45 protein-coding genes and 1 riboswitch (2 of these 46 cut by a window edge) are annotated in these 57,671 nt (G+C 56.6%); of the genes, 17 read left to right on the top strand and 28 right to left on the bottom strand.

Annotated features, from left to right (window positions below):
- Positions 1–800, bottom strand: partial view of an amidohydrolase gene (locus tag ABWQ15_RS02040; RefSeq protein ID WP_353907157.1) — the 5' portion only. 643 nt of this gene lie to the left of the window's left edge; 800 of the gene's 1,443 nt are visible here — the first part of the coding sequence; the start codon lies at positions 798–800; its stop codon lies beyond the left edge, outside the window.
- 335 nt (positions 801–1,135) lie between these two features.
- Between ABWQ15_RS02040 and ABWQ15_RS02045 the strand changes: the two genes are divergently transcribed.
- Positions 1,136–3,334 (top strand): S-layer homology domain-containing protein, encoded by a 2,199-nt coding sequence (locus ABWQ15_RS02045; RefSeq protein WP_353907158.1) that lies wholly within the window; start codon positions 1,136–1,138, stop codon positions 3,332–3,334.
- A 197-nt stretch (positions 3,335–3,531) separates the two neighbouring features.
- Here the strand turns inward: ABWQ15_RS02045 and ABWQ15_RS02050 are convergent, their stop codons facing one another.
- The 5 genes from ABWQ15_RS02050 to ABWQ15_RS02070 all read right to left on the bottom strand — a co-directional run bounded on the left by ABWQ15_RS02050 (position 3,532) and on the right by ABWQ15_RS02070 (position 11,113).
- A complete protein-coding gene (locus ABWQ15_RS02050) occupies positions 3,532–4,290 on the bottom strand; it encodes an amino acid ABC transporter ATP-binding protein (protein ID WP_502919104.1) in 759 nt (252 codons plus the stop codon).
- Between the two features lies 1 nt (position 4,291).
- Positions 4,292–5,083 (bottom strand): amino acid ABC transporter permease, encoded by a 792-nt coding sequence (locus ABWQ15_RS02055; RefSeq protein WP_353907159.1) that lies wholly within the window; start codon positions 5,081–5,083, stop codon positions 4,292–4,294.
- Positions 5,084–5,181: 98 nt separating this feature from the next.
- The gene (locus tag ABWQ15_RS02060; protein ID WP_353907160.1) at positions 5,182–6,153 is read right to left on the bottom strand and encodes a transporter substrate-binding domain-containing protein; all 972 of its coding nucleotides are present in this window, start codon (positions 6,151–6,153) and stop codon (positions 5,182–5,184) included.
- A gap of 458 nt (positions 6,154–6,611) precedes the next feature.
- Positions 6,612–9,629: an EAL domain-containing protein gene (locus ABWQ15_RS02065; protein WP_353907161.1), complete on the bottom strand. Its 3,018-nt coding sequence runs from the start codon at positions 9,627–9,629 to the stop codon at positions 6,612–6,614.
- A 47-nt stretch (positions 9,630–9,676) separates the two neighbouring features.
- Positions 9,677–11,113 (bottom strand): extracellular solute-binding protein, encoded by a 1,437-nt coding sequence (locus ABWQ15_RS02070; RefSeq protein WP_353907162.1) that lies wholly within the window; start codon positions 11,111–11,113, stop codon positions 9,677–9,679.
- A 303-nt stretch (positions 11,114–11,416) separates the two neighbouring features.
- Here ABWQ15_RS02070 and ABWQ15_RS02075 point away from each other — a divergent pair, with 303 nt between their 5' ends.
- The 7 genes from ABWQ15_RS02075 to ABWQ15_RS02105 all read left to right on the top strand — a co-directional run bounded on the left by ABWQ15_RS02075 (position 11,417) and on the right by ABWQ15_RS02105 (position 21,186).
- A complete protein-coding gene (locus tag ABWQ15_RS02075; protein ID WP_353907163.1) occupies positions 11,417–12,550 on the top strand; it encodes an ROK family transcriptional regulator in 1,134 nt (377 codons plus the stop codon).
- A gap of 433 nt (positions 12,551–12,983) precedes the next feature.
- On the top strand, positions 12,984–14,120 hold the full coding sequence (chvE, locus tag ABWQ15_RS02080) for a multiple monosaccharide ABC transporter substrate-binding protein (RefSeq protein WP_353907164.1): 1,137 nt from the start codon (positions 12,984–12,986) through the stop codon (positions 14,118–14,120).
- A 137-nt stretch (positions 14,121–14,257) separates the two neighbouring features.
- A complete protein-coding gene (mmsA, locus tag ABWQ15_RS02085; RefSeq protein ID WP_502919103.1) occupies positions 14,258–15,808 on the top strand; it encodes a multiple monosaccharide ABC transporter ATP-binding protein in 1,551 nt (516 codons plus the stop codon).
- Complete coding sequence (mmsB, locus tag ABWQ15_RS02090) at positions 15,805–17,019, top strand: multiple monosaccharide ABC transporter permease (RefSeq protein WP_353907166.1); 1,215 nt, start codon at positions 15,805–15,807, stop codon at positions 17,017–17,019. The genes mmsA and mmsB overlap by 4 nt, the downstream gene beginning before the upstream one ends.
- A 12-nt stretch (positions 17,020–17,031) precedes the next feature.
- The gene (gene xylB, locus ABWQ15_RS02095) at positions 17,032–18,555 is read left to right on the top strand and encodes a xylulokinase (RefSeq protein WP_353907167.1); all 1,524 of its coding nucleotides are present in this window, start codon (positions 17,032–17,034) and stop codon (positions 18,553–18,555) included.
- A gap of 96 nt (positions 18,556–18,651) precedes the next feature.
- Complete coding sequence (locus ABWQ15_RS02100; RefSeq protein ID WP_353907168.1) at positions 18,652–20,127, top strand: L-fucose/L-arabinose isomerase family protein; 1,476 nt, start codon at positions 18,652–18,654, stop codon at positions 20,125–20,127.
- 15 nt (positions 20,128–20,142) lie between these two features.
- Positions 20,143–21,186: an aldose epimerase family protein gene (locus ABWQ15_RS02105; RefSeq protein WP_353907169.1), complete on the top strand. Its 1,044-nt coding sequence runs from the start codon at positions 20,143–20,145 to the stop codon at positions 21,184–21,186.
- A 63-nt stretch (positions 21,187–21,249) separates the two neighbouring features.
- On the opposite strand, the gene ABWQ15_RS02110 is transcribed toward ABWQ15_RS02105, so the two are convergent.
- The 11 genes from ABWQ15_RS02110 to ABWQ15_RS02160 form a co-directional block, all read right to left on the bottom strand.
- Positions 21,250–22,452 (bottom strand): vWA domain-containing protein, encoded by a 1,203-nt coding sequence (locus tag ABWQ15_RS02110; protein WP_353907170.1) that lies wholly within the window; start codon positions 22,450–22,452, stop codon positions 21,250–21,252.
- Positions 22,453–22,456: 4 nt separating this feature from the next.
- A complete protein-coding gene (locus ABWQ15_RS02115) occupies positions 22,457–23,260 on the bottom strand; it encodes an AAA family ATPase (RefSeq protein WP_353907171.1) in 804 nt (267 codons plus the stop codon).
- A gap of 241 nt (positions 23,261–23,501) precedes the next feature.
- Positions 23,502–24,671 (bottom strand): sodium ion-translocating decarboxylase subunit beta, encoded by a 1,170-nt coding sequence (locus ABWQ15_RS02120; RefSeq protein WP_353907172.1) that lies wholly within the window; start codon positions 24,669–24,671, stop codon positions 23,502–23,504.
- Between the two features lie 19 nt (positions 24,672–24,690).
- Positions 24,691–25,083, bottom strand: coding sequence for a biotin/lipoyl-containing protein (locus tag ABWQ15_RS02125; protein ID WP_353907173.1), 393 nt, complete (start codon positions 25,081–25,083; stop codon positions 24,691–24,693).
- A 56-nt stretch (positions 25,084–25,139) separates the two neighbouring features.
- The gene (locus ABWQ15_RS02130; protein WP_353907174.1) at positions 25,140–25,427 is read right to left on the bottom strand and encodes an OadG family transporter subunit; all 288 of its coding nucleotides are present in this window, start codon (positions 25,425–25,427) and stop codon (positions 25,140–25,142) included.
- 32 nt (positions 25,428–25,459) lie between these two features.
- Positions 25,460–27,229 (bottom strand): acyl-CoA carboxylase subunit beta, encoded by a 1,770-nt coding sequence (locus ABWQ15_RS02135; RefSeq protein ID WP_353907175.1) that lies wholly within the window; start codon positions 27,227–27,229, stop codon positions 25,460–25,462.
- A gap of 87 nt (positions 27,230–27,316) precedes the next feature.
- Positions 27,317–28,459 (bottom strand): (R)-2-hydroxyglutaryl-CoA dehydratase subunit beta, encoded by a 1,143-nt coding sequence (gene hgdB / locus ABWQ15_RS02140; RefSeq protein ID WP_353907176.1) that lies wholly within the window; start codon positions 28,457–28,459, stop codon positions 27,317–27,319.
- Positions 28,456–29,739 carry a 2-hydroxyacyl-CoA dehydratase subunit D gene (locus ABWQ15_RS02145; protein WP_353907177.1) on the bottom strand — a complete coding sequence of 428 codons (1,284 nt, stop codon included), beginning with the start codon at positions 29,737–29,739 and terminating at the stop codon, positions 28,456–28,458. Before ABWQ15_RS02145 ends, hgdB begins: the two co-directional genes overlap by 4 nt.
- Before the next feature lie 96 nt (positions 29,740–29,835).
- A complete protein-coding gene (hgdC, locus tag ABWQ15_RS02150) occupies positions 29,836–30,621 on the bottom strand; it encodes a (R)-2-hydroxyglutaryl-CoA dehydratase activase HgdC (protein ID WP_353907178.1) in 786 nt (261 codons plus the stop codon).
- A gap of 367 nt (positions 30,622–30,988) precedes the next feature.
- Positions 30,989–31,957 (bottom strand): hydroxyacid dehydrogenase, encoded by a 969-nt coding sequence (locus ABWQ15_RS02155; protein ID WP_353907179.1) that lies wholly within the window; start codon positions 31,955–31,957, stop codon positions 30,989–30,991.
- Between the two features lie 289 nt (positions 31,958–32,246).
- Positions 32,247–33,098: a helix-turn-helix transcriptional regulator gene (locus ABWQ15_RS02160; RefSeq protein ID WP_353907180.1), complete on the bottom strand. Its 852-nt coding sequence runs from the start codon at positions 33,096–33,098 to the stop codon at positions 32,247–32,249.
- A gap of 191 nt (positions 33,099–33,289) precedes the next feature.
- Here ABWQ15_RS02160 and ABWQ15_RS02165 point away from each other — a divergent pair, with 191 nt between their 5' ends.
- The 3 genes from ABWQ15_RS02165 to ABWQ15_RS02175 all read left to right on the top strand — a co-directional run bounded on the left by ABWQ15_RS02165 (position 33,290) and on the right by ABWQ15_RS02175 (position 36,279).
- Positions 33,290–34,390 (top strand): CoA transferase subunit A, encoded by a 1,101-nt coding sequence (locus tag ABWQ15_RS02165; RefSeq protein WP_353907181.1) that lies wholly within the window; start codon positions 33,290–33,292, stop codon positions 34,388–34,390.
- A gap of 15 nt (positions 34,391–34,405) precedes the next feature.
- Positions 34,406–35,212, top strand: coding sequence for a glutaconate CoA-transferase subunit B (gene gctB, locus ABWQ15_RS02170; protein WP_353907182.1), 807 nt, complete (start codon positions 34,406–34,408; stop codon positions 35,210–35,212).
- Positions 35,213–35,403: 191 nt separating this feature from the next.
- Positions 35,404–36,279, top strand: coding sequence for a radical SAM protein (locus ABWQ15_RS02175; protein WP_353907183.1), 876 nt, complete (start codon positions 35,404–35,406; stop codon positions 36,277–36,279).
- Between the two features lie 119 nt (positions 36,280–36,398).
- Here the strand turns inward: ABWQ15_RS02175 and nrdG are convergent, their stop codons facing one another.
- Positions 36,399–36,917 (bottom strand): anaerobic ribonucleoside-triphosphate reductase activating protein, encoded by a 519-nt coding sequence (gene nrdG / locus ABWQ15_RS02180; RefSeq protein ID WP_353907184.1) that lies wholly within the window; start codon positions 36,915–36,917, stop codon positions 36,399–36,401.
- 276 nt (positions 36,918–37,193) lie between these two features.
- Between nrdG and ABWQ15_RS02185 the strand changes: the two genes are divergently transcribed.
- Together ABWQ15_RS02185 and ABWQ15_RS02190 are read left to right on the top strand one after the other, a co-directional pair.
- Positions 37,194–38,390 carry a clostripain-related cysteine peptidase gene (locus ABWQ15_RS02185; RefSeq protein ID WP_353907185.1) on the top strand — a complete coding sequence of 399 codons (1,197 nt, stop codon included), beginning with the start codon at positions 37,194–37,196 and terminating at the stop codon, positions 38,388–38,390.
- A 49-nt stretch (positions 38,391–38,439) separates the two neighbouring features.
- Positions 38,440–39,279 carry a hypothetical protein gene (locus ABWQ15_RS02190; RefSeq protein ID WP_353907186.1) on the top strand — a complete coding sequence of 280 codons (840 nt, stop codon included), beginning with the start codon at positions 38,440–38,442 and terminating at the stop codon, positions 39,277–39,279.
- A 77-nt stretch (positions 39,280–39,356) separates the two neighbouring features.
- Here the strand turns inward: ABWQ15_RS02190 and ABWQ15_RS02195 are convergent, their stop codons facing one another.
- Genes ABWQ15_RS02195 through ABWQ15_RS02205 form a run of 3 tightly spaced genes read right to left on the bottom strand, consistent with a single transcriptional unit; the run spans position 39,357 to position 41,958 of the window.
- Positions 39,357–40,097 carry an amino acid ABC transporter ATP-binding protein gene (locus tag ABWQ15_RS02195; RefSeq protein WP_353907187.1) on the bottom strand — a complete coding sequence of 247 codons (741 nt, stop codon included), beginning with the start codon at positions 40,095–40,097 and terminating at the stop codon, positions 39,357–39,359.
- A 1-nt stretch (position 40,098) separates the two neighbouring features.
- Positions 40,099–40,989, bottom strand: a complete 891-nt coding sequence (locus ABWQ15_RS02200) for an amino acid ABC transporter permease (RefSeq protein WP_353907188.1) — start codon at positions 40,987–40,989, stop codon at positions 40,099–40,101.
- Positions 40,990–41,043: 54 nt separating this feature from the next.
- Positions 41,044–41,958, bottom strand: a complete 915-nt coding sequence (locus ABWQ15_RS02205; protein WP_353907189.1) for a transporter substrate-binding domain-containing protein — start codon at positions 41,956–41,958, stop codon at positions 41,044–41,046.
- Positions 41,959–42,099: 141 nt separating this feature from the next.
- A riboswitch (Lysine riboswitch) is annotated at positions 42,100–42,268 on the bottom strand.
- 250 nt (positions 42,269–42,518) lie between these two features.
- Here ABWQ15_RS02205 and ABWQ15_RS02210 point away from each other — a divergent pair.
- From ABWQ15_RS02210 to nrdD, 4 genes are all read left to right on the top strand, one after another.
- Positions 42,519–43,079 (top strand): phosphatase PAP2 family protein, encoded by a 561-nt coding sequence (locus tag ABWQ15_RS02210; RefSeq protein ID WP_353907190.1) that lies wholly within the window; start codon positions 42,519–42,521, stop codon positions 43,077–43,079.
- Positions 43,076–45,604 carry an EAL domain-containing protein gene (locus ABWQ15_RS02215; RefSeq protein WP_353907191.1) on the top strand — a complete coding sequence of 843 codons (2,529 nt, stop codon included), beginning with the start codon at positions 43,076–43,078 and terminating at the stop codon, positions 45,602–45,604. The genes ABWQ15_RS02210 and ABWQ15_RS02215 overlap by 4 nt, the downstream gene beginning before the upstream one ends.
- A 98-nt stretch (positions 45,605–45,702) precedes the next feature.
- A complete protein-coding gene (locus ABWQ15_RS02220) occupies positions 45,703–47,112 on the top strand; it encodes an MATE family efflux transporter (RefSeq protein WP_353907192.1) in 1,410 nt (469 codons plus the stop codon).
- Positions 47,113–47,214: 102 nt separating this feature from the next.
- Positions 47,215–49,392: an anaerobic ribonucleoside-triphosphate reductase gene (gene nrdD, locus ABWQ15_RS02225; protein WP_353907193.1), complete on the top strand. Its 2,178-nt coding sequence runs from the start codon at positions 47,215–47,217 to the stop codon at positions 49,390–49,392.
- A 267-nt stretch (positions 49,393–49,659) separates the two neighbouring features.
- Here nrdD and ABWQ15_RS02230 read toward each other — a convergent pair whose 3' ends face one another.
- The 7 genes in view from ABWQ15_RS02230 to ABWQ15_RS02260 are tightly spaced (at most 52 nt apart) and all read right to left on the bottom strand, a layout consistent with a single transcriptional unit that may run on beyond the window.
- The gene (locus ABWQ15_RS02230; protein WP_353907194.1) at positions 49,660–50,943 is read right to left on the bottom strand and encodes a DVU_1553 family AMP-dependent CoA ligase; all 1,284 of its coding nucleotides are present in this window, start codon (positions 50,941–50,943) and stop codon (positions 49,660–49,662) included.
- Between the two features lie 2 nt (positions 50,944–50,945).
- Positions 50,946–52,298, bottom strand: a complete 1,353-nt coding sequence (trsS, locus tag ABWQ15_RS02235; RefSeq protein WP_353907195.1) for a radical SAM (seleno)protein TrsS — start codon at positions 52,296–52,298, stop codon at positions 50,946–50,948.
- A complete protein-coding gene (locus ABWQ15_RS02240) occupies positions 52,295–52,753 on the bottom strand; it encodes a DVU_1555 family C-GCAxxG-C-C protein (protein WP_353907196.1) in 459 nt (152 codons plus the stop codon). Before ABWQ15_RS02240 ends, trsS begins: the two co-directional genes overlap by 4 nt.
- Entirely contained in the window at positions 52,746–53,480 is a 735-nt protein-coding gene (trsM, locus tag ABWQ15_RS02245; protein ID WP_353907197.1) for a DVU_1556 family methyltransferase, read from the bottom strand. The genes ABWQ15_RS02240 and trsM overlap by 8 nt, the downstream gene beginning before the upstream one ends.
- Positions 53,480–53,686 carry a DVU_1557 family redox protein gene (locus ABWQ15_RS02250; protein WP_353907198.1) on the bottom strand — a complete coding sequence of 69 codons (207 nt, stop codon included), beginning with the start codon at positions 53,684–53,686 and terminating at the stop codon, positions 53,480–53,482. Before ABWQ15_RS02250 ends, trsM begins: the two co-directional genes overlap by 1 nt.
- A gap of 47 nt (positions 53,687–53,733) precedes the next feature.
- Entirely contained in the window at positions 53,734–56,025 is a 2,292-nt protein-coding gene (locus ABWQ15_RS02255; protein ID WP_353907199.1) for a pyridine nucleotide-disulfide oxidoreductase/dicluster-binding protein, read from the bottom strand.
- Positions 56,026–56,077: 52 nt separating this feature from the next.
- Positions 56,078–57,671 carry the 3' portion of a molybdopterin-dependent aldehyde oxidoreductase gene (locus ABWQ15_RS02260; protein WP_353907200.1) on the bottom strand. It continues 1,136 nt past the right edge of the window, so 1,594 of the gene's 2,730 nt are visible here — the last part of the coding sequence; the start codon falls outside the window, past its right edge; it ends in the stop codon at positions 56,078–56,080.

The following is a 57,671-nucleotide window of genomic DNA, read 5'->3' on the forward strand; positions in this document are numbered from 1 at the left end:
GCCTCGGATACATGGTTGGAGCGGACCATGTACAAAACCGTTGCCCGGGGCTGGACCACGTTGGGGCTGCGGCCGCCCGCATCGGTGATGGCATAATGGATGCGGGCCTTGTCGCTCATGTGCTCCCGCAGGAACTGAACGCCGATGTTCATCAGCTCCACCGCGTCCAGGGCGCTGCGCCCCCGCTCCGGGCTTCCCGCGGCGTGAGACGCCACGCCGGTAAAGTGATACTGCACCTGGATGCAGGAGTTGGAGGACCCGGTGGCCACCTCGTTGCGGTCCTCCGGGTGCCAGGTCAGGGCAGCGTCCAGGTCGCGCCAGAGTTGGTCACGGGCCATAAACGCCTTTGCCGCGCCGCCCTCCTCGCCGGGACAGCCATACAAGACCACGGTACCGGGGCGCTTGGTGTTCTCCAGATATGCCTTTACCCCTATGGCCGCGGCCATGGCCCCCGCGCCCAGCAGATTGTGTCCGCAGCCGTGTCCGCAGCCGCCGGGAACAACCTCCTCGCGTTTCAGGCTTCCGCCCTTTTGCGAGAGGCTGGAGAGTGCGTCGTACTCCGCCAGAATGCCGATCACGGGACGGCCCGTACCAAAACTGGCGGAAAAGGCCGTGGGGATGTTGCAGATTCCCCTCTCCACCGTGAAGCCCTCGTTTTTCAAGATTTCGCAATACAATGCGGCGGACTGCTCCTCCTGTAGGGCCAGCTCCGCAAACCCCCAGATGGAATCCGCCGTCCGGACAATCAGGTCCGCCTTTTCCTCAATGGCAGCCACTGCCGCCAGTTTTTCCTCGGTCATAGTCCTGTACTCCTTTTCTTTGCTTCGCCAATGTGCCGGTCTGCGCCTGCCGTGGCTGATGCCGGAGCAAACGCCGCCGCACGTAATACAGCTTGTTTATTTTACCGCTCATTCAGCCGCCCTGCAAGAGCGATGCTCTATTTTTTTGCCGGTCGTCCTCCGGACTGCGGACACGTGGTACATTCCGGGCTTTGTTCGCTTGCGCGGTCGCCGCTATTTCCGAATTTTCTTTTAAAAGATCGGAACTTTTTTCCAGCGCCTACGTCTATCTCCAATGAAAGCGGAACGGACCGATTTCTGCGTTCCGCGGTGAAAACGAGAAAAGGAGAATCATTATGAATCTGAAACGAAGATGCCTGTCTCTGGCGCTGAGTTTTCTGCTGGCGGTCAGCCTATGCGTACCCGCGCTGGCGGCGGACACCGCCATGGATCAGGAGCTGACGGAGGTGACACTGGCCGTAAAAAAAGCGGTGGACGTCTCTGACAGCTATACGGAATTCAACGGGACGGTACAGGACATGGGCGCGCTGCGCTACTGGTCCCTGAGCTGGTCCAGCGACGAGGGCAGCTATCTCAACATTCTGGCCTCCTCGGCGGGCAAGGTCATGCAGTACAGCGTCAATCGGGGCGGCGTCATGCCGCTGTCCTCGGGCGGATACGCTCCCACTCTGGCAAAGGTCACGGCAGCGCAGGCAGCCAAAACCGCCGGCGCATTTTTGAACAGGGTGCTGTCCAGCGGCGAGACCGCCGCGCTGACGGCGGACAGCACTGTCTCGCCTCTGTACGATTCCAGCGCAGATTTTTCGTTCTCCGCGCAGCTGAAGCTGGGCGGCGTGCCCTCCCCCATCCATGTACAGGTTCAGGTCGATTCCACGGACGGCACCGTAACCTATTTCAGCCGCGACGACGTCTATGAGGCCCGCGTGGGTACGCTGCCGTCTGCCTCCCCGAAGGTAACCGCCGCCGCCGCGGGTTTCTCCCTATCCTCCGCTGTGAAGCTGGAGCTTCAGTATGTGGACGCGGAGGACGGTAAAGCCGCCGTGCTGCGCTACGTACCCCTCTCCGCGGACGACCTCTATGTGGATGCCCAAACCGGTACGGTGGTGGACCTGACCAGCGTGTGGAACGGTCTGAACGCCGCGGCGGGAGGCATCGGAAACGGCGTCCCCAGCGTCACCGCCGCACGCGGCGAGGATGGCAAAGCCGACGGCGGGCTGAGCGACGCCGAGCAGGCCGCCATTCAAAAACTTCAGGGCGTACTCTCCAAGGCTGCGCTGGACGCCGCCGTCCGCAAGGTGACGGCGCTGGGGCTGAGTTCTTATACCCTCTCCTCCGCCAGTTACAGTCAGGACCCGGACACGGACGACGTGGTCTGCACCCTCTGGTACAAGCGTACACCGGCGTTCAGTGAATTAAAGGACGTGAGCCAGAACGACTACCGCAAGGGTAGTTTTGAGCAGTTCAAATCCCTGACAGTCAACGCCAAAACCGGCGCACTGCTCAGCGGCTGGGGATACCGTCCCTCTTATATGAAAGACGTGCAGGCCGACCGCGCTCGGCTTCAAGGCACAGCGGACGCCTTCTTAAAGCTGTACTGTCCGGATTACGTCTCCCACGTGGCTCTGTACGGAGGCGAGGACGGCGAGTTCCGGTACGACCGACAGGAAAACGGATACTTCTATCACAACAACGGCGTGGACATTACCGTCGATCCCGCAGACGGCTCGGTGATCTGCTTCAGCAACAGCTGGAACAAAGATCTGAAATTCCAGTCTGCCGACGGTGTGGTGGGTGAAAAGGCGGCTCTGGCCACCTACTGCGGCGCTTACGCCGCCAAACTCCAATACATTGCCTATCCCGTGTCCGTGGACACAGCCATCCCGGTGTGGAAGATCTATGCCGACGCCTGCGGCTCCGTGGCTTACCGCTATGTATTGGGCTATACCTATGAGGTAGACGGCAAGGCGATCCTTGGCGTGGATGCCAAGACCGGAAAGCTGGTGCGGGAGGAGCCGGAGGGTGTCTCCGCTGCGTACTCTGACATTTCCGCCAGTTATGCCAAAGCTCAGATTCAAGCGTTGGCGGACGCCGGCATCCGATTCAGTGACAGCGCCAAATTTCAACCCGCCGCGAAGCTGACCCAACGGGATTTGCTGGTACTGCTGCTCAACTCCTGCGGATACAGCTTCGATACGGAAGATCGCGCCGACGGCACGCTGGATCAGCTCTATGAGGCCGCGTGGAACGAGGGTTTTCTCCCCCGGGGCACACGCAGTCCGGAGCATGCCGTGACGCGGCTGGAACTGGTGAAGGCCCTTGTGAGCGCCTCACCCTACTCCCAGGCGGCACAGCTCAAGGGCATCTTCGTCACCTCCTTCCGGGATGCCTCTCAGGTCTCCGCCGACGACCTCGGCTATCTGGCCATCGCGCAGGGGCTGGGCATCATCAGCGGCAAAAAAGGGAGATTCTATCCCGCCAGGACAGCCACGCGGCAGGAGGCCGCGATGGTTCTGTATAATTACATGAGCCGCTGAGCCGCCCGTCTTTCAGGCCGGACCGGAGCAGACTTTGTGCCGCAGCGACGCTGCTCTGCCTTTTAAAAACGGCTCTTGATCTTAATCAAAAACCCCGGGGACGTGAACGTCTCCGGGGTTTCTCCGTATTTCTGAAACCGCTGCGTTTGCAGTGCACCCGACAGACAATGCTGCCCGAAGATGCGTATTCTTACCGTTTACAGAACCTTGCTCAAAAAGTCCTGAAGCCGGGGGTTTTCAGGGTGGTCGAAAATATCGTCGGGACTTCCCTGCTCCAGCAGCTTTCCGTCCGCCATGAACAGAACCCGGTTACCTACCTCTCGGGCAAAGCCCATCTCGTGGGTGACAACCACCATGGTCATGCCCTCCCGGGCCAGCTCCTTCATCACGTCCAGCACCTCGCCCACCATTTCGGGGTCCAGAGCGGAGGTAGGTTCGTCAAACAGCATGACCTGCGGCTCCATGGCAAGCGCCCGCACAATGGCGACCCGCTGCTTCTGCCCGCCGGAAAGTTGGATGGGATAGGCCCCCGCCCGGTCCTTCAGCCCGACGCGATCCAGCAAAGCCAGAGCCTTTTCCTCAGCGGCGGCCTTATCCATATGCCGGACCTTCATGGGAGCCAGCGTCATATTATCCAGAATTGTCTTATGGGGGAACAGATTGAAGTGCTGAAATACCATGCCCATCTTCTGACGGTGCTGATCGATGTTCAGCTTCACCGTCCTTCCGTCCTCGGTCTTCGCCCTGACTTTGGTGATATCCACACCGTCAAAGACGATGGAGCCCTCCGTTGGCTCCTCCAGCAGATTCAGACTGCGAAGGAACGTGGACTTTCCGGAGCCGGAGGGACCGATGACCACCATCACGTCGCCCCGGTTAATATCCACCGACACGTCGTCCAGCGCCTTGATCGCGCCTCGGTTGTAGTATTTTTTCAGTCCGGTAACCCGGATCAGACTATCGCCTGTCGCCACGGCTCATCCTCCTCTCGAAGTACGCAATGATCTTACTGGTGGGGAAGGTCAGGCAGAAATACATGACCGTGGCCACAATCAGCGGCTCCGCCATGATGTACAGCGCACCCTTGGTGGCGTTGACGGCGGACATAATATCCTGCACACCGATGGTATATGTAATGGCGGATTCCTTGATGATGGTAACAAATTCGTTCGCAATGGCAGGCAGCGTATTCTTGATAGCCTGGGGCAGCACGACGTAGCGCATATTCTGCCCCTGCGTCAGTCCCAGAGAGCGCGCCGCCTCGGTCTGGCCCCCGTCGATAGACTGGATACCGGCACGAACGATCTCGGAGAGGTATGCGCCGGAGTTCAGCGCCAGCGCCACCACGCCGGGAATGAACCGCTCCAGACGGATGAATCCCAGCACCGTCACCTTCGGCAGGTCGATCACGGCCTTATCAAACAGCAGATAGTATACCAGCCAGAGCTGCACCAGCATAGGCGTGGCGCGGAAGACTTCCACATAGACGGTGGCAATAAAGCTGACGGGATTAAACCGGCTCAGTGCAAACGCAAACCCCTGCTCCCGCAGATGGCCCTCCCTGTCCACAGCCAGGAAGTGGAACGGTCTGAGATTGGACAGGCGCATGATTGCCAGCAGCAGCGCAAGGAAAAAGCCGAACAGCACCGTCAATGCGGAGAGCAGAATGGTAATCACCATGCCCTGCTTAAAGAGGTCGGCATACTGCGCAACCATTTGGAAGTGTTCCGCGGTTATCAAGTCGCTCATGAAATGGCTCCTTTCAATTCAGGTCAGGGGCTTGGAAACAGGCCAATTCCTCCCCGAAAAAACGGGGAGGAATTGAGCAGAATTCAGGTTTTGACCGCTCAACCGGCCTTAGAGGCAGAAGCGGCGGAGGAAGTAGCGGCGGAGGAGGTAGCGGAGGAAGAAGCAGCGGCATCCGTCTTTACGTTGCCGTTCTCATCCAGCAGACCCTCGTACTTGTTGCCGGAAGCCTGCTCATTGGCGTCAGCCACAAACTTCTCCAGAGAACCGTCAGCCTTAGCGGCGGCAATCGCGGCGTTGACAGCCGCCATCAGCGGAGCATTGCCCTTCTGCACGCCGATGGCGGAACCCTCCACATCATAGGGAACATCCATCACAAGCTCCAGATCGGGGTAATTTATCTGATAGCTCGTAGCCACAGCGGTCTCAATATAAGCGGCATCCAGCTTGCCGGACAGCAGCTCTGCAATAATGTCGGTGACCTTTGCCAGCTGAATAATGCTGGCGTTGGGGGAATCTTTCTGGGCAAGGTCGGCCTGAATGGAACCGGTCTGGGCGCCCACGGATACGTTGGGGTTGTTAATCGCCTCAAAGGAGTTGTACTTGTCGGCATTGGCTTTCACCGTCACCAGAGACTGCCCGCCGGTATAATAGATGTCGGAAAAATCCATGGCGTTGGCACGGGAGGGGTCGGGAGAGAGGCCGGCCATGCCCAGATCCACATTTTTCATGCCCACTTCCATAATCACGCCGTCAAAATCCATGGGGACGGGGTCCAGTTCAAGGCCCATGTAATCCGCTATGTACTGAGCCAGAGCCATATCGAAGCCAGCCAGCTGGGGCTTTCCGTCGTCGCCGATGGCATAAAACTCATAGGGTGCGAAATCGGGGGAGGTAGCTACAGTCAGCTTGCCGGGAGCCACGGTCTCGATGGTGGCCCCCGCAGCGCCGCTGCCGGAGGCCGAACCGCTACCGGAGGCGGCAGAGCCGGAGGACGCGGCTCCGCTGCTGCCGCAGGAGGCCAGGGACAGAGCCATTGCCAGACTCAGCGCAAGCGCAAAAAACTTTTTCATAATGATCTCATCCTTTTCCAAAAATGTGCTCACCCGCAGATGCGGGCCCTATTCATTCTTTTCCACAGAAGGGAGGCCCCTTCTTCTGAAACTTGCTATACCTTATCACGCCGGAAGCAAAATGTCAATACTTTTCCATAAAAAATGAATAATTATTTGTTTAAGGCTATTTTACCGCAAAAATAACCAGCAGTTTACTCTATAAATCAGGTACTAAATTGTGTATTTTAACAACACCCGCTTTGTATTAGGCGTAAATTTATGCATGCATATCCTCGAAAAATGCATAAATTTCACAATACATTCATTCACAGTTTTTACATTGAACGGGCCAGCCTTTGCCGCGTCCACTCTCCGTCTTTCCAAAACTGACCTCGCGGGGCAGACCGCTCCCGGCAGAAAAGGCGGGCCGACCGATCGCCGTCAACCCCTGCCCTCAACTGTCGTGGATCTCCCTTTTAAATTTTCGGAGGAAATCCATGCTCTCCCGCAGACTTCTTTCCCCGAATCAGCTCCATCGCCTCCGACGTTATCTCCTTATGCAGAATGGCGGTGGGACGGCCGAGAAAATATCCCTGCATCAGATCCACTCCCAAATCGATCACCGTCTCCAGTTCCCGGGGCGTCTCCACTCCCTCGGCAATCACCTTCATGTTCCGCTGATGGGCATAGGCCACCAGATTAGAGACAATTTCCTGACGATCCCGGCTGGCATCAATGCTTCGAATAATGGAAATGTCAATTTTTGTAAAAGCAGGAGCTAACTCCAGCAGATTCTTCTCGCTGCTATAGCCGCTGCCGTAATCATCCAACGCAAACATGCCGGAAAATCCCGGAGCCTCCCGTTTGGCGCGGGTACACGCATTGTCCATGTCTTCAGACTCCAAAATCTCCGTGACAATGCGGGGCTGAAGCGTGGAAAAAAGCCGGTGAAATTCCTCCGCGCGCCGGGGCGTCATGGCCTGGCTTGCGATGGAATTGACAAACAGCAGCGCGTCCGGTACGGCCTGCCCCTGATCCAGCAGATTCTGAAAAATCTCCGCAGACTTGAACCACGTCAGCCGCTCAATATCATTCAGGCGTCCCTCCCTCCGGGCAATGTTCAGGATCTGCTCCGGACCCTTCAGCGTGGTGGCATCCACCCGCATCAACGCTTCATAGGCCATAATTTTGCCGGTATGGGCGTCGGCAATCGGCTGAAAATGGTAAGTAAGCCGTCCCTCGTCCAGTATCCTATGAAATTCCTGACGGCACTCGGAAGAATCGTTGGCCTGTTGATATTGCTCCAGATCAAACTCTATCACATTGTTTTTTCGTGCGTGTTTGACCTGATACATGGCAAAATCGGCATACTTCATCAATTCTCCGATGCCGCAGCTGTCGAGGGGATACCAAGCAACGCCGCCTGAAATGCTGAGATACTGCGGCAATCCATCCGGCAGGATGATGAATTCCTGCCGCACGGCATCCACAAGCTGGCCGATCTTGCTCCGAATCTCGCTCTGACCTGAATACCCATAAAAGAGTAAGAAAAATTCATCACCGGACTGCCGCGCCACCAGTGTTCCCGTTGGGGCTGCGTGCAGAAAACACTGGCCTGCACAGCGAATGTACTGATCCCCGGAATCATGGCCGAAGCGGTCGTTGATGCCCTTCAGATTATCCAGGTCGATCATCAGCAGCGCCGCCGTCCCAAGCTGCTCCGGAGACAGGAACAGATCGTCAGCCATACGGCAGAATGCCCGTCGGTTGTAAATGCCGGTCAACAGGTCATAGTCCCGCTCGTGTTCAATCCGCAGTCGCTCCAATGTGGCCGCAGTGGCATTTTCCGCCAGGCCCACCAGACAGCCGCCGTCCCGCCGGATGCTTACACGGATATAGCGCACGCTGTCTCCTTCCTTGATCTTGTACAGACGTGAATCCCTCTTTGCACTCCTGGAAATCAAATTTGAATCCAATTGTTCCAGCAGCCGTCCGAATTGCTGCTGGGTTATCCCGGCTACATCCACATCCTTAATCCCCAGCATTGGGAAGAAATTTTCCGTGACGAACATGGATTCGTTGTCGCGGTACTCGAACCCGCCAAGTTCGACGCTTGCCATATCAATAATCCGCAGCATCTTGGTTGAGGATTCCATCACGCTGCGGCTGAGGGAGAAAATGGCTTTGGAAAACTGGTCAATCTCACTGATCCCCGTAGCCGGCAGATCTGGGATCCCGGTGTGACTTTTTTGGGCTTCGGCCACCCGATCAGCGAGAGTCTTGATAGGATCCGCCAGACTGCGGCTGATAAAAGCGCTGCCTAAAGCTCCAAAGAGAATTGTCACCAGCGCGATGGCAGTCAGGAGGGTACGCACGTAATCGGAGAAGTAGTACAAGTCCTTCTCCGCCGCCGCGCCGATCAGCACCCATTCCGCCCCTGAGAAGGGGGCGTTGTTGCTGTACAGGCGCAGTGGTTTCATGGCGGCGCAGTACTTTCGCCCGTCCGATTCAAAGCTTACACTGCCATCGCTGCGCGTCTCAACCGTCAGCGTCTCCGGCATCCGGTCAGAAAACACGCCATCGGCCAGCACGGGCTTGCAGACGCCGTCACGGCAGGTCGCAAGAATATAGGAACCGGCGTCCTTATAAAGCTCTTCGGCGGGCAGTTGACGGCTCAGGTAATCTGTCTGCAGTTCAACGCCCAGAACACCGTAGACCGTTCCGTCCCTCAGCTTCAGCGGCTGAGAATAGGAGATGCAGGTCGTATCGGAGCCATCCAGCCGATAGGGCTGCTCACTCCAATAACCGCAATATTGTGCGGAAAGGCTCCCCTTTGCATTCCGCGCAATCTGGAAAGGCTGTTGAAAAAAGTCCCGCCCGGAGCCGGAGCGGAACGTGTACTGCGGTTTCCAGTCCGAGTTGGTGGACAGGTGCGATCGGACCACAGCCACCGGCGCCCGCACCAGCAGCAGGTCCGCGTTGTGCATAGATTGGGGGGCGGAAGGGTCCATGTCCCGAATGCAGATGCCGGAGAAGGAGGCGTCCTCCCAATTGAAATCATCGGGGAGCTCCCGGGTATTCAGGATCACAAAGACGCCAGAGAGCCGCTTGGCGTACAAGGTGGAAGTCAGCTCCGGGACAATTCCGGTCAGTAATTCGTCTCCCCCCGGGCCGGAGCCGCTTGGCCCCAGCGCATCCAGATCCAGTGATCCGTTTTCAACCATGTCGGAGGCGGTGGCGTTGATGGTCTCCTGCAGCGATGAGAGATTACTCCAGGACGAAACCATGGCAGTTTCCAGATAGTCCCGGCGGTTTTCCACCTGCTGAATCAGCATTTGATCGGCATTTTCCCGCAGTTGCGGGAAAACTCCACTGATAATAACACTTCCCATAAGGAGGGCAATCTCCAGGGCCAGCAGCCCCAGCATGGGGAGTATGAGGAAGCGGGACACAGGCCGCACCGCGCCGGGTTCCGCCGTCTTATTTAGTTTCATAAGCACTCTCCCTCCCAAACAGTCTGCCGGCGAGGAAACGGAGCCGCTCAGCTCTCCATCAGATCTTGCAGTTGGGTCAGCGTCGCCTTGTACCATTCCTCGAAATGCCGGTCCGAGACAAAGTCCTCTGCCGCCGATTTCAGACTCTGCCCCGTCTGAATCCGGGCAAGAACCTCTTTCCGATCCGCCGCCGCCTGATCGCTCATGGAATGCTCCAGCTCATTGCGGATATTACAGCCGCCTTCAAATGCCGGCGGCGTATAGAGAAGATTCTCATTGACTGTGTCCACAGATACCGTTAGGATCTCTTCCATCAGCTCCGTAAGTGCCAGGCCGCTGGCCTTAATGGCCGCCATACTGTTTGCCGCCTTCGTAACGGGGAGATAGCCCGAATCCACAGAAAACTGAATATTCCGCTGGGCATTCGTAAACCATTTCAAAAACTCAACACTGGCAGCGATGTCCGCCTCCGGGCCGTTTGTAACCACCATCCCCGCCCCCTGCTGGATGGCACAGGGCTTACCGTCCCGGAATTGAGGGCAGGGCAGTATTTTCAGTTTGATAGAATGGCTTTGCGTGTCACTGGTGGAAACGGTGTCGGGCAGGTAGGTGGCGCTGGAGGAGGAACCGACGCAGGCAATGATATTGCCGGTTTTCAGATCGTCGCTGCGGAAACGGCCGGTAGCCGCGAAATACCCTTTTACAAATGGAACATAGTAGTTGTCCCATAGCTTTCGAATCACGTCGGGGTCAAAATTCAGCTCCGTCTTTCCGTTCTCCACGGTAATAAGCTCCGTCCCAAGCTGCATGGAACCGGCAAAAAAGTAGTTGGCCATGGCGTCCCGTCCGAACAGGGCCTTGCCGTCATTCGGCTCGGGGGTCAGGCTGTCCGCCCAGTTGTAGTAGGCCTCGGCCGTTTCCGTAACACCCTCCACCGTGGCAAGAGCGTCCAGCGACGTGCCGGTCGCCCGGGCAAAAGCATCCCAGTCCGTCTCGTTTACCGCCAGAATCTCCACAGACTTGGCCACTGGGAATATCTTGATCTCTTGCCCGTTGAACTGTCCCTCTTTCAGGAAACTCTCCACATACTGATTCTGTTCCTCTTCCGTCAGATAGGCGTCCAGATCCGCAACAAAGCCCATCTGATCCAGTTGATACGCCGTATCGGCGTAGGCGGCAACAATGGCAGGCAGTTTCTCCGCGCCCACCTCGCCCTTTGCGGCGGCAAGCACGTTGTTGGCCAGATCGGATACCGTCCCCTGACTACTGCTGGTCACAACGATTCCCTTGTCCTTGCCCACGGTGTTGTTGAACTCATCCACCAGGGCGTTGAAAGAGATGAGCTGCGCGCCGTTGTAATAACTCCAGACCGTAATGGATACAGGCGCAGAGACGGAAGCCGCGCCCGCCGCGCCGCAGCCGGTCAGAAGCAGGAACACCCCAACGGAAAGCGCCGTCAGGGTGGATGCGCGATGGTGCTTCATAATATCCCTCCAATTTCATCTCCATCCGGCAGGGCCGCTCCGCACCCGCCGTTCTTTGACGTTTTGGCTCTATTTGGCTCTAAATGTGCGCCTGAATCTTGAATGTCTTGTATTCTATCACACCTTTTGGAGAAGTACAACACCGCGATTCGACCGTAAGCGTCCGTCATCTGCTTTTTTCTCTTCGGCGCGATGCCGTGCGAAATTATAATTTTTCTCCGAAGTCTTCTTGCAATCGGTGAAATGCTGTGCTATATTCATATTAAATGTAAAATACTTTTGTAAAAGTTGGAGGCGAATGCTGTGGTAAAGTCCGGAACGATGTCCACCATCGAGCTGCGCAGGCAGAATCGAAACCGTGTGTTCCGCAGCCTGATCAATTCGGGGGAACCGCTCACCAAGCAGGACCTGGCCACAGAGCTTTTTATGAGTCTGCCCACCCTGACGCAGAATCTGAAGGAGCTGAGCGCCATGGGCCTAATTGATGCCTCCTGCACCACGGACTCCACCGGCGGGCGAAAGCCACGACTGATCTCCGTGATACCGGACGCCCGTTTTGCCGTCGGCATTGAGCTGTCCAGCGGCAGCATCCGCATGGTGGCGCTGGACCTGAAGTGCAACCAGCTGGCCTTTCAGCAGTTTGTCCGGCCCTTTGAAAACACCGAGCCGGCCGCCAGAGAATTGGCCGGTCGGCTGGAGCAGTTTTTGGATGACGGCAATCTCTCCCGGGAACGCCTGCTGGGCGTTGGGATCACGGTCCCAGGCATCGTCAACGCGGACCAGACCATCATTGAGTATGCTCCCACCGCCCGAATCGGAAAAATGAGTTCCATATGGGTAAACCGCTATATTCCCTACCCCACATTTCTGGACAACGACGCCACCTGCGGCGGCTTTGCGGAATGGTGGAATCATGCGGAGATGGAAAATCTGGCCTATCTCTCCCTCAGCCGGGGCATCGGCGGCGCAATTCTGGTAAACGGCAGTGCTTACGACGGTGACCATCACCGCTCCGCGGAATTCGGTCACATGTGCATTCATCCCGGCGGGCGGACGTGCAACTGTGGCAAGCGGGGTTGTTTGGAGGCATACTGCTCCGCCACCCGACTCTCAGACGACCTGCACATCTCACTGGAGGAATTCTTTGCCGGCCTTTCTGCCGGAAATCCCGCCTATCAGAACACCTGGGAAACATATTTGGACGATCTGGCCCTGGCCGTCAGTAACATCCACACCATGCTGGACTGCAACGTGGTCATTGGCGGCGCGTTCCCCCAGTATCTGTCCAACTATCAGGGTGTGCTGGTAGATCGGCTGAGCCGTCTGAACCCCTTTACCGATGACGGGGACTATGTCCACTTCTGCCGCTATCACGACCGGTCCATCTGTGTGGGCGCAGCTCTGCGGTATGTCGCCGAGTTTATCGCGCAAGTATAAGACCGCACCGCACCATCGCAACCTCCGCCTTTGATATACGTCTGCTTACGCACCTTCCGCCATCCTGCGTGAGAATCTCCGGATGGGCTGGCGTATGTTTACGTTTGTTCCTCGCACCCACTCTTTTTTAAGCGGGCCGGAGCGCCGCTGGGAACGTTCGACAGGACGTTCCCAGCGGGCTTTTTTTATTCCCTGAAAGGCAGATATTTCTCTTGTGGAAACAGAAAAATAGCCATAGCAATTTTATGAATTGTGCCAAATCTGTTTTACCTGCACAAAAATATATTGACAGTGGACCTCCCAATGTGTAATATTTTGCTTAAGGAAAGTATATTTGTAAAAGTCGTTTTTTATTTGACAAATTTTGTACTCCACCGCGCAAAGGCGCGCGGAAAACATACGGTACTACAAATTTGGAAAAGGAGCGAATACGATGAAGAAGAAACTTTTGTCTCTGGCCCTTGCAGCAATGATGACCCTCTCTCTCGCCGCCTGCGGCGGCGGAGGAGCCTCTTCCGGGGCAGCCAGCGCTTCCGCCGGCAGCGCCAGCGCCAGTTCCAGCACCGCTGCTTCCACCGGCGTAAAGGTGGGCGTGTCCATGCCCACGCAGTCTCTGCAGCGCTGGAATCAGGACGGTACCAACATGAAGGCCGAGCTGGAAAAAGCGGGCTATGAAGTGGACCTTCAGTATGCCGGCGACAACGACATCCCCACTCAGGTCAACCAGCTGGAGAACATGATTACCGGCGGCTGCAAGGTTCTGGTCGTCGCCTCCATCGACGGTTCCGCCCTGACCGAGGTTCTGAAGGGCGCCAAGGATGCCAACATCCCCGTCATCGCCTATGACCGTCTGATCATGAATTCCGACGCCGTCAGCTATTACGCCACCTTCGACAACTACAAAGTTGGCCAGTTCCAGGGCAACTACATAAAGGACGCGCTGGATCTTGACAATCAGGCTGGCCCATTCAACATTGAGTTGGTCACTGGCGCGCCGGACGACAACAACGTGAACTTCTTCTTCGGCGGCGCTATGGACGTGCTGCAGCCCTACATCGACTCCGGCAAGCTGGTAATTCCCTCCGGCCAGACCTCCAAGGCCCAGTGCGCTACCCCCAACTGGTCCACTGAGGAATCCCAGAAGCGTATGGAGAACCTGATCACCTCCAACGGCTACGGCCCCACCGCAACCAAGCTGGACGCGGTCCTCTGCTCCAACGACTCCACCGCCAACGGCGTGACCAACGCCCTGCTGGGCGCGGGATACACCGCTGACAACATGCCCATCATCACCGGACAGGACTGCGATAAGCCCTCCGTGAAGAACATGCTGGCTGGGACTCAGAGCATGTCCATCTTTAAGGACACCCGGACTCTTGCCTCCCAGGTCGTTGAAATGGTGGACTGCATCCTCCAGGGCAAGGAAGTCCCCGTGAATGACACCAAGACCTATGACAACGGCACCGGCGTGATCCCCTCCTTCCTGTGCGATCCCGTGGTCTGCACGAAGGATAATTACAAGCAGTTGCTGATCGACTCCGGATACTATACCGAAGCGGATCTGGCCTGATTTTCCGCAGTCATCTCGCTGGCCTTGTCCGCCGGCATCGACTCAGAGCGGGCGGAGGTTTCCTCCGCCCGCCTTTCCTTTAAAGCAACTCCGCGCCTTTGCGCGGGCCAATCGCAGCAGATATGGGAGGGATCGACTTGGCAAAAAAACTCTTGGAAATGCGTAGCATTATCAAAGAATTCCCCGGCGTCCGGGCACTGGACAACGTGAATTTGGAGGTGGAAGAGGGTGAGATCCACGCTCTGGTGGGCGAAAACGGAGCTGGAAAATCTACGCTGATGAACGTTCTGTCCGGCATCTACCCCTACGGCACCTATCAGGGCGATATCATCTACGACGGAGAGGTCTGTAAATTCAGCAAGATCAACGACAGTGAGAGCAAAGGTATCGCCATTATCCATCAGGAACTGGCGCTGGTTCCCTATCTCACGATCGGAGAGAACATGTTCCTCGGAAACGAGCAGGGCAAAACCTCCCGAATCGACTGGGACAAGACTTACGACCTTGCCGCAAAGTATCTCCAGACCGTAGGGCTGGCAGAATCGCCCCGAACGCAGATTAAGGATATCAGCGTTGGCAAGCAGCAGCTGGTTGAGATCGCCAAGGCGCTGACGAAAAACGTTCGGCTGCTGATCTTGGACGAACCCACCGCCTCCCTCAACGAGACGGACTCCCAGAAGCTGCTGAACCTGCTTCTTCAGTTTAAATCCAAAGGCATGACGTGTATCATCATTTCCCATAAGCTGACCGAGGTGTCGTATGTTGCGGACAAAATCACCATTATTCGCGACGGCGCCACCATTGAGACGCTGGTCAAGGGTGTGGACGACTTTCACGAGGAACGCATCATCAAGGGCATGGTTGGCCGTGAGCTCATCGACCGCTTTCCCAAACGGGAGAGTCATATCGGGGACGTTGCCATGGAGATCCGGGATTGGTGCGCGGAGCACCCCACCTACGCCGGACGCATGGTCTGCAACCATGTGAGCCTGAATGTCCGCCGGGGCGAGATCGTGGGCATCAGCGGCCTGATGGGCGCGGGGCGCACGGAGCTGGCTATGAGCATTTTCGGCCGGAGTTACGGCACGAACATCAAGGGCACTCTGCTTTTGAACGGGCAGGAGGTTCACCTCCGCTCCGTCACCGACGCCATCAATCACAAGCTGGCCTATGTCACGGAGGACCGAAAGGGCAACGGCCTGATTCTTTCCAATCCCATCCGGCAGAACACCACGCTGGCCCGGATGGAGCGCATCAGCAACCATCAAATTCTGGATAAGGATCTTGAGATCAAATACGCCAATGAGTACAAGGACATTCTCCGCACCAAATGCTCCGGCATCGAGCAAAATGTGGGTAACCTCTCCGGCGGAAACCAGCAAAAAGTCCTGCTGAGCAAGTGGATGTTTGCCGAGCCGGATGTCCTGATTTTAGACGAACCCACCCGCGGCATTGACGTGGGTGCAAAATATGAAATTTACTGCATCATGAACGATCTGGTATCTCAGGGCAAAGCAGTTTTGATGATCTCCTCGGAGATGCCGGAGTTGCTGGGTATGTGCGATCGGATCTACGTGATGAACGAGGGTACCGTCGTGGGCGAGCTGACACGCGAGCAGGCCAGTCAGGAGAGCATCATGGCCTGCATCCTCAAATCCAGTGGAAATAAAGGAGCAATGGCGATATGACAGAGACGAAAAATAAATCCGTGGCAAGACCGCTGACCGGATTTTTGAAAAAGAACACCATGGTGATCGCCCTGGTACTGGTGACTCTTCTATTTGAAATTCTCATTATCACCGTGGCACATAAGCCTGCAAGTCAGGCGCTGCTAACCCCGGCGAATATCTCCAACCTGATTTCTCAGAACAGCTACGTGGTCATTCTGGCCGTCGGTATGCTGATGTGCATTCTCACCGGCGGCAACATCGACCTGTCCGTGGGCTCCATCGTAGCTCTGGTGGGTGCGGTAGCCGGCACTCTGATCGTCAACATGCATGTGAACATCTGGCTGGCGATGATCATCTGTCTGCTGGTGGGGCTTGCCATCGGCGCATGGCAAGCATACTGGATCGCCTACATCCGCATCCCGCCCTTCATCGTCACTCTGGCCGGCATGCTTTTGTGGCGCGGCCTGGCCCAAATCATTCTGGACGGTCTGACCATCTCCGGATATCCGGAAAGCTATCTGAATCTGTTCAACAGCTATGTCCCCGGCAGCGACGCGGAGAAAGGCATTATTTTGCCCGTCACGCTGGTGATCGGCATCGTGCTGTGCGCGGTGTATCTGGTCACGCAGTTCATGAACCGGGCAAAGCGGAAGCGCAACAACTATGAAGCCCAGAGCACATCCATGTTCTGGAGCAAAAACGTGGTGGTATGTGTTCTGATTATGGCCCTGTCTCTGATGCTGGGCAACCATAAGGGTCTGCCCACCATTTTGATTCTGCTGGCCGTCATCGTCCTGATCTATGCGTACTACACGCAGAACACCGTCCCCGGACGCCACCTGTACGCCATGGGCGGCAACGAAAAGGCCGCCAAACTCTCCGGTATCAACACCAATCGGACCATGTTCTTTGCCTACACCAACATGGCGTTTTTGTCCGCCGTGGCCGCTCTGGTTGTCACCGCCCGGTTCAATTCCGCCGCCCCCTCTGCCGGCACCAGCTACGAGATGGACGCCATCGGCGCCTGTTTCATTGGCGGGGCTTCGGCTTACGGCGGCACGGGAACCGTAGGCGGCGCAGTGATCGGCGCAGTGTTCATGGGTGTCATCAATAACGGCATGTCGATCCTTGGCATTGACGCCAACTGGCAGAAGGTCGTCAAGGGTCTGGTGCTGCTGGCCGCGGTCATCTTCGACGTGGTGAGCAAGCGTCGGGCTCAGTCTGAATAAGCGGGGGCCTCTATGGACTGCATACTTGGAATTGACCTAGGTACCTCCGGCACAAAGACCGTCCTGTTTGACACGAAGGGGATCACCCTCGCCAGCCACACCGTGGAATATCCCCTCTATCAGCCGAATAACGGCTGGGCGGAACAGGACCCCGAGGACTGGTGGCAGGCGGTGAAGGAAACCGTGCGGGCCGTTTTACAGACCGCCGGCATAGACGCAAATTCCGTCCGGGGCGTGGGACTCTCCGGTCAGATGCACGGGCTGGTGATGCTGGACGGGTACGGAAACGTCCTGCGCCGGGCCATCCTCTGGTGCGACGGACGGACCCAGAAGCAGTGCGACGAGATCACAAAGACTGTGGGCCGGGAAAAGCTCATCGCGATCACCGCCAACCCCGCTCTCCCCGGCTTCACCGCCGGAAAGATTCTGTGGGTGCGGGAGCAGGAGCCGGAAATTTACGAAAAGTGCCGCCACATCCTGTTGCCCAAGGATTTTATCCGCTACAAGCTCACCGGCGAGTTCGCAACGGAGGTGTCCGACGCCTCTGGTATGAACCTGTTGGACGTGCCGAACCGCCGCTGGAGCGGTGAGGTTCTCTCAGCTCTTGACATTGACCCGGCAGTGCTGGGAACCATGTACGAGTCCGTCGACGTGACGGGAACCGTCACGAAGTCTGCGGCGGAGGCCACCGGCCTCGCCGCGGGTACTCCGGTGGTGGGCGGCGCGGGAGACAATGCTGCCGCCGCCATTGGTACCGGCGTGGTGGAGACCGGGCGGGCGTTCACCACCATCGGTACCTCCGGCGTCATTTTTGCTCACTCCGACAAGGTCACCATCGACCCCAGGGGCCGGGTTCATTCCTTCTGTTCTGCCGTTCCCGGCGCATGGACCGTCATGAGCTGCACGCTGGCGGCGGGCTTGTCTCTCCAGTGGTTCCGCAACAATTTCTGCGGCGCGGAAAAAGAGACGGCCGCGGGTATGGGCATAGACCCCTACGAGCTGATGACCGCCGCAGCGGCAAAGTCCCCTGTCGGCGCCAACCGCCTGATCTACCTCCCCTATCTGATGGGGGAGCGCTCCCCTCTTCTAGACTCCGATGCGAGAGGCGCGTTTCTCGGCCTGTCCGCCATGCACACAAAGCGGGACCTGACCCGCGCCGTGTTGGAGGGAGTCACCTATTCTCAGCGGCAGTGCCTGGACGTGTTCCGGGAGATGGGAGTTCCCATCGGGCAGATGATGGCCTGCGGCGGCGGGGCCGCCAGTCCCTTCTGGCGGCAGATGCTCGCCGACGTGTACGGCTGTCCGGTGCAGACCGTGACCTCCCGGGAAGGACCTGCTTTGGGCGCGGCGATTCTAGCGGGCGTGGGCGCGGGCATCTGGAAGTCCGTAGGAGAAGGCTGCGAGGCCGTTATCCGTCTAAATTCTGCGCAGGAACCGGACATCGCCGCGGGTGCTGCCTACGAGCCGTTCTATCGGCTGTATTGTTCGCTGTACCCCGCGCTGGCACAGCCGTTCCACACACTGGCCGCCCTGTGACCTCCGGAATGGCTGCTTTCTCACCGCCGCATCCCTTGACAGCATTTGCTGCGTCAGTCCCTTTAATCGCAATCTATAAACGAGAGGAAAACCACTATGACAAATATTCCTGAACTGAAGCTTGGTATCATCTCCGTCAGCCGGAGCTGTTTCCCCATTGCTCTGTCTGAGCGCCGCCGCCACGCCATCGCTCAGGTCTACGGTGCGGGGCTCTATGAGTGCCCCGTGTGCGTGGAAACCGAAGCAGACGCGGCAAAGGCCGTGGAAGATGTGAAGATCCACGGCGTCAACGCCCTGTGCGTATTCCTGGGCAACTTCGGCCCCGAGACGCCCGAGACCATGATCGCCGATCTGTTTGGCGGCCCCCTGATGTACACCTCCGCCGCCGAGGGCGACGGGGACTTGCACGACGGGCGGGGCGACGCTTTCTGCGGGATGCTGAACGCCTCCTACAATCTGGGGCTTCGCGGCAGGCGAGTCTACATTCCCGACTACCCCTGCGGCACGGCGGAGGACGTGGCCACGCAGCTGCGGGAATTCGCCCCGGTGGCCACCGCGCTGATCGGTCTGAAGGGGCTGAAGATCTTTGCCTTCGGTCCCCGGCCAAATGATTTTCTGGCCTGCAATGCCCCCATCAAGGCGCTGTATGATCTGGGCGTCGCTGTGGAGGAGCACTCTGAGCTGGATTTGCTGGTGGCCTACAACCGGCACAAAGACGATCCCCGCATTCCGGACAAGATGAAGGAGATGGCTGGGGAGGCCGGCAACGGCGAGAGTAAATTCTCCGGCATCCTGCCCCGTCTGGCCCAGTATGAACTGACGCTGGAGGACTGGATACGGGACCATCTGGGTCTGAGTAAGTACGCGGCGTTTGCCAACAAGTGCTGGCCCGCGTTTCAGACGGAATTTGGCTTTGTCCCCTGCTATGTCAACTCCCGCCTCACCGGGCGGGGCATCCCCGTGTCCTGCGAGGTGGACATCTACGGCGCACTTTCCGAGTATATCGGCCTGTGTGTCTCCGGCGCACCGGTGACGCTGCTGGACATCAACAACTCCGTCCCCGCCTCCATGTATCAAAAAAGCATCGAGGGCAAGTATCCCGTGCGGCACAGGGAAACCTTCATGGGCTTCCACTGCGGCAACACCTGCTCCAGCCTTCTGCGCAACCCCCACATGGGTTATCAGCTCATCATGAAGCGGGATCTGGAGCCGGACCTTGACGAGCCGGACATCACCCGCGGCACCATGGAGGGCGACATCAAGGCGGGCGACATTACCTTCTACCGCCTCCAGTCCACCGCCGGAACTCAGCTGCGAGCCTATGTTGCACAGGGGCAGGTGCTGGATGTGGCCACAGAGTCCTTCGGCTCCATCGGCGTATTCGCCATCCCGGAGATGGACCGGTTCTACCGCCATGTGCTGATCGAAAAGCAGTTCCCTCACCACGGGGCCGTAGCTTTCGGTCATTACGGCAAGGCCATTTTCGAGGTATTCAAATATCTGGGCGTGACGGATACCGGCTATAATCACCCCGCCGCCCTTCCCTATCCCACTGAAAATCCTTTCGCATAATCGGGAGAAACGGCTATGAATGAACATGTGACTTCCTTCGGTGTCACCGCCTCCGGTGAGGAGGTACGGCAGATAACGCTGCACAGCGGTGCTTTTTCCTGCGGCATTCTGACTTACGGCGGAGCGGTGCGGTTTTTGACCGTTCCGGACAAACAGGGCCGTCTGGTGGATGTGGTGCTTGGCTTTGACACCATGGAGGACTATCTCAAGCAGAACAAGTACATCGGCGCGCTGGTGGGCCGCCACGCCAACCGAATCGGGGGCAGCGCTTTTACCCTGGATGGGAAGGCCTATCCCCTTCTCGCCAACGACGGCTCCAACCACCTCCACGGCGGCGGCGTGGGCTTTGACAAGCAGCTTTGGAAGCTGGAAGCCGCGTCCGACACGCAGGCGGTTTTGTCGCTCGTCAGCCCTGACATGCAGGAGGGCTATCCAGGCAAGCTGTCCGTTCAGGTGACTTACACGTTGGAAAATGCCGCACTCACCATCCGCTACATTGCGCGAACCGACCGGAAAACCGTCTGCAACCTGACGAATCACAGCTATTTTAACCTTGCGGGTCATGCCTCCGGGCCGATCCTCGATCAGGAGATCCAACTGTTCGCCAAGAATTACACGCCCGCTGACAACGCGTCTCTGCCTACGGGCACTCTGGCCCCCGTTGAAGGAACTCCTATGGACCTTCGGAAGCTGACCCCCGTCGGCGCCCACATCGACGATGAGTTTGACCAGCTCCGCTGGGCGGGCGGCTACGACCACAATTGGGTCGTGGACGGAGAAATGGGTGTTTTGCGCCCTGCGGCTCGTGCTGTTTGCCGGGAGACCGGCATCTCCATGGACGTGGAGACCACGCTTCCGGGTATTCAGTTCTACTCCGGCAACTATCTGGACGGCTGTCCCGCCGGAAAGGGCGGCGCACCCTATGCAAAGCGGTGGGCGCTGTGTCTGGAGACGCAGTTCTTCCCCAATGCCACCAACTGTCCCGCCTTCGCCCAGCCCGTGCTGGCTCCCGGCGAGACCTTTGACCACACCACGATCTATCGCTTCGCCACGGTCTGACGATGTGCAAACCTCAAAAGGGCCCGGCCTCCTAAGAGGCCGGGCCTTTTTTGCAGAAGCTGCTCACCGGGGCGCCATCAAATGATGGAGCGCGGTGTCCAGTCCGTCGATGGTCAGGGGGTACATGGGAATCTCCTTGCGGATCAGCCGGATGGTTTGGCTTCCCCAGGTATATTCCCATTGCTCCTGCGGAATGGGGTTCAGCCACGCCGTATGAACCGACTTCGCTGCAAAGCGTCGCAGCCAGGCCAGTCCCGGTTCGTCGTTGACCCGGTAATAGTCCAGACATCCGCCACGGCTCAAAAGCTCGCTGGGAGCCATGGCTCCATCTCCCACGAACAAAATCTTCCAGGAAGCGTTGAGTCCCTGAAGGACACTTTTCGTGTCCGCACTCTCCTGATGCCAGCACTCCGGGGTGGTAAACAGGTCATCGTAGACGCAGTTGTGAAAATAGAAGGCCTTGAGTTCCTTGAAATGGCTGGACTCATGGACCGCGTGAAACAGCCGTGAACACAGACGGGAGTAGGACCACATAGACCCTCCGGAATCAAACAGCACCAGCAGGCGCACGTCGCTTTTGCGGGCCCTGTCGAATTCCAGCTTCAAAAAACCGCCGTTGTCACAGGTGGCCTGGATCGTTTCGTCCAGCTGCAGCTCGTCCTTCGGCCCGTCACCTTTCACCGTCAGGTTCCGAAGCTTGCGAAACGCCATTTGAAACTGTCGCAGTTCCAACGCGGAATCCTGTCGGAAATCCCGGTAGTCCCGCTCTGCCGCCACCTGAACAGCACTTTTCTGCCGTCCGGGTCCTCCGATTCGGATGCCGGCAGGGTTATAGCCGCCGTGTCCAAACGGCGACGTACCGCCGGTACCCACCCACTTGCCGCCGCCGTCATGTCGCTCCGTCTGTTCGGCAAGGCGCTCCGCCAGCAACTTTTTCAGCTCCTCCAGATTAAGGCCCCCGCCGAACCGGGCGTCTACCTCATCCTTGTCAAATTCCCGCCGCGAAATCGCCTCGGCAAGCCAGTTCAAAAACTCCGCAGGCAGTTCACGGACGGACTCTACGTCGCGGAAATACTCCGCAAAGGCCAGATCGAAGCGGTCAAAATCCGCCTCGCTTTTGGCGAGGACACAGCGGGCCAGCTCGTAAAAATCCGTCAATTGGGAGCCGTGGAGTCCCAGCCTAAGCGCTTCCATCAAGGTCAGCCACTCGTTCAGGGACACGTCCAAACCGTACCGGCGCAGCGCGTAAAAAAATCCCGTGAACATCCGCTCACCGCCGCCGCTGCACGGCGTCCAAGTCCTCCGTCTTTTTCAGCAAGACGCCTGCAAAGGGCAGCGTGTCCCGCAGCAGCTTTGGGTCTACCCCGCCGATGCTGAGAGCCTGCACCCAGTCCAGCAGCTCGCTGGTGGATGGTTTTTTCTGCAAATCCCGGCCCCGCAGACGGTAAAATTGTTCCAAAGCCTGCTCCAGCAGAAGCTTATCCAGCTCCGGGTAATGGGCGCGGACGATCTGCTCCATCATGGATGCGTCCGGGAAAGCGATATAGTGGAAAATGCAGCGGCGCAAAAACGCGTCCGGCAGTTCCTTTTCCGCGTTGGAGGTGATGATGACGAAGGGGCGGTGCTTCGCCCGGACGGTCTCCTTCGTCTCCGGAATGTAGAACTCCATTCGGTCCAGCTCCCACAGGAGATCGTTTGGAAATTCCAGATCAGCCTTGTCGATTTCGTCAATCAGCAAAACCACCTGTTCTTCGGCCTGAAATGCCTCGCCCATCTTTCCAAGCTTGATATATTTTTTTATATCGTTGACGCCGGACTCACCGAACTGACTGTCATACAGCCGCGCCACGGTGTCGTAGACGTACAGGCCGTCCTGAGCCTCGGTCGTGGATTTGATATTCCAGACAATCAGCTTTAGATTCAGCGACTCAGCCGCCGCCTGAGCCAGCATTGTTTTTCCGGTACCGGGTTCGCCCTTGATGAGCAGGGGTTTCTGAAGCGCCCGGGCGATGTCCGCCACCCGCAGCAGCTCCAGCGAGGCGATATAGTCCTTTGTGCTTTTCAGTTCTTTCATAGTACCTCCATGGTCAAGATTCTTGCCAAAAGGGGCTGCTGCATCATTGCAGCAGCCCCTCTTCTCGGGTTTTTAACCGCTCGCCGGCATCTTCGGCTCAGCGGACTTTGCTTCGCATTTCTCCGTCTCTCTCCGACGCAAACCAGCAAAGCGTTTGCGGAGGAAATGGAGGAGCAAGGAAGCGAAGTGCAGTTTTCGCCCTCATGCGGAAACGAAACGCAGCGGACCTTACTCCGACGTCTTAGCCGAAGAGCTTCAGCAGGCAACCTGCGGCCACCGCAGAGCCAATCACGCCGGCCACATTGGGGCCCATGGCGTGCATCAGCAGGAAGTTGGAGGGATTGTACTTCTGGCCCACCACCTGAGAAACACGGGCGGCCATGGGGACGGCGGACACGCCGGCAGAGCCAATCAGCGGATTGATCTTGCCGCCGGAGAGAACGCACATCAGCTTGCCAAACAGCACGCCGCAGGCGGTGGCAAAGGCAAACGCCGTCAGGCCCAGGAAAATAATCTTTAGGGTATCCACCGACAGGAACCGGTCGTACACGGCAGTAGCGCCCACGGAGATGCCCAGGAAGGTAGTGACAATATTCATCAGAGCATTCTGGGCGGTGTCGCTGAGACGCTCGGTCACGCCGCACTCGCGGAACAGGTTGCCCAGCATCAGGCAGCCCAGCAGGGGCGCAACGGTGGGCAGCACCAGGCAGGTGACGATCGTAACCATGATCGGGAAGATGATCTTTTCAGCCTTGGAGACGGGACGCATGGTGTCCATCTTGACCTTCCGCTCTTTCTCGGTTGTCAGCAGCTTCATAATAGGCGGCTGAATGAGCGGGATCAGTGCCATGTAAGAGTAGGCCGCAATGGCAATGGGGCCCAGATATTCAGGGGCCAAAATTTTAGTCAGCCAGATGGCGGTGGGGCCGTCTGCGCCGCCGATGATGCCGATGGAGGCGGCCACCTTCGGAGGGAAGCCCATGGCGGTTGCCAGCAGCAGAGCCGCAAAGATGCCGCCCTGTGCCGCGGCGCCCATGAACAGGGACGACGGACGGGCGATCATGGGACCGAAGTCCGTCATCGCACCCACGCCAAGGAAGATCAGCGAGGGATAGAGACCCGTCTTGACGCCGATATATAGGATGTCAAGCAGGCCGCCGTCGTGCAGCACGTCCCCATAATTCACGCTTGTGCCCCAAAGTGCGGGATGGAAGATCTCAGCACCCGGCAGGTTTGTCAGCAGCATGCCGAAAGCAATGCCCACCAGCAGCAGGGGCTCAAACTGTTTTACGATGCCAAGATACAGCAGCACACAGGCCAGTGCAATCATGATGGCCTGACGAATGTCCGTCATCATGGCAAAGCCGGACGTGCCGGCGATGCCGCTGACGGTTCCTGTAATTAAATCCATTCGGAAATCTCCTTTTCGATCAACCGAGCTGAATCAGCTGTGCACCGGTATCGAACTGAGCGCCAACTGTGATGAATACGCCGGTAACGGTGCCCGCGCCGGGCGCCATAATCTCGTTTTCCATCTTCATAGCCTCAAAAGTCAGCAGCACCTGACCGGCGGTAACCGTGTCACCCTCCTTGACGGCAACGCTCATCACCTTGCCCGCCATAGGGGCGATAATCGTGTCGGCACCGGCAGGAGCAGCGGGAGCAGCGTGGGTGGGAGCTGCCGCAGGAGCGGGGGCAGCGGCGGGTGCGGCCACAGAGGTCACACTCTGAATGCGGGGGGCTGCGGCGGGAGCTGCGGCGCCATTCTCGGCGACCTGAACGTCATAGGTCTTTCCATTGACAGTAATTGTATAAGCTCTCATGTCGATTTCTCCTCTAATTTTATATAATTTAATTATGGCGAACCGGTCAGTCAGACTCAGTCCAGATCCTGCCGGTTACGAACAAAAGGATTGTCCCTCGTGCGCTCATACTCCGCGACGGCAGCGGAGAGAACGGCGATCAGCTCGCTGTCATCCTGCTTGGGCGCGGCTACGGGAGCTGCGGACGGTGCGGCGGGGGAAGCCGATGCTTTGCCTTTCCGTGTAGCAACCTTGCCAAATATAACCAGAATTACATAGAGAAGCAGCAAAACCGCAAACACCACCAGCATACTGGCAAGGCTGACGATGCCGGCTACTCCCATAGACATACTACCTTGGATCATACATTCACCTCAGAAGCAAACGCTTTCCTTTCTTACTTGTTCATCAGGTTGTCCCAGTCACGGATGATCCGCGGAGTGATCATGTGATGGAACGGGCAGATGGATTCGGGATTCTGATAGGTTGCACCGACGAACGCGCAGAGATAGCTGCGCAGCTTGGGCAGCTCCACGATCTCGTCCACCAGACCGGTTTTGGCGCAGGCGGCGGGACGTGACTTGTCGGAATACTCCTGAATCAGCTTGTTCATCTTGTCAATGGTGGGCTGAAGGTCCTTTTCCTCCTTCTTGTCCTTCACAAGACGGCGGGAATACATGGCGGCCGCGGCGGTCTCGCCGTGCATCACGTAGATCTCGGTGGCGGCGGTTCCGATGCTGAAGACGTTGCGCTCGGTACCCTGAGGCCCGCCCATGACATAGTGGGCGGCGGCGGTGCCCTTGCGCAGCGTAATCTCCATCTGGGGGACCTTTGCGTTCTGGATGGAGTAAATCAGGGACTGGCCCAGACCCAGCAGCTCGGCCTTCTCGGCGGGGTCACCCACATCGATGCCGGTGGTATCCTGAATCCACACGATGGGCAGACGGTCGCGGCCGCACATGGTAACAAACTCGCTCATCTTGATGAGGCCCTGACGGTACAGCTTGCCGCCCACGCCCACGGCGCCTGCGCCCCGGTACTCCGGATAGTTGGGCAGCAGACCCTGGTAGTTGGTGACCACGCCGGTCAGAAGGCCGTTCACACGAGCAATGCCGCAGACGATCTCGGGACCATAGCCCTTCTTGTACTCCATGAATTCGCTGTTGTCGAACAGGCACGCCAGCACTTCCCGGACGTCATAGGCGCGCTTCTGGTTGAACGGTACGCGGGTATAAAGCTCCTCGCCCTTGTGAGCGGGCTCCATAGGATCGGCCACGCGGAAGAAATTCTCATTGTAGCCGGGGATGGCATCCATATATTTCTGGATGGCGGCCAGAACGCCTTCTTCACCGGAGTAGACCTCACGGAAGAAACCGGTCTCGCCGAAGTGGATATGCACCGCGCCGGGAGGATCAATCTTTCCGGCTTTGGTGGTGGCATCGATCAGAGCCTCGGCGGCCTCTTGATCCACATAGCCCTTGGGGTTCATGCCGCCCACGATTCCAGCGCCGCCCACGGCCATGTTGGCCTTCTCGTGGGCGATCAGAATGGTGGGGCTGACAGCGTGATAGCCGCCGCCGGCAGGATTGGTTCCATAAATGCCCACCAGCACGGGAATTCCCATCTGCTCCAGCTCCGCGTGACGATAGAAGGGCGTACCGCCGGTGACGCGGCCCGCAAAAACCTTCTCCTGCTCGTCCAGCTTCACGCCGGAGCAGTTCAGCACATACACCAGTGGGATGCGCAGCATCTTGGCAATGTCGGTGGCGCGGGTCAGCTTCAGTGCCTGACCGGGGACCCACGCGCCCGCCAGCTTCTTGTTGTCGGACGCAATGATCATCGCCCACTTGTCGTGGATTTTGCCCATGCCGATCAGCACGCCGGTGGAACCGTCCTTGTTGTTGCCGGGGTTATACAGGCTGTCCAGCTGGCACCAGGTACCCTGGTCCACCAAAATTTCAAGCCGCTGCCGGGCGGTCATCTGTCCGGACTCGTTGAGGGACTCGTCGCTGCGGCCGGCACTGAGGGCAGCCTCAACCTCCGCGTTGTACGCAGTCTCGACATCTTGCAGGGACTTCGCGTTTTCCTCGTTCACCGCTTTCAGCGGCGTGCCCAACTGGGGCATGTTTTGGAAGTAAGAAGGCATGGAGTAGCCAAATGCGCTCATATCGTACCACCTTATCATGTATTTTAGCCGGGGAAGGGAAAGTGGGCCGGTCAACCGGCCAACCGACCGGCCCGCGGACAAACTGTTTTAGAGGGAGATCACGTCGGCAAACGCCTGAATGGCGGTGCGGGCCTGACCAAAGTCCCGCATCTGTTGATCTACACCCAGCTTGATGTGGGGAATCTTGGCGTCGTCCAACGCCTTTTTGAGGGAGGGATACTCCATTTCCTCGGGGTCGCAGAACTGCTGCATAAACAGCACCAGCCCCTTGGCTCCGCTGTCCTTTACAAGCTTTGCCACAAACTCGCCGCGGCGGTTCTCGCTGGAATGCTCATCGTACAGCAGCACATCGTAATCCTGATTGGCGAACTGCTGGGCCAGAGCCTCCATGGGGTCACCGGTTTCGGGAGCATCCACACGGAAAGCGCGGGACTCGTGGGCCACGTCGTCGGCGGCAATGGCCATGTTGTTTTCCTCGAAAATTTCCAAAAGCTTGGGGTTGTCGCAGATGATACCGGAGGTGACCACCTTGGTTCCCTTCCAGTCGCACACGGGCAGCGCGGCCAGCTCCGCGTTCAGCGCGGTCAGCTTCTCCGTGTATTCGCCCTTGGGCATGAACCATGCGGCCTTCAACACAGCGCTGCGCTTCGTGGGGGTAATCACATCGCAGTGGTCGCTGGCCAGCTTCACGAATTCGCGGCGGGCGGCGCGGCTCTTGTTATAGACCTTGATCGCCTCGGAAAGAGCCGCGTCGGTAATGCTGGCGCCGGCAATCTTCTCAAGCTCGGTCTTGATGTGGGCATACTGGTCGATGCAGAACTTCTTGCCGTAAGCGGGCTTGCGGTTCTGAGGATGGGCCAGGAAAATGCAGGGCAGCTTCTCGCTCATAGCTACGCGGATATTCTGGCTCATGGGGCGCAGCGTGTCGCAGATGGTGGGGGTAATCACGCCGTCCAGCAGATCCAGGGTTCCGTCCAGCAGCATCTCCAGATCAAGCTGTGCGATGGTGCAGTAGAACGTGGCGCAGTATTCCTTGGCGCGGGAGATGGTCTTGTCGTTGCTGCCCCACATGCCAAACGGCACCATTCCGGCGGCGGCCACCAGCTCCTCGGGTGCGTAATACGGCATCACGCCGATGCACTTTTTGCCCTCCGCCTTGAATTTCTTCAGCTGTGCCTTCGGGTCGGCCGCGACGGCGGCGAACTCCTTTACAATCGTTTCGATGCTCATGCCCGGGCCTCCTTCAGCTTTTTGTTCTCCTCCATAGCCTCTACCAGGCCCTGGACACGGGTCTCATACTGAGCCTCGTTGAAATTGCGGGGATCGGCCTGATCGCCGTCGAACCCGGCGCAGGGGACGCCCAGATCCTTGGTGAAGCGGCGCTGCATCTCGGCCATGTAACCGGACCAGGGCTTGCAGGAGCGGTTGTAGTGGACCAGCACGCCGTCCACCTTGTTGTCCCGGCAAATACCCTCGCGCCAGTCCACTCCCTGCTCAATGCAGACGCTGTTGGGGGCCTTGCAGTAGGCCCGGGCCATCTCATCCAGTCCGTCATACACAAAGCCAAACGCCGGAGCGTACACCACGGCGGTGACGTTGACACCGTTCGCCTTCAGGGGCTTGAAGAGGGTCTTCAGGTTAGGCCAGCAGGGAATGCCCTCAAACATGATGCGGTACTGCTCGGGGAACGGAGAGGTGGTGGTGCCGTTTTTCACGTGCTCCTCCAGCTCGCTTGCCAGCAGCTCAAACGCCTCGGCAGTCTCCACCTTGCCGCGGGCGGTCACCACGTCGGCCATGTGGTTGAACAGATCAAAGCCGCTCATGGGGGAGGGCTTATACTGCAAATAGTCGCACACCTTCAGCCAAGCCTTGGCGGTGCGGTTCGCATTGGCGCAGGCCTGCTCAAACTTCTTCTCGTCGAACTTCACGCCGGCAATCTTCTCCATCTGCTTGATGGCTTCGTCGAACTGGCCGCGGATGTACGCCACCTGAGAATCGCTGACGGTGACTTCATTGTTATACGGCACATCGATCATAATCAGGGGGATGTTGTGCATCCGGGCAATGTTCTCATACCACTTGGTCATGCAGTTGCAAATGTTATTGCAGCACAGCACAAAGTCCGGCGCGGGAACCCGGCGGGACTCGTTGGTCGTCTCAACGCCGGCGGCATATGCCAGAGAGATTCGGGCGTATCCGCAGATATCGGGATCAAAGCCCAAAGACTCGGCGGCCTCGCACAACCGCTGTCCGTCGTGCTGCGCGCCGATACCGGCGGCCTGGTTCTCCGGATATACGACGGCAAGGCCAAGCGCCTCGGCAATCTCGCAGGGGAACTTGGAAGACGACCAGCCCACGGGACGGCCCGCCTTCTTAGCATCCCACGCGGCGGCGTACACCTTGGTGACAACATCGCGCAGCGCCTGCGTGCCGGGGCTGACCGGCTTCGGAGCTTTCTTTACAGGAGCCGCTTCGGGTGCGGCCGCAGTGGCTTTTTCGTTTTCTGCCATGAAAATATCCTCCGTTCTTAAATAACTGTCCTCTATTTCGCCGTGTCCGAAAAAACGAACCGGCGCGTGGTTCCCCTTTCAGGGATCACTTGCAAATTATTTTGTCGCCTTTTGCCATGCGTACAGTGCCGCGCCAAGCGCGCCGTTGTACTGCGTCAGGGGCGAGGTATAAATGGGATGCTGAAGCGCATCCTGAAGCGCAGAGACCACGCCGCCGTTCTGGGCGACGCCGCCGGTCATTACCACCGCGTCCCTCACGCCGATGCGGTTGGCAAGGCCCACCACCCGGGAGGCCACAGACTTGTGAATGCCATGGATGATGTCGCGCTTGTCGCTGCCCTTGGCCAGCTGACTGATGACCTCGCTCTCGGCAAACACGGTACAGGTGGAGCTGATCTCCACGTTCTTGGTGGACTGGGCTCCCAAATCCGCCAGATCCTCCACCTTTACCTCCAGCACCCGGGCCATCACGTCCAGAAACCGGCCCGTTCCGGCGGCACACTTGTCATTCATGGCAAAATTCACCATAACACCGTTTTCGATCTCCAGAACCTTCACGTCCTGTCCGCCGATGTCGATGACGGTGTGAACGTCCGGGAACAGAAAAAATGCGCCCCTGGCATGGCAGCTCAGCTCGCTCATCTGGTGGTCTGCAATGTCATCCAGAGAATTGCGGCCATAGCCGGTAGCCAAAATGAACGCCATGTCCTCTTTCTTCATCCCGGCGGCCTCCAGCACCTCCGCAATGGCGCGGGTGGGTCCGCTGGTTCCCGCGCCCACATCCACCAGAGACTTGGCAACAATCTCACTGCCGTCTTTCAGAATAACGCACTTGGAGGCAGTAGATCCCACGTCGATGCCCATAGTATAAATTGTTTTCATACGGTACCTCCTAGCGGCGGTGGAGAACGCAACCCTTTTTTTCGTGGATCTTCTGAAAGGAGTTCGCTCAAAATCCGCCAAAGTCCTTTAAAATCACGTATTTCTTATTATTTACCAACCCTAGAATACCATACGGACATAAATTGTAAATACTGCCGCGCGTTAAAAAATTAGCACATCTTGCTTTTCGTTTCGTACTTTCTGATAATTTTACTGGGCAGGCAGTTGAAAATTCGACACATTGAAAGCCATTGGAAGTTGAAACAGTTTCTCTGCCTAAAAAAACCGGCCGTCTGCCGAAAGTGATTTCAGCAGATGGCCGGAGTGGGATCAGCACGGCTCGGGCACCGCGTTTCCCGGAATTGCCTCAGATCTTGTTGACAGGGCAGACAATAGGCCGTCCGTAGCAAACATTGACAAGATCCGTGGCGCAGGAGGTGCAGCAGTTAATAACAGATTCTTCCGTGGAGGCCGCGGTGTGCGGAGTCAGAATCACGTTGTCCATGTCCAGCATCTGACGGCTGTTCTCGCTGAGCGGCTCGGGCTCATACACGTCCAGGCCCGCGCCGAACAGAACGCCGGTCTTCAGGGCCTCGACCATCTCCTCTTCACGGATCAGGCCGCCGCGGGCTACGTTCAGGAAAATGGCGCGGGGCTTCATCATCTTGAACTGCTCCATGCCCACGGTGCGCTCCGTGGAGGGCATCAGCGGCAGGTGAATGGAGACGAAATCGGCGGTTTTCCAAATCTCATCGGTGTTGTCCTTCAACTCGATGGGAAGTCCTCCCAGCTGCTCCTTCGTCACATACGGGTCATAGCCGATGACCTTCATGCCAAGGCCATTGATGCACTTGGATGCAAACATCTTGGAAATTCGGCCGCAGCCCACCAGACCCAGAGTCTTTCCCTCCACCTCGGTGGTGTTTTCAAGCCCCATGCGAATATAAAAGTTGCCGCTGCGGAATTGCTTGTCGACATAGTTGAATCGGCGGGCTGTCATCATCATCAGCATCACGGCGTGTTCCGCCACAGCGTTGGCGTTTCCGGCGGGAGCGAAGACCACCTGAATCTTCTTGGCGGTAGCATGATCGATGTCGATGTTATCCAGACCCGCGCCCTGTTTGCCCACGCCCTTCAAATTACGGCATACATCCATCATGGCGGCGGTCACCGGCTCGGTGCGGCACATGATGACGTCGGGCTGATATTCCTTCAGCTCCCGGATATAAGTCTCTTCATCCAGAGCGGTGGCAACCTTGACTTCCACATCGTTGTTGTTGAAAATCTGGGTGGCGACGTCGCTGAGTTTGTTTGTATAATAGGCCTTGAATTTCATGACTTATGTTCCTCCACAAATCCGTTTTTGAGTGCGGCGGATGCCACGTGCCGCATGTCTTTTTTTATATTGTTTCATCATCATAACGCACTTTTTTTGATTTTGCAAGTATTCCTGCAAAATAATTTTAATAATTCATAATTTCCGTCATTTTTGCTCGGTTTCTTAATTAGTTTTCGTCATTTTGCAGAGCAAAATCCTCTCAATTTCCTAGAAAATAAAGGAAGTTGAGAGGATTTTGATTTATATTGTGATTGGTAGACAGCTTTTCCTGCTCACAGGGGCTCTCTCATTGACGCTCTCCCTGGCTGAACCGCTTTGCGTACTGCTTCGGAGGCAGTCCCGTCAGGGCCGTAAATGTGCGGATGAAATGCTCGTTGCTCTGAAAACCAACGGCTTCCCCCGCCGCCTGGACCCTCTGGCCGTCCTGCAAAAGGCGACGGGCCCGGAGAATGCGGGTGTTGATGACATACTCCATGACGCTGAAGCCCGTGGCCTCCTTGAAACAGTGGCTCAAGTAGTACTTGCTGATAAAAAACTCCGACGCCACCCGCTCCAGCGTCAGCTTTTCCGAGAGGTGAGCCTGCAAATACTCCAGCACGGCGCTGATTTTCAGCGTTCCCTCCCGTGCACCTGGGAGAGGAGGACTCTCGATCTGGCACAGTTCGTCCGCCTGCCGCCGGGCCGGGGCAATGGACAGTGCCTGCAATAAAAACTCCGACAGCAGCAGCATCTGGCTCAGATCGGAACCAAACTCCGTACTCTTCCGCCCCTGCTCCCAGTCCAGCCGCTTCAAAAGAGACAGCAGCTCGTTGTACCGACTGCCCGTCTCCACCATCCGCTCCGCCTCCAGTATCCTGCGGTAGAAGTCGGTCTGGGGTGCGGACAGCGCATGAATCGTAGGAATCGGAATGTGGAGTACGTAGCGTTCATAGGGCTCGGAGGCGAGCGTTTTGTGCAGCGTCGCATCCGGCAGGATAAACAGGGCCGCTGGGTGCAAAGAATATATTTGATTTTCCACAAACATTTCCCCGCCCCGGGAGACCGGCATCAAAAACTCCACGCTCTCATGGAAATGAGGCCGGTCCATGTACCACGAATTGTCCCGGCTCATCTTTAGATAAAACGGCTGCACCTGCACGAAGACCTCTCCTTCCGCCTCTTTGTCCGAACATGCAAACCAAACAGCAAAAACAATATCCGCTAATTTTTTCGCGCAAATGTTCCTTTACAGAGGATTGTTGTGTGATACTATAATAAATGACTTTCTATGAAAACACAAGTCTTTTTGTCCAATTCAGACAGGAAAAACTATCTTATGGAGGCAATCTTATGGGAAAAGTTTGTACGCTCTCCGAAGCCGTTTCCAATTATGTGAAGAGCGGAGACACCATCTGCTTCGGCGGCTTCACTACCAACCGCAAGCCCTATGCTGCGGTGTATGAGATCCTGCGTCAGGGCCAGAAGGATTTCACCGTCTGGGCCGGTCCCGCAGGCGGCGATTGGGACATGATGATCGGTGAGGGCCGTGTCAAGGCCTATATCAACTGCTATACCGCTAACTCCGGCTACACCAACGTGTCCCGCCGGTTTCGCGCCGCCATTGAAGCCGGCCAGCTGACCTATGAGGACTATTCTCAGGATGTTCTGATGCTTCAGCTCCACGCCGCTTCTCTGGGTCTTCCCTTCCTGCCCGTGCGCCTGATGGGCGGCTCCGGACTCACGGAGTACTGGGGCATCAGCAAGGAGCAGCGCGCCGCGATGGACTCCGTGGACAATGACAAGTTTGTCATGGTGGATAATCCGTTCAACCCCGGCGAGAAGGTCGTGGCCGTGCCCGTGCCCCGGCTGGATTGCGCCGTGATCCACGTGCAGAAGGCCTCTCCCGACGGCACCTGCATCATTGAGGGCGACGAGTTCCACGATGTGGACATCGCCGTTGCCGCCAAGCGCACTATTGTCACCTGCGAAGAGTTGGTCTCCGATGAATATATCCGCCGTGACCCCACACTGACCCGCATCTTCGGCCAGTGCGTGGACGCCGTGGTTCACGCACCTCACGGCGCATGGCCCGCCCAGTGTTACGGGTATTACGATGTGGACGGCACCGCCATGAAGGAGTACGACAGGGCCTCCAAGTATCAGGATGCCGAGGACGCCAAAGGGCAGCTGGCCAAGGCCGCAGAAAAAGCTGCGAAGGCCGCCGCGAAGAATCCCGAGGACGCCAAGGCCGCGGAAACCGCCGCTAAGGCTGCCGCCGCTTCCAAGGCCGCGGAGGACGGCTCTGCTGTTCCCGAGACCTTCCGGGACTATATGGATAAGTGGGTGTACAGCGTCAAGACCCACGATGAGCTGTTGGACAAGGTCGGCGCCAGCCGACTGATTGCCACCAAGAATGTTCCCGGCCTGGGCTATGCCGGCAAGATCCAGTAAGGGGAGGGCTTAACAATGTCTGATTATAAAAATTACACCAAGCAGGAAATGCAGGCCTACGCCATCGCCAAGAATATTCAGGAGAACCAGATCGTCATCGTGGGCACGGGCCTGCCGCTGATCGGCGCGTCCCTGGCCAAGCGGGTGGTCTGCCCCTCCTGCCATCCCATCGTGGAGAGCGGTCTGATGGATTGCGACCCCGTGGAGGTCCCCCGCTCCGTGGGCGACAACCGTTTCATGGCGCACTGCGCCGTGCAGTGGCCCAACGTCCGTTTTATCGGTTTTGAGGCCAACGAGTGGATCCATGGCAAGGACCGGCTGATCGCTTTCATCGGCGGTGCCCAGATCGATCCCTACGGCAACGTGAACTCCACCTGCATCTACGGGAAAGGCGACTATGTCAAGCCCCTGACCCGGTTTACCGGCTCCGGCGGCGCCAACGGCATCGCCACCTACTGCAACACCGTCATCATGATGCAGCATCAGAAACGCCGCTTTATGGACAAGATCGACTATGTGACCTCCTGCGGCTGGATGGACGGCCCCGGCGGCCGCGAGAAGGCGGGCCTGCCCGGCAACCGCGGTCCTCAGATGGTGGTTACCGACCTTGGCATCATGAAGTTCGATGAGGTCACCAAGCGGATGTACCTCGCCTATTACTATCCGTTCTCTTCTCCCGAGATGGTACAGGAGAACACCGGGTTTGAGGTGGACGTCAGCCGTGCGCAGCTGATGGAAGGCCCCAGCGAGGAGATCATCCGCGTCATCCGTGAGGAGATCGATCCGGGTCAGGCATTCATCAAGGTTCCCAAGGAGAAATAAGTTTTTTCTGACTGCACAGTCTGCGCGGCCAGACGGCCGAGCCGTCTGGCCGCGTTTTCAATTCGCGCAGTATTCCCGCATCTCCGCAAGCGGAGTCGGCGCGCCGCCCTGTATGGAGTACGCAGTCGCTGTGAAAAAAACTCCGCAACCCGCACAGTAATAATAATCCTATCGTCAAAAGGAGGCCTTCCATGCTGCACTATTCCGGAGCCGTCTACCGTCCCCCCAGCGAAGCCCATAGCCTGATCATCCAGGTCACCGTAGGATGCAGCCACAATAAGTGCGCCTTTTGCAACATGTATAAGGAAAAGCAATTCTCCATCACTCCGATCAGACAGGTGCTGGAGGACCTGCGCTGGGCGCGGGCACAGTACCCATGCGTGGAGCGCTTCTTTCTGGCCGACGGAGACGCGCTGATTCTCCCCACGGCGCAGCTGCTGGAAATTTTGGGCGACATCCGGGAGCTGTTTCCCGAATGCCTGCGGATCTCCACCTATGCAAGCCCCAAGAGCATTCTGCAAAAGTCACCGGAGGATCTGTCTGCTCTTCGGTCAGCGGGTCTGGATTTTGCGTATCTTGGACTTGAGTCTGGGAATGACGCCCTGCTGAAAAAAATCAGCAAGGGCGTCACGGCGGCTCAGCAAATTGAGGCCGGGCAAAAGCTGAAGGCCGCCGGGCTCACCCTGTCCGTCACCGCCATCAACGGCCTTGCGGGGTCCAACGGGGACTGGCAGGCCCACGCGGCAGACACCGCCGCGGCTCTGAACGCCATGCGGCCGGACTATATTGCGCTGCTGACACTGCGCATCTACACCGGCACACCCATGTCGGAGTGGATCGCCAGCGGGGAGCTGGTGATGCCGCAGCCCATGGAGCTGATTCGGGAGACAAAGGTGTTTTTGGAGCACATCGACTGCCCCGGCGCGGTGTTCCGGTCCAATCACGCCAGCAACTATCTGGTCCTCGCCGGGACTCTGAATCAGGATCGGGACCGGCTTATTGGCGAGTGTGACGAAGCTCTGCAGGGCGATGTGCCGCTGCGAAAATTTGTAGAGCTGGGGCACTGACGCGCTTTTGCAGGCAAGCTGTGACTGCATGACAGGGCGGTGAAAAGGTCTGAAAGACTTTTTCACCGCCCTGTCATGCAGTCACAGCTTGCCTGCTCTATGTTCTAACCTCCGCCGCGTCAGCCGTTCCAGAGAACGATCTTCCCCGCCTCGCGTGATGCGGGGACGTCGATGATCCTCTGGTTGGCGCTGCCCCGGAAACGCAGGGAGATATCCTTTTGCGCCTCCACAAACTCTCCGTCCACCAACACGTCTACCAGCGACAGCAGCGCGTCCGTGACCTCGCAGCGGGCACGGCTCTTTCCTGTCAGTTCTTCCCACGTATAACCGGAAAAGGCCCAGACGGTCTTCCCCGCGCACTCCGCCCGCACCCGGCGCACAAACGGCAGCAGCGCCCGCTGATTTTCCGGTTCAAAGGGTTCCCCACCCAACAGCGTCAGTCCGGCAATATAGGCTTTGCCCAGCTCCGCCAGCAAAAGATCCTCTGTCTCCCGGGTAAAGGGCTTTCCGTATTGAAAATCTTGCGCCACAGCGTTGAAGCAGCCGGGGCAGTGATGGGTGCAGCCGGAGACAAAGAGACTGATTCGCACTCCGACGCCGTTGGCTATATCGCAGGTTTTAATATTTGCATAATTCATGTCACACCTCGAAAAAGTCCCGCCGGACTCCGTCCGGCGGGTTCTCACTTTTTTCTAGTCTACGTCATCTCCCGGTTTTTGTCAACGTGCGTACATGTCCAATCCGAATCCAAAGGGAAATCGTTGGTCTCTCTTTTAACGCTTCTGCATATTCTATTGTTTGAGTATCGGGATCGTATCGCGCGCTAAACGCGTCAAGGATTGTGTGCGCTGCTTTTCCAGACATGCTGTCAGACATTTTCGTTTAAGTAATATTGAGAGGGAGAGGATCTTGCCGTGCCGGATACCAGTAATTGGGTCATTATGGCGTATATGAATGGCAACAATGAACTTGAGCCAGAGACCGTTGCCGCTATGCGTGAAATGGAAGAAACCGTTAAGCAAACCAGCAAAACGCTTCTCTTTCTTCAGATAGGGCGCCTTGCCGAGAAAACGGTCCATATTTTGCGGCCGGAACTGACAAACAGTCCCTCCTGCAACCCTTGGAACGGCGTAAGGAGTTACGCAATCAGCCAATCCGGCAAAGTTCTGCTCGGTGAGCTTGGAGAAAGCAACATGGCCGATCCCCAATGCCTGTATGACTTTCTTTCATTTTGTATGGGACACGAAGCACAGCACTATATGTTGATCTTGAGTGGGCATTCCTGCGAATATATTGGCCTGCTTAACGATTACAGCGGCAAAGAACCATGCCTCATGGGAATTCCGGAGCTTGCTCTGGTGCTGGAATACATCAAAAAATCCTTTGAAAAGAACATAGACGTACTCGTACTTGACACCTGTTACTCAAACAATATTGAATTTCTCTGTGAGCTTGGTGCCAGCGGTTCGGGCGTGAAAACCGTTCTGACCCACCGTGTGACCGCACCTCCGAAAGGGATTTCCTACCGAGAGCTGTTCTCAGCGATTGGCAATTCTCCGAATGAAAGCTGTGTCGAGACGCTTCTAAAGCAAATCATCGATAACACGTCCGCAGATCTGATTGCCTACCGGGTAGACTCAAGGATCAATGCGCAGATCAAAGAGCTTTTCACAGAGCTTGCAAAGCAATATCTCAGCTGTCCGGACGAGGACCTTCTTCAGCTCCTCAGGAGCGAAGACCTGCGGCATCCGGGACAGGATTACAGAGACAACCTTTCCAACCTTATCGGAGATTTAATTATCGGACGTAAATCCGCCATTCAGGAACCCCTCCAGGGAATCGGGGTGTTGGACAAATACATTCCCGATCAGGATACGGCAAAATTATATTATCGGCTCTCGTTTGCCAGAGATAATTACTGGACCAGACTTTTGTGCAGCAGACTGCCTGAAAAGCAGTTCCATTTTGCGGTTCTTGTCAGGTTTGCTCCGTTAATTCTTAGTAAGAGTAAAATAAAAGCGATGATCTGCTCCAGCAATTCTTCCTTATCTGAAGATGAAGCGGATGGGATTCTGGACCAATTAATCGCTGACCGGAATTGGAACATTTGACAAAATCTTTCATAAGATATAGAAACCCTCATAAGGAGGCTCGTCAGAAATGGACATCAGCAACGGAATCTATAAAGTGACCGTAAAAAACAATGGAAGTTTCAGGGCCTATACTGATACGGAACATCCTTACTGGCCAAATGAAGATATCTTTTATGATGGTACAGGTGAAACAACCTATAACACAATAAGATCCTTTACATCGCATACCGATTATGTGCTGTCTGAGATACCATCTGCGACTGATCCGGGTTACAACATCATTTTTACAGAACCTGCAAGCAATACCGCACTGTCCGGCAGCAGTATTCAAACCACCATTACTCTCACGAAACCGGAATACCCCGACGATTTAACCATTGTGCAGACAATTGCGCTGCATGGTACAACATTTCTTAACTCCACGATTGAAATAACTGTTGCCGTGATAAACACAGGCTCCGAACCGGTATTAGTCGGTATCAGATATTTTTTGGATTTTGACCTTGGCGGATATTTTGGACTGTCTTTCCAGCAGAAAGGCCCTGATGGAGATGTATTGAGCAACGAAAGGACGTTTTCTCCCGTTCCATATCAGTATTATCAAACGAAAAACACAACCGGATCACCGGCGATGTATATTTTAGGCACCACGCTTGGACCTTCCTCGCTTACTCCGATACCAACGCCCCCTGACCAGCTGGAGTTTGCCGATTGGGATCATGCTGAAGATACAGCATTCACCTATAATACCACCGCTCATCATTGCAGCGACGGCTGTGTCCTGTATTATTGGGGGAATCGGGGAGGAATCGAGGTTCCTCCGTCCGGCTCTATCTCTGTAACCGCATTGCTCTTTGAGAATGAGCCCCTAAGACTCGCCTCTCGAGGAGTCCCGTTCCTGCCGTGATACAATACAGAAAGGCCCGCACAGGCCGAATGCTTCAACATCCGGCCTGTGCGGGCCTTTGCTCTTGGATTCCAGTATTAGACACCTCGGAAGCGGGAGAGGAAGTCCTTTGTCTCCTGCCTTTGGGGATTTCCGAACAGCTCTCCCGGCGTACCCTCCTCGCAGATGACGCCCTGGCTCATGTAGACCACATGGCTGCTGACGTCCCGGGCAAAGGCCATTTCATGGGTTACCACCAGCATGGTCATCCCCGCCTGGGCAAGGCTCTGCATAACGGCGAGCACCTCGCCCACCATCTCCGGGTCCAGTGCGGAGGTGGGCTCGTCAAACAGCAGCACCTCCGGGTCCATGGCCAGAGCCCGGGCTATCGCCACCCGCTGCTTCTGGCCGCCGGAGAGCTGGCGGGGCTTGGCGTTGATATAGGGGCCCATACCCACCTGATCCAGATACTTCAACGCGGCGGTGTGGGCCTCCTCCTGATTCTTTTTCAGTACCTTCATCTGGCCCACCATGCAGTTTTTCAGCACAGTCATGTTGTTGAACAGATTAAAGGACTGAAACACCATCCCCACGTGAGAACGGTAAGCCGAGGCGTTTACACCCCGGTCCGCCACGTTTTTTCCGTGGTAGAGGATTTCACCGGAGGTAGGAGTTTCCAGCAGGTTCACGCACCGCAGCAGCGTGGATTTGCCGGAGCCGGAGGCCCCGATGATGGAAGTCACGTCGCCTTTTTCCACAGTAAAGTCGATGTCCCGCAGGACCTCATGACTGCCGAAGGCCTTGCCGAGATGTCGGATCTCCAAAATCGTCTCGCCCATGTCAGCGGTCTCCTCTCGCGGTGAAGTTCCGGTCCTCGAGTGATTGCTCGGGATTGTCCCTGTATTCCCTGCTGTGCTCGTCGTAATTACTGCCCTTTGCCGGATGCTTATAGGTCCCGGCGGTCATGGTCAGAGCGTCTGTCTGGACCAGTTCGTAACTGTCGGACCCTTCCATCCGCTTTTCCACCCACCGCAGAAGGAACGAAGCAATCAGCGTCATGGTTAGATAGCCCGCCATCTCAATGGTAGCAGAGGGAAAATAGGTGAACGTGGCCCCGGCCACCGCCTTATGGGCGGCGAAGAAGTCGGTGAAGCCGATGATGAACATGACGGAGGTATCCTTGATATTGATGATGAAATTGTTGCCGATCTGGGGCATGATATTCCGCAGGGCCTGGGGCAGAATCACACTGATCATGGTCTGGAAGTGGGTCATGCCGATAGCCTTGGCCCCCTCCGTCTGGCCGGGGTCGACGGAGAGAATGCCGCCCCGGACGGACTCCGCCATGTACGCGCCCGTATTGATGGAGACCACCAGGATGGAGACCGTCCAGATGTTGTCGAACCGGACGGTGTTGCTGGTAAAGTAGGGCAAGCCATAGAAAATGAAAACCGCTTGCAAAATCATGGGCGTACCGCGGAAAACCTCGATGTAGACCCGGAGAATGACCCGGATCAGCCCCAGGAAAAACCGCTTCGCGGGATGGTCGGCCTTAGAGTGGGGAACAGTCTGCAAAATGCCGCAGGCAAGGCCGATGACGCAGCCGATCACGGTGGCGATGATGGCTAATACCACCGTGCGGACCATGCCGCAAAAATAGTTTACGAAGCCGTATTTGGCCCAGAGAGTCGCAATGTCGGCGGCCAGCTGTGGAAATTTCGACCAGTCCATAAAAGTTCCCTCGCTCCCTCAGATTTTAGTCGATGCGTGCAGGCGGAAAAGTGATCAGCCGCCGATGGGCTGCACCGCGACGGCCTGCTTCATGAGAGCGTTGAAATCGTCGGCGGTCATGGTGGACAGAACGGAGTTCAGCGCGTCCTTCAGCGCCGTGTTGCCCTTCATGACGGAGATACCGATGTTCACGTCCTCGTCGGAGACCTGGAAGTCGTCGCCGGAGCCGGAGAAGTCCAGCAGCTTAAAGTCGGGATAGGCCACCATAGCGCCCTGAGCGGTGGGCATATCGGTACACACAAAGTCCACCGCGCCGGTCTCCAGCGCCATCAGCATGGCGGGAGCGGACTCCGAGGCGGTCTGAATTTTGGCGTCCTTAATTTGAGGCAGGCAGGTATCATACCAGATCGTGCCAAGCTGGCTGGTGCAGGTGCCGCCGGCAAGGCCGCTCAGGCCCTTGGCATCTGCGAAAGCGCCGTCGGCCTTGGTCAGGCAGACGATGGAGGCATACAGGTACGGGCCGGCAAAGTCCACCTGCTCCGCGCGATCGGCGGTCATGGACTGGCCCGCGATAACGGCGTCCACCGTGCCGGACTGGACGGCAGGGATCAGGGAATCCCAGTCCAGACGGACCACTTCCAGCTTCCAGCCGTTGGCCTGACACAGCTTTTGAGCCATCATGACATCATAGCCGTTGGCATACTCGTTGGAGTCCTTAATGGGAACGGCGCCATTGGAATCGTCGGGCTGAGACCAGTTATAGGGCGCATAGGCACACTCCATGGCCACGGTCAGCACGCCGTCCTCCACACCGGTGGGGACCGTCTGCGCACCGGAAGACGCAGAGGAACCGGAGGCGGCAGAAACCGCAGAACCGGATGCGGCAGGAGCCGCGGAGCCAGAGCTTCCGCAGGCGGCCAGAGATGCCGTCATGGCAAGGGCCATGGCAAGAGCAAGAAACTTCTTCATTAGAATACATCCTTTCAGTTGAGTTTTTCACGGCGAAAATTCGGATGCTTCTCTCCACGCCGCGGCGGAGAAATGCAAAAAAAGCAGACCGCTTTGACGCAAAGCGGTCCGTGGGAAAAACAGGCTGGTATACCTGATTCAGCCATCGATAGCGCTTCACAAAAAATGTGACAGTCCGGCGGGTATTCCCCGACAGCCCAGGCACAACGGAGCAGGCAGCTCCGAAACCCTTCGGCGACGTCCCCTTTCCCGCGGCGGCTGCCTGCCGTCTGCTCGCGGTACTGATGAACCTCGCGCCTCTATCTGAGCGATCTAATTTTTTCGTATCCTATCACGATAAGTGGGTAATGTCAACTACGTTTCAAAAAGAAAATTAAATTTTTGTGCAAAATGTTAAATTTCTGTGGGATCAAACTTTAAAATGTTAGCTCTCACTGTTTTGCCTCAATCCTATTTATAAAAAATCCTTTTCAAATCTGGAAGGAGATGATATAGTGAAAAGTAACGAATAATTTGCTGAAGCGTGCTCTGCTTGGGCTGTGTGGAAGAGGTATGCGCGCGTGAGGGCTTTCGAACTTGGCATTTTGAATTGGATACAGGCCAACTGCCGAACGGGTTTACTGGATGCGGTGATGCCGTTTGTCAGCGCACTGTGCAACCACGGGGAAATCTGGATCGCGCTGGCGGTGATTTTGCTTTTGATCAGAAGATACCGGTGGACCGGTGCGGTGCTGGCGCTGGCGTTGATTCTGGACGGTCTTTGCTGCAATGTGATCCTCAAACCACTGATTGCGCGAGTGCGTCCCTGCGACGTGAACGCGGCAGTGACACTTTTGGTTTCCCGTCCGACAGATTGGTCGTTTCCCTCCGGGCATACTGCGGCCTCCTTTGCTGCGGTGGGGGCTTTGCTGACGGAGAAGAACCGGTTGTGGAAGCCGGCGTTTGCTCTGGCGGTGCTGATCGCCTTTTCCCGGCTGTACCTGTACCTTCATTGGCCAAGCGATGTGCTGGCCGGTGCGGCGTTGGGGACAACACTGGGATTCGCGGCCGGTCGTCTGATGCGGTGGGTGGAAAAGGAAGCGGGACGATCCCGTCTTGCTGGAAGAGAGGGAAAAACGTGAAAGAGACGCAGGACAAACAGAAGATTCTGCTGGTGGACGGCAACAGCGAGCGCCGCCAGCAGATGGTCGAAGGCCTGCAAAACGCATTCCATGTGACGCCGGCGCTGGACGGGGAGATGGCGGTGGATATCCTGCGCGGACGTCAGGACTTCGCAGCGATTTTACTGCAGTGTCGTCTGTTTGACTTCAGCGGATTTGACGTGATGAACTACCTTCACACAAGTCGGACGCTGCTGGCCATTCCGACAATCGCCATGGGAGCTCCGGAAGATGAGCTGAAAGCGCTTTCCCTTGGGGCAGTTGCTTTTATTGAGCAGTCCAAGGAGCCCTACATGATCTCCTATCAGGTGAAGAATTTGATGAATCTTATCTGGTATGACCGAGACAGCGACGCGCTGACCGGCGTTTTACAGTGGGAGCCTTTTTTGAAGAAGGCCCGGGATTTGCTGGATAAGGCAGAGCAGGATAAACGGCCTCAGCAGTGGTCCATGGCCTTTTTAAATGTGGATCGCTTTAAAGTGTTCAACGACCTTTTCGGCCGGGCAACGGGGGATCAGCTCCTGCGAAATCTGGCGGCAAGGCTGACCCAACTGAAAGGCGTGGCCTGCGTGGGACGCGTGGGCGGAGACAGATTCGTGATGCTGTGCCGCATGGAGGGGCTGGAGCTAAACCGTTTTCGTCAAGTGGGACCGGAGTTGATGCGCCGTCTGCACCTGAAATACGGACTGCACATTTGCTGCGGCATCTATGAGATCGACGATCTGACGCTCCCGGTGGGCGAGATATGTGACCGCGCGCAGATTGCCCAGGAGACGATTTCCGGACGAAGCGATCAGAGCGTGGCACTCTACGACGAGGAACTGCGCCGCAACCTGCGCTGGGAGCAGGAGGTATCTTCCCAGATGTACGAGGCGCTGGAACAGGGTCAATTTCAGGTTTATCTCCAGCCGATCTTCAGTTTGTCGTCCAACGCACCGGTGTCGGCAGAGGCTCTGGTGCGCTGGATTCACCCGGAGCGGGGGCTGATTCCGCCCAATCAGTTTATTCCCGTCCTTGAGCGAAACGGCTTTATCACGCGGCTGGACCAATATGTCTGGGAAACGGTCTTTCAGTACCTGGTGGAATTTAAGGCGGCGGGCTATCCCGCTTTGACGATCTCCGCCAACATGTCCAGGCTCGACCTTTACAATGCGGATGTGTGCGGTCTGCTGACAAATATGGCAAAAAAATATGCGATTGACCCAGCCTCTTTTCACATTGAGGTGACGGAGAGCGCCTATATGGATGATTCCCAGCAGATGCTGGACATGACAAAGCAATTGAACACGGCGGGCTTCGCCGTGCTGATCGACGACTTCGGCAGCGGATATTCCTCTTTGAATATGCTGATGAACATGACGGTGTCCACCCTGAAGCTGGACATGGGTTTTGTCCGGAGCGTCGGCAGCAACGAGCGGACCAACTGCGTGGTCAACAGCATTGTGCGCATGGCAAAGTGGCTGGAGATGGGGGTAGTGGCCGAAGGGGCAGAGACGCAGACCCAAATTGACTATCTGCGTTCCATCGGCTGCGACCGGGTGCAGGGATATTACTTCTCCCGTCCGGTTCCCAAGGATGAGTTTATGCATCTGCTGGCGCGTTACCGGGGAAATCCCGCTCGGGAGAAGCCGCGGGTCTTCGACAAGACTGCGGATACCCGTGCAGTATGGAGCGCGGTAATGGCCTATGACCGAATGATGCAGGGACGGATGGACGCCGCAGCGCTTTTCGAACAGTTCGGCGACACGGTGGAAGTCATGAGCGTGAACGACGCCTACTATAAGCTGATGGAGAGTTCTCCGGAGATTCTCTTCCGAAGCAGTCAGTTGATTACCGCGTGGCTGGAAGAAAAGGATCGGCCTCGGTTTCTAATGGCGTTGAAGGCCGCTGTGGAAACCGGAGAGCGGCAGGAGCTGGTAGTCCGGCGGTATATGGAAGCCGACCGCATGAAGAATCTGATGGTCAGCATTTGCTATATGGGACGCAAGGACAACCGAAAGCTGTTTCTTACGCTGTTCCGGGACATTTCCCTGCTGAAGCTGACACTTTCGGCGGAGGCTGTCCTACCGGCGGATGCCGCGCCGCCGAATCCGCAGCAGCCCTCCGGCTGTCAAAGCTGCCGCAAGATGCTGATCGTGGAGGACAATCAGGTCAACCGGCTGGTTTTGAAAAAGATGCTCTCTCAGGAGTACGGTATTCTGGAAGCTCCCAACGGCAAGGCGGGACTGGATATTTTACATAGCGGGGAGAATATCCAGGCGGTGCTGCTGGACATCTTCATGCCGATCATGGACGGATACGAGTTCCTGCGAAAAAAGGCGCAGGACCCGGCCCTGAGGGATATTCCTGTGTTGGTGCTGTCTCAGTCTGATAATCGGGAGAGCGAGGAAAAGGCCCGACAGCTGGGTGCCAGCGGCTTTGTGCGCAAGCCCTATGACCCGGAGGATCTGAAAAGAGCACTGAATTCGCTGGTAAATGACAATTGACGGAAAGACCCCCGACGGCAAGATTCGCGGCGGCAAAATTTGCCGCCGCGAATCTTGCCGCTGAGGGCCACGTGCAGAAATTAAAGAGAGGAATCCTTATGCCAAAGTCTGAATCTTATGAAATTGATATGTGCAGCGGACCAATTCTGAAAAAGATGCTGTACTTTTCCCTGCCGCTCATGTGTTCCGGTGTGCTGCAGCTTCTGTTCAACGCGGCGGACATCATTGTGGTGGGCCGGTATGCCGGAGATAACTCCATGGCGGCGGTGGGGTCCAACGCAGCCCTCATCAACCTGCTGACGAATCTGTTCATCGGACTTTCTGTGGGCGCCAACGTTCTGGCGGCCCGGTATTTCGGGGCAAAGCGGGAGCGGGAGCTGCGGGCTACGGTCCACACTTCCATGCTCTTGGCACTGTGCAGCGGTACCGTGCTGATTGTGGTGGGCATCGCGGGCGCACGCCAGGTGCTGATCTGGATGCAGGCCCCTGCCGGCGTGCTGGACTTGGCCGTGCTGTACCTGCGTATCTTTTTTCTGGGAATGCCTGCCATGATGCTCTATAATTTCGGCGCAGCGCTTCTGCGGGCCAAGGGAGACACTCGGCGGCCGCTGTATTTTCTGCTGCTGTCCGGCGCAGTGAATGTGGCGCTAAACCTGCTGCTGGTCATCGTCTTCCACCTGGATGTGGCGGGTGTGGCCATTGCCACCGTGATATCCCAGTGCATTTCCGCCGTGCTGGTGGTGATCTGCCTGATGCGGGAAACGGGGGGCTTTCGTCTGGAGCTGAAGGCGCTGCGCATCCATAAGGATCAGCTGGTCGGTATTTTGCGAGTAGGACTGCCCGCCGGAGTGCAGGGCGTGATTTTCTCCCTTTCCAACGTGGTGATACAGTCGTCCATCAACTCCTTTGGCGAGGTGGTCATGGCCGGCAGCACCGCCTCCGCCAACATCGAGGGCTTTGTGTATACGGCCATGAACGCCGTCTATCAGGCCACGCTGTCCTTCTCCAGTCAGAACGCGGGTGCAGGACGGCTGGATCGTATCAACCGCATCCTGCTGACGGGTCAGGGCTGCGTGACGGCCACCGGGCTGATGCTGGGCGTCGGCGCGTGGCAGGCCGGACGGGTGCTGCTGGGCATCTACACTCAGGATCCGGCGGTGATTGAGGCGGGCTTTGTGCGTCTTGGCATCGTGTGCGCACCCTATGCCATCTGCGGCATGATGGATACCATGGTGGGCGCCCTGCGGGGCATCGGATACTCCGTCATGCCCATGATCGTGTCACTGATGGGGGCCTGCATTCTGCGGCTGGTGTGGATCGCCACTGTGTTCCAGATTCCCGGATACCACACGCCGGAGTGCGTCTACTGGTCCTATCCGGTCTCCTGGACGGTCACACTTTTGGCCCACATTCTCTGCTATATCTGGGCCAAGCGACGGGTGGACCGGCGATTTGCCGATGCCCATTTGCAGCGGAAGACAGATCCGCTTTTAGAAAATACAAAATAAGGGATTGCAAATGCAATAGATACACTATATAATGTGGTTTATAGTAAAGAAACAGGGAAAAATAATTTTGGCTTTTCAACAAGAGGGAGCGACAAAAGGACCATGAAAATCATTAAAAGAAACGGCAGCGAAGAGGGTTTTGAGCGCGTAAAGATTGCGGCGGCGGTGGAGAAGTCCAACCGGGCCGGTGAGCAGACGCCCGAGCTGTCCCAAGCGCAGATTGACCAGATCGCGCTGAACGTGGAGACCGCGGCGGAAAAAGTTGGCCGTACGCTGAACGTGGAGGAGATTCAGGAACTGGTGGAAACGGAGCTGATGCGCCACAGCGCCTATGAGACTGCCAAGCGCTATATCCGCTACCGCTACACCCGTACTCTGGCCCGGGCGGCCAACACCACCGACAATCAGATTCTCAGCCTGATCGAGTGCAACAACGAGGAGGTCATGCAGGAGAATTCCAATAAGAATCCCACCGTGAATTCGGTTCAGCGGGATTATATGGCCGGCGAGGTTTCCAAGGACATTACCAAGCGGCTGCTGCTGCCGCCGGACGTCGTGGAGGCTCACGAGGCGGGCATTCTCCATTTTCACGACATGGACTATTACGCCCAGCATATGCACAACTGCGACCTTGTAAATCTGGAGGATATGCTGCAACACGGGACGGTTATCTCCGGCACGCTGATTGAAAAACCCCACAGCTTTTCTACCGCCTGCAACATCGCCACTCAGATCATCGCACAGGTGGCCTCCAGCCAGTACGGCGGACAATCCATCTCCCTTGCTCATCTGGCGCCCTTCGTGCAGGTATCCCGGGAAAAGCTCCGGGGCGACGTGCTGGCGGAGGCCACCGCTATGGGTGGGCACCCGGATGAGGCCACGCTGAACAGGATTGTGGAAAAGAGACTTCGCAGCGAGATTTGCCGGGGCGTGCAGACCATCCAGTATCAGGTGGTGACACTGCTGACCACCAACGGGCAGGCCCCGTTCGTGACGGTGTTCATGTATCTGGGAGAGGTATCCGACCCCCAGACCAAGCGCGATCTGGCGGTGATCATCGAAGAGACGCTGAACCAACGATATCAGGGCGTGAAGAACGAGGCGGGCGTATGGGTCACGCCGGCGTTCCCCAAGCTCATCTATGTACTGGAGGAGGACAACGTCCGTCCCGGAACGCCTTACTACTATCTGACGGAGATGGCAGCCAAATGCACCGCCAAGCGGATGGTCCCCGATTATATCTCCGAGAAAATCATGCTGGAGAGCAAGATCGATAAAAATGGAGAGGGTCACTGCTACACCTGCATGGGTTGCCGCTCGTTCCTGACGCCCTATGTAGACCCGGAGACGGGAAAGTCCAAGTATTACGGGCGGTTCAATCAGGGCGTGGTCACCATCAATCTGGTGGACGTGGCCCTGTCCTCCGGCGGGGATTATGACCGGTTCTGGGAGATTTTTTCGCAGAGGCTGGAACTCTGCTACCGGGCCCTGATGTGCCGCCACAATCGGCTGAAGGGGACGCTGTCCGACGCTGCGCCGATCTTGTGGCAGTATGGCGCGCTGGCGCGGCTTGCCAAGGGCGAGACCATCGACAAGCTGCTCTACGGCGGCTACTCCACGCTGTCACTGGGCTACGCGGGGCTTTACGAGTGCGTGAAGTTTATGACCGGAAAGTCCCATACCGACCCCGAAGCCACACCCTTTGCGCTGTCTGTGATGCATCGGCTCAATGAGGCTACCGCCGCCTGGAAGGCCAAGGAGAACATTGACTTCTCCCTTTACGGCACGCCGTTGGAATCCACCACCTATAAGTTTGCCAAGTGCCTGCAAAAGCGATTTGGCGTCATCTCAGGCGTGACGGATAAAGCCTATATCACCAACAGCTACCATGTCCATGTGACCGAGCCCATCAATGCCTTTGACAAGCTGGAATTTGAGTCCCAATTTCAGGCGCTGTCCCCAGGAGGGGCCATCAGCTATGTGGAAGTTCCCAATATGCAGGACAATCTTCCCGCGGTGCTGGCGGTGATGGAGTATATCTATGACCACATCATGTATGCGGAGCTGAACACCAAGAGCGATTACTGTCAGGTGTGCGGCTTCGACGGAGAGATCTCGATTGTGGAGGATGACGGCAAACTGGTGTGGGAATGCCCCAAATGCGGCAACCGGGATCAAAACCGACTGAATGTGGCCCGGCGGACCTGCGGCTATATCGGAACTCAATTCTGGAATCAGGGCCGGACGCAGGAAATTCAGGAGCGGGTACTCCATCTGTAAATCAATTTAAGTTGATGTTGTAAAATGACAACTGATTCGTGAATATAACAACTGATTCACGAACAGAGAAAAATAGTGCACGCGCATATTTCCTAAGTGATTTGCGAACAATCCCAAAGTGCCTCTATGAGTTCTGTGCTCATAGAGGCACTTTCTATTCTATTTTATTTTCATTACATACTATAACACTATTGTTTCAGCGCTAGCAGAATCTGGGGAAGAGAACTATTGAAACGTCGTCTTACTTGTTTTGAGAGGAATCTTTCTTTATCTGCAAAACTTCCGTTTCTCCATGCTGTTGAAACAGTTCTCCTGCTGATTCGTCTTCCTTGTGAACCGAATCTGCATCCGGCAGCCATACTGCCTTTGGATTTTTTCCTGAATTGTTTTGGAGATTTTATTAAGTGTCTCCTGAAAATCCCCCCCGTCCATGAAGACGACTTCTATTCCCAGCATATTTTCATGTTCCATGCATGCCTTGTAATCCAGCAACTCCGAAAAAGGAAGCATCCACTCGTCCAGTTGGCTAAAGTGCAGAAACGAGTTACCGCAAATCTGCATCTGATTCTCCAAGCGCCCATAGACTCTGTTCATCGTTTTTAAAAAGGTACCGCAGCGGCACGGAACCGGAGAAAAGGAGGCCAGATCTCCCGTCCTGTACCGGATCAGCGGCATGGCCTGCCGGGTGAGCGTGGTAAACGTCACCTCGCCCATCTGTCCGTCCTGCACCGGCTGTCCGGTATCTGGATTGAGAATTTCAATATACAAATCGCCCTCCCGCATATGATATCCGCCCAGCGCCTGACACTCCACACCGCCGCCATATCCCATTTCCGTCATGCCATAGTGGGTAAAAACGCGGCACCCGCATCGTTCGGTCAGTTCCCGGATCAAAACCTCCGGAACATAGTCGGCACTGAGAAGCACTTTTCTGATGTTTTTTTGGAAAATCTCCGTCTTTATACGGCTGAGCTGTAAAATCTGTATTGGGATTCCAGAAAGGCAGGTAATACCGTTTTCAACAATGCACTTGGCCGTTTCCTCCATGTTCGTTATGACTCCGTGCTTGAAACAGACTACGCCTGATCTTTTCAATGCCTTTCCCAGCAAATCTCCAATACTGCCGCAGGAGGCGCCAGGAAAGAGAATTAAAACCCGGTCGGACTCATCGGTCAGGCTGCTCATTCCATACTGAAAAAAATCAATCGTTGCATCCAAGTCTCCTTGGGAGAAAAATATCCTCTTTTCCTCTCCTTCCGTCCCCGAGCTTCTCAGCGTGACAATCCGTTTGATATCCCGCTGAGGAATGCATAGAAAATCGTTTGGGTCTCGGCGTATTTGATTTGGGTACGTAAAGGGAAGTGCTTGGACATTCTCCCAGGAAATCACAGAGACATCTGCCAGCTGCTCTTGATAAAAGCGGCTGTGCCTCCGGGCGAACTGCACGGTTTCCATAATCTTTCTCAGCTGGTATTCTTCCAGAGCCTCCCGGCTGCGCCGAGAAATGCCGGTCCGTTCCACAATCCAGTCTTCAAGCGGCGTCCGCTGCATTTTTACCCCTTGCCCCCATTCCTGTACAAAGACTTCCCCGCAGTATTTGTAAGGTTATACATACAAAAAGGTATCAGCTTTCCCTTCGGAGTTGCCACGTGGATGCAGCAATCCCGAATTCTGTCCAGATTGACATTCCAGGCGTCCTGAAACGCCATGGCTGAGATGCTGAAGGATTCGCAGCGAATCTGATTGATGATTTCGTCCCAGTCGGACGGCGGCAGCTCCGCTTCCTGCCGGGTGGACTGGCGGGATGACCAGTTGCCGGAAACAAATTCCACTGCTTTTTTTGCGCTCGCATCTGCCGTGTCGCTCTTGCAGCAGCAGCTCGTTTTTGGGGCGGTCTGCATCAGATCACCGTTTGCAAGGCGAATAAAGTTGCCGTGGAAAGAGCAGAGGGAGTTCTCGCACGCAGCGGGCTTTAGATCCGCGGCCTTCACTTTTCCCCCCGTCTGCCGCTCCAGCTCGTCCATCACTTCCGGAAGCGTTACCCGGTCGCTGTCCGCGGGGGCGTGGGGCATCCTGCCGAAATAGCTGACCGGCTGAAAATGTACGCCGCGTACCGCCCGGATGTGGTCCAGCGCAAAGCGAATGATGGCCCCGATATTGTCCACATTTACTCCCGGAACCAGAGTTGGAACCAGAACAACCCCCATGTGGTATTTCTCGCAGTTTGCAATCGCTTTTTCTTTTAGCGTCAGCAGCTCCCGCCCCCGCAGCTTCCGGTAGATGTCGTCTTTTGTGCCGTCAAATTGCAGAAAAACGGAATCCAGTCCAGCAACCTTCAATGCGCGGACAAATTCTTCCTCCTGCGCCAGACGGATTCCATTCGTGTTTACCTGAATAAAGGGAAACCCCAGTTCCTTCCCCAGCTTTACAATCCCGGGCAGATCATCCCGAACGGTGGGCTCGCCCCCAGAAAGCTGGATATTGCATGTCCCGGATACGCTGAGGATTGCTTCATACATGGTTTTGATCTGCTCCAGAGACAAATCCGCACCCTCTGAAGCACCTGAATCCGCAAAGCAGAACTTACAGTGAAGGTTACATCGCTGCGTCACCTCGATCAGCGCCGTGCAGGTGTGCTGACGGTGCTCCTCGCACAAACCGCAATCGTAGGGACAGCCTTTTTGAATCCTGGTGACGGTCTTTTCCAGATGCGCCCCTTCCCGGTGTCGCATCCAGTTTTCAATCGGAATGCTTCCCCGCCAAATCAACGCGGAAAAAGCGCCGTGCTCCGGGCAGCTTTTTTTCAAATAGCAGCCGGCACCGTCGGTCACAATGAAAGCCTCCACCTTCCGCAGACAAATGGGACACAGGCTTTCCGTTCGGGTGATGATTCGGTTTTCTTTCAATCCGGTACCCTGCTTCCCCATGTAAAATCATGTCCCCGCAGAATTTCCCGGATCTTTTCAAAGCTCCTGATCAGCGTGTCACCGCATTTAAGCCGGTATTCCTGATTTGTCTGGTAATCTATTACGCTGCATACACCGATCAGGTCGGCGCAATCCGTGCTGCCGAATTCCTCGCGGAACCATCCGGTAAATTCATCCACCATCGCGGTATAGCTGGGGGACGGACATTCCTGATCGTTCCCCTTTCCCGCATACAGGCCCAGAACGGCAATTCCTCCCGTGAGGACACCGCAGGTCTTTTGTTCGCTTCCAATTCCCATGCACAGGCCGTTTAAAGCCCGGATCAAATCCTCATTTTCCGTTCCCTCGTCTTCCAGCGCCATTTTTATCATAATCTGGGCACAGCAATAGCCGACACTGGAAAGTCGAAACATCCGAAAGCCGGTCTCATCCACAGTTTGTCCCCTCCTTTTCCGCAATCATCATAAAGTACCCCGGTTTGCACTTTTTCAGCGCCTCCTGATACCGGCAGCCATCCACACAGTTCCCCGACGTCAAATTCCAGAACGTCGCCATAGAGCCAAAGGTGAAGATGGTCTGCACCATCAGCTCTTTTAGAAGATCACTGCAATCCTCCCTGTATGAAACAGCAAACCCGTTTTTCTTCAGCATTTCTTCAAGCTTTGTCAGATCATGGAGCCCTCTCATACAGCTGTTCATGGCAAACGGACGCAGTCCGCTTACCTCCTGGGCATTCCTGGCGTAGACGTCGGTCACAACCAGTCGGCCCCCGCCTTTCAATACCCGGAACGTCTCTTTCAGTACGCGGTTCAAATTCTCCATCAGGGACAGGGTGCACTCTGAAAAAACGCACGTAAAGCGCTCACTCTCAAACGGCAGATCCTCCCCTCTGCCCGTCAGGAAGTCGGCAAACCCGTATCGCTTTCTTGCATCCTCAATCAGCTTTTCCGAGGGGTCAATTCCAATTGTCCGAATCCGGTGGGTATTGTAGAGATAGTTCACGGTGGCGCCGCGTCCGCAGCCCAGATCCAATACGGCGTCCCGAGGGGAGAGTCCGCACAGTTGAACCGCTTTTTCGGTCAGGCGAAAGCCGCCGGGCCGCAGGGTTTCCCCGGTGACCTCCGCCATGCTTTTGCTCTCATAGGCGTTGCAGCATTCCACTACTTGTCCTCCAATCCTTTCTCCACTTCCAGCATTTTGCCCAGCGCCAGCTCCTCTGCGATAAAGACTGCCTTACATTGGGGGCACTGCATCAGCTCCACCTCGAAATTTCCGCTGAGGTAGCTGACTTTCACCTTGCGGGGCTCCAGTTTTTTTTTGCACTTGTCACAGATCCACGGCAACTCCCGCTCCCCGTTTTCTTTCATGAAATCCCCCTCTTTCTTTTCTTAAAGCCGGACAAATGAGCATGGTTCTATTCCCTTGCGATTTCCATGCGGTGGCTGTACACGCTGACGACCTGAATGGTTCCGTCCTCTTCCTGATAGCGCACCCAGTAGGTGACTTCACCAACCCGCAGACTGGCGGAATAGCAGGCGCTTTCGGGATTGAAGAACCGCTCCCCCGTTTTTTGAGCATGGGAGATGACCTGCTCCACATCCTCCAGAAGAATATACCGTTTCTCCATACTCTCCCAAACTTCGGGAGGAATTACCAGCCCCAGCGGATTCCCATGTTTTTGTTCCATGCCCAATTCCTCCCCCCACAATTCGCGCAGGAGCCTGCGCTTGAGCTCCGCCCTGTTTTGTTGCCGCTGGGAGAGGTTCGGCATTTTCCGGCTCCCGGCACGCTCCAGGTCCTCGGCAAAAATCAGGTCCAAAATGTGATAGGTTCTCTTCCCCCCGCTGACAAACAAATCTTTGCACATGGCGCAGTATACCAGCAGATCGTCCCCGCTCTCACCAATCCGGTCCTGTATAAAATCCTCCGCCTGTTCCCGGTTGGCATAATAGACCAGACCGCCGTATCCGCAGCACTTTGTCTTATTCCGGGAGTAATTCAGTTCGTCGATCTCATAGCCCAGTTTCCGGGCAATTTTCCGAATGCTGGACTGGAGCTGCTCATTGTATCGTGAGGTACAGGCGTCGTGAATGTTCAAAGCCTGTCCCGCACCGTCAGCCGCACAATCCGGTAAACCGTACCGATCCATGATCTCCCAAAGGGAAATCACCGGAATTTCCGGCAAATAATTCTGAAAGACCTGACCGCAGCTGGAGCAGGCCAGAATGAACGTGGGGCGCTCCATGGTTTCCCATGCGCTCTTCAGCCGCTCCACATTTTCCCGCATCAGATCCTGCCGCCCCGCCCAGTCTGCGGGCGCGCCGCAGCAGCCCAGCATCAGCCCCACGCCCTCTTTCACATGGGAGAGCAGGTAGCGGTAAGACGCCTCCACGGACTCCGGCGCGGATGCGGAGAGCTGGCATCCCGGGTAAAACAGATACTGTGCCGGTTTTCCTTCTTTTTCCGCCCCGGACTGCGGGGGGGATTTCACCATGAAAAGGCGGTTGCTGTTGCTGAACTGCATATCCCGCAGGGCAAAATCGTGGGCAGAGGGCGGCATCTTTCCCTTTTCCACCATACTTTTTCTGGTCTCGTACACCATGTCGCGCAGATGAACGTCATAGGGACACTGCTCGTCGCACAGTCCGCACAGGGTGCAGGAATTAATCATTTTGTTGGCGTAATGAGTGCCCATAATGACACTCTCGTTGGTCCCAATCTGCCGGGCATAGGCCTTGGGCGCAATCTTAAAGCTCTTCAGATGGCTGCAGCACTTCACGCATTGAACGCATCGGCAGTGCAGACACCGCCGGGCCTCCTCCGCGGCGGCATCCCTCCCGTAGCCGTCGGGAGGGCAGGAAATCGGCTTCTCCGGCTTCGCGTCCTCCAAATTGAAGTGCAGCGGTGTTTCAAACGTGCCCTCGCGTTCACGGGCGGCGGTCATGGACACTTTTTTCAAAAACCGCTCGATAGAAACAGCCGCCCGCTTTCCGGTGCTCACCGAACCAATCACGGACGCCGTTTGAGATACCAGAGTGCCGCCTGCAAACAACGAATCCCGCACCTGAAACGTCAGCGGATCTGCCTCAAGCTCTTTCTCCCATGTGCCCGTGCCGAGATAAACGGCGTCAAACTGTTTCAAAAGCGCAGATAATCCGTCTGGATCAATTTTCTGATGGTAATGTACGGTGATCCCCCGTTTTTCAAAGGCCCGCAGTTCTTCTTCAATCTCCTCCGGGTCAAGCCGGCCGCCCGCAAAGTCCCAAAGCCGGCCGCCCAGACGCGGCGACTGTTCATAGACGGTAACCTGCGCTCCTTTTTTGTCCAGCTCCACGGCTGCGGTCATGCCGCGGAGTCCACCGCCAACAACCGCTACCTTGCCAAGGGTTTTGGGGACGGAAAGCGACTTCTTCGGCGGCGCATATCCGTATTCCACCGTCGCTCTTTCCAATTCGGAGATGTTCAGTGCGCAGTCCATCTTCTCCCGCACGCAGGCAGCGTGGCAGGGATGATCGCAGATTCTGCCGATCAGTCTTGGAAACGGCATTCTCTTTTCCAGAATCTGATAGGCCTTTTGAAAATTGCCCGCGCCGACCGCGTCAAGGAGCGCCGAGACATCCACATGGATGGGACACGTTGCCGCGCAAGCCGGCGGCTCGTCATGGATGCACTTTTCCCCGTTCTCCAGCAGCTTTTGTAAATCCATAATTACCTCCAGTGGGCAAAACCGGATAAACCCGGTTTTGCCCACCTGTCGATCAATGTGAGACGCTTTGTAACCCTTGTCTGATCTTCTCCGGATAAGCGGGCAGCTTTGTAATACGAACACCGCACGCGTTGTAAACCGCGTTGATAATGGCCGCGTGGGGAGCAGAAAGCGGCATCTCGCCCGCTCCGGCCATACCGAACGGCCCGTTGGGTCTCCTGGTCTCCTGATGGATGAGAACCATACCGTCCGGGACATCCCTGACCTGCGGAATTCCGCAGCCGGTGAGAGTTGTATGCTTTTTCAAATCCTCGAAATCCTCGGACAGCGCCAGACCTATGCCCTGTGCCAGTCCGCCCAACAGCTGGCCGTCCAGAACCGTTTGATTCATGACGGGGCCGCAGTCGGAGACCAGCGTCAGCTTGTCCACTTTGGCCTTTCCGCTGGTCATATTGACCGATACCTCGGCCAAAAGTACGCCGTACATATAAGCGGGGAACGGATTCCCCTGTCCGGTTTCCACACTGCACTCCTTGCAGGGGGCCGTCCATTTTCCGGGGTACTTGACAGGAAGGTTCTCCGCGGCGGCCTCTTCGTACGTGCGGAAAGTTCCGTCCTCCTTCTTCAGGGCCGCCATCATGTTTTCGCAGGCCACCCGGATGGCATTGCCCGTCAAAACATTGGAACGGCTTCCGCCGGCAGGGCCGCTGTTGGGGGTAAACTCCATGTCGTTCATCACCAGTTTGATCTGCTCAGGCCGGATGTGCATGGGTTTGAGGGATTCGTGGGCGATTGTCAGCGCGCCCATATCGGCGCCCTGTCCATGGTCTTCCCAGGAACAGCCGACGGTGACTCCGGTTTTCGTGAGCTCCGCCCAGGCTTCGGAGGAATCAGCGCCGTCCAGCCCCGAACCGTAGGTGAGGAGCGAAATGCCAACCCCATACTTCGTGTCGCTGCCCTCGGCATTCTTTGCCGCGGCATTCTCCTTTGCCTGCCGGTAAAGCGGCCGCAGCTTGTCCAGCGCCTGCGGATACGCAATCACATCCGGATGGCAGCCGGTTGGGGTGGTATCCCCTTCCCGATATACATTCAGATAACGAAATTCCAGCGGATCCATACCCATCTTTTCGGCAAGTTCATCTACCAGCACCTCAGAGGGGAACATGCTCTGGGGAGATCCATAGCCCCGGAACGCTGCAGCCCACGCGTGGTTGGTCGCAACCGTTCGGCCCTCGCCGCGGATGTTTGGAATCATATAGCCCGCACCGATAAACTGACTGCCCCGCATCGTCACCAGATCGCCGAACTCGCAGTACGGGCCATGATCCACCGTCCAGTCGGATTTCATGGCGACAAGCTTTCCGTCTTGATCGGCGCCCAGCTTCAGATTGACAAAAAACGGCGCCCGTTTTCCGGTGTAAGTGATCTGCTGGAACATATTAAATTGGAGATAAACCGGCTTTTTTGTAACCAACGCCGCCACGCCCAGCAGCCCCTCCATGGTGGGACTGAATTTATAGCCGAACGTACCGCCGGTGGGGTTTTGCACAATAATCAGTTTATCCAGCGGAATGCCGATGCCTTCCGCCACCATCAGCGCGTGCAGATGAATCCCCACGCTCTTGGTGTGGACAATCAGCTTTCCT

Source organism: Oscillibacter sp. (assembly GCF_040505565.1).
Taxonomy (GTDB): domain Bacteria; phylum Bacillota; class Clostridia; order Oscillospirales; family Oscillospiraceae; genus Oscillibacter.

Bases quoted from the DNA above. Each gene is read 5' to 3' on its own strand.
- ABWQ15_RS02045 (WP_353907158.1), top strand. From the start codon at position 1,136: ATGAATCTGAAACGAAGATGCCTGTCTCTGGCGCTGAGTTTTCTGCTG.
- ABWQ15_RS02055 (WP_353907159.1), bottom strand. From the start codon at position 5,083: ATGAGCGACTTGATAACCGCGGAACACTTCCAAATGGTTGCGCAGTAT.
- ABWQ15_RS02060 (WP_353907160.1), bottom strand. From the start codon at position 6,153: ATGAAAAAGTTTTTTGCGCTTGCGCTGAGTCTGGCAATGGCTCTGTCC.
- ABWQ15_RS02065 (WP_353907161.1), bottom strand. From the start codon at position 9,629: ATGAAACTAAATAAGACGGCGGAACCCGGCGCGGTGCGGCCTGTGTCC.
- ABWQ15_RS02070 (WP_353907162.1), bottom strand. From the start codon at position 11,113: ATGAAGCACCATCGCGCATCCACCCTGACGGCGCTTTCCGTTGGGGTG.
- chvE (WP_353907164.1), top strand. From the start codon at position 12,984: ATGAAGAAGAAACTTTTGTCTCTGGCCCTTGCAGCAATGATGACCCTC.
- mmsB (WP_353907166.1), top strand. From the start codon at position 15,805: ATGACAGAGACGAAAAATAAATCCGTGGCAAGACCGCTGACCGGATTT.
- xylB (WP_353907167.1), top strand. From the start codon at position 17,032: ATGGACTGCATACTTGGAATTGACCTAGGTACCTCCGGCACAAAGACC.
- ABWQ15_RS02100 (WP_353907168.1), top strand. From the start codon at position 18,652: ATGACAAATATTCCTGAACTGAAGCTTGGTATCATCTCCGTCAGCCGG.
- ABWQ15_RS02105 (WP_353907169.1), top strand. From the start codon at position 20,143: ATGAATGAACATGTGACTTCCTTCGGTGTCACCGCCTCCGGTGAGGAG.
- ABWQ15_RS02110 (WP_353907170.1), bottom strand. From the start codon at position 22,452: ATGTTCACGGGATTTTTTTACGCGCTGCGCCGGTACGGTTTGGACGTG.
- ABWQ15_RS02115 (WP_353907171.1), bottom strand. From the start codon at position 23,260: ATGAAAGAACTGAAAAGCACAAAGGACTATATCGCCTCGCTGGAGCTG.
- ABWQ15_RS02120 (WP_353907172.1), bottom strand. From the start codon at position 24,671: ATGGATTTAATTACAGGAACCGTCAGCGGCATCGCCGGCACGTCCGGC.
- ABWQ15_RS02125 (WP_353907173.1), bottom strand. From the start codon at position 25,083: ATGAGAGCTTATACAATTACTGTCAATGGAAAGACCTATGACGTTCAG.
- ABWQ15_RS02130 (WP_353907174.1), bottom strand. From the start codon at position 25,427: ATGATCCAAGGTAGTATGTCTATGGGAGTAGCCGGCATCGTCAGCCTT.
- ABWQ15_RS02135 (WP_353907175.1), bottom strand. From the start codon at position 27,229: ATGAGCGCATTTGGCTACTCCATGCCTTCTTACTTCCAAAACATGCCC.
- hgdB (WP_353907176.1), bottom strand. From the start codon at position 28,459: ATGAGCATCGAAACGATTGTAAAGGAGTTCGCCGCCGTCGCGGCCGAC.
- ABWQ15_RS02145 (WP_353907177.1), bottom strand. From the start codon at position 29,739: ATGGCAGAAAACGAAAAAGCCACTGCGGCCGCACCCGAAGCGGCTCCT.
- hgdC (WP_353907178.1), bottom strand. From the start codon at position 30,621: ATGAAAACAATTTATACTATGGGCATCGACGTGGGATCTACTGCCTCC.
- ABWQ15_RS02155 (WP_353907179.1), bottom strand. From the start codon at position 31,957: ATGAAATTCAAGGCCTATTATACAAACAAACTCAGCGACGTCGCCACC.
- ABWQ15_RS02165 (WP_353907181.1), top strand. From the start codon at position 33,290: ATGGGAAAAGTTTGTACGCTCTCCGAAGCCGTTTCCAATTATGTGAAG.
- gctB (WP_353907182.1), top strand. From the start codon at position 34,406: ATGTCTGATTATAAAAATTACACCAAGCAGGAAATGCAGGCCTACGCC.
- ABWQ15_RS02175 (WP_353907183.1), top strand. From the start codon at position 35,404: ATGCTGCACTATTCCGGAGCCGTCTACCGTCCCCCCAGCGAAGCCCAT.
- nrdG (WP_353907184.1), bottom strand. From the start codon at position 36,917: ATGAATTATGCAAATATTAAAACCTGCGATATAGCCAACGGCGTCGGA.
- ABWQ15_RS02190 (WP_353907186.1), top strand. From the start codon at position 38,440: ATGGACATCAGCAACGGAATCTATAAAGTGACCGTAAAAAACAATGGA.
- ABWQ15_RS02195 (WP_353907187.1), bottom strand. From the start codon at position 40,097: ATGGGCGAGACGATTTTGGAGATCCGACATCTCGGCAAGGCCTTCGGC.
- ABWQ15_RS02200 (WP_353907188.1), bottom strand. From the start codon at position 40,989: ATGGACTGGTCGAAATTTCCACAGCTGGCCGCCGACATTGCGACTCTC.
- ABWQ15_RS02205 (WP_353907189.1), bottom strand. From the start codon at position 41,958: ATGAAGAAGTTTCTTGCTCTTGCCATGGCCCTTGCCATGACGGCATCT.
- ABWQ15_RS02220 (WP_353907192.1), top strand. From the start codon at position 45,703: ATGCCAAAGTCTGAATCTTATGAAATTGATATGTGCAGCGGACCAATT.
- nrdD (WP_353907193.1), top strand. From the start codon at position 47,215: ATGAAAATCATTAAAAGAAACGGCAGCGAAGAGGGTTTTGAGCGCGTA.
- ABWQ15_RS02230 (WP_353907194.1), bottom strand. From the start codon at position 50,943: ATGCAGCGGACGCCGCTTGAAGACTGGATTGTGGAACGGACCGGCATT.
- ABWQ15_RS02250 (WP_353907198.1), bottom strand. From the start codon at position 53,686: ATGAAAGAAAACGGGGAGCGGGAGTTGCCGTGGATCTGTGACAAGTGC.
- ABWQ15_RS02255 (WP_353907199.1), bottom strand. From the start codon at position 56,025: ATGGATTTACAAAAGCTGCTGGAGAACGGGGAAAAGTGCATCCATGAC.